60 protein-coding genes, 2 tRNA genes and 1 pseudogene (1 of these 63 running past the window's edge) are annotated in these 53705 nt (G+C 61.3%); 27 read left to right on the top strand and 36 right to left on the bottom strand.

All coding sequences use genetic code 11. The annotated features are described in order from the left end of the window. The 3 genes from ACIPK7_RS07720 to ACIPK7_RS07710 form a co-directional block, all read right to left on the bottom strand. Window positions 1-533: the 5' portion of an adenylate/guanylate cyclase domain-containing protein gene (locus ACIPK7_RS07720; RefSeq protein ID WP_138212861.1), read on the bottom strand. 859 nt of this gene lie to the left of the window's left edge; 533 of the gene's 1392 nt are visible here — the first part of the coding sequence; its start codon is at window positions 531-533; its stop codon lies off the left edge, out of view. A 141-nt stretch (window positions 534-674) separates the two neighbouring features. After that, window positions 675-1259 (bottom strand): HD domain-containing protein, encoded by a 585-nt coding sequence (locus ACIPK7_RS07715; protein ID WP_081518080.1) that lies wholly within the window; start codon window positions 1257-1259, stop codon window positions 675-677. 171 nt (window positions 1260-1430) lie between these two features. After that, the gene (locus ACIPK7_RS07710) at window positions 1431-2234 is read right to left on the bottom strand and encodes a helix-turn-helix transcriptional regulator (protein ID WP_192432062.1); all 804 of its coding nucleotides are present in this window, start codon (window positions 2232-2234) and stop codon (window positions 1431-1433) included. A gap of 207 nt (window positions 2235-2441) precedes the next feature. Here ACIPK7_RS07710 and ACIPK7_RS07705 point away from each other — a divergent pair, with 207 nt between their 5' ends. Both ACIPK7_RS07705 and ACIPK7_RS07700 read left to right on the top strand, forming a co-directional pair. Next, complete coding sequence (locus tag ACIPK7_RS07705) at window positions 2442-3806, top strand: APC family permease (RefSeq protein ID WP_192432064.1); 1365 nt, start codon at window positions 2442-2444, stop codon at window positions 3804-3806. Between the two features lie 15 nt (window positions 3807-3821). Then, complete coding sequence (locus ACIPK7_RS07700; RefSeq protein ID WP_192432066.1) at window positions 3822-4919, top strand: P1 family peptidase; 1098 nt, start codon at window positions 3822-3824, stop codon at window positions 4917-4919. A gap of 70 nt (window positions 4920-4989) precedes the next feature. Here ACIPK7_RS07700 and ACIPK7_RS07695 read toward each other — a convergent pair whose 3' ends face one another. The 10 genes from ACIPK7_RS07695 to gcl all read right to left on the bottom strand — a co-directional run bounded on the left by ACIPK7_RS07695 (window position 4990) and on the right by gcl (window position 18436). After that, window positions 4990-5988, bottom strand: a complete 999-nt coding sequence (locus tag ACIPK7_RS07695) for a sulfate ABC transporter substrate-binding protein (protein ID WP_401086974.1) — start codon at window positions 5986-5988, stop codon at window positions 4990-4992. A gap of 187 nt (window positions 5989-6175) precedes the next feature. Next, complete coding sequence (locus ACIPK7_RS07690; protein WP_401086972.1) at window positions 6176-7831, bottom strand: mucoidy inhibitor MuiA family protein; 1656 nt, start codon at window positions 7829-7831, stop codon at window positions 6176-6178. Window positions 7832-8014: 183 nt separating this feature from the next. After that, complete coding sequence (gene sstT / locus ACIPK7_RS07685; protein WP_401086970.1) at window positions 8015-9259, bottom strand: serine/threonine transporter SstT; 1245 nt, start codon at window positions 9257-9259, stop codon at window positions 8015-8017. 205 nt (window positions 9260-9464) lie between these two features. Then, window positions 9465-10301, bottom strand: coding sequence for a diaminopimelate epimerase (gene dapF / locus ACIPK7_RS07680; RefSeq protein ID WP_401086968.1), 837 nt, complete (start codon window positions 10299-10301; stop codon window positions 9465-9467). Between the two features lie 33 nt (window positions 10302-10334). Next, window positions 10335-11252 (bottom strand): urea transporter, encoded by a 918-nt coding sequence (locus tag ACIPK7_RS07675; RefSeq protein ID WP_401086966.1) that lies wholly within the window; start codon window positions 11250-11252, stop codon window positions 10335-10337. A gap of 547 nt (window positions 11253-11799) precedes the next feature. Then, window positions 11800-13230, bottom strand: coding sequence for a pyruvate kinase (gene pyk / locus ACIPK7_RS07670; RefSeq protein WP_151186444.1), 1431 nt, complete (start codon window positions 13228-13230; stop codon window positions 11800-11802). After that, complete coding sequence (locus ACIPK7_RS07665; protein ID WP_401086964.1) at window positions 13227-14498, bottom strand: glycerate kinase; 1272 nt, start codon at window positions 14496-14498, stop codon at window positions 13227-13229. The genes pyk and ACIPK7_RS07665 overlap by 4 nt, the downstream gene beginning before the upstream one ends. Window positions 14499-14782: 284 nt before the next feature. After that, window positions 14783-15673, bottom strand: coding sequence for a 2-hydroxy-3-oxopropionate reductase (locus ACIPK7_RS07660; RefSeq protein ID WP_024763150.1), 891 nt, complete (start codon window positions 15671-15673; stop codon window positions 14783-14785). Window positions 15674-15742: 69 nt separating this feature from the next. Then, entirely contained in the window at window positions 15743-16525 is a 783-nt protein-coding gene (hyi, locus tag ACIPK7_RS07655) for a hydroxypyruvate isomerase (protein WP_401086962.1), read from the bottom strand. A 135-nt stretch (window positions 16526-16660) separates the two neighbouring features. Beyond that, window positions 16661-18436: a glyoxylate carboligase gene (gcl, locus tag ACIPK7_RS07650; protein WP_253442796.1), complete on the bottom strand. Its 1776-nt coding sequence runs from the start codon at window positions 18434-18436 to the stop codon at window positions 16661-16663. A 355-nt stretch (window positions 18437-18791) separates the two neighbouring features. On the opposite strand from gcl, the gene ACIPK7_RS07645 reads away from it, so the two are divergent. Then, window positions 18792-19223 (top strand): heme-binding protein, encoded by a 432-nt coding sequence (locus ACIPK7_RS07645; protein ID WP_024763153.1) that lies wholly within the window; start codon window positions 18792-18794, stop codon window positions 19221-19223. Between the two features lie 233 nt (window positions 19224-19456). Here ACIPK7_RS07645 and ACIPK7_RS07640 read toward each other — a convergent pair whose 3' ends face one another. Next, window positions 19457-20110 (bottom strand): TetR/AcrR family transcriptional regulator, encoded by a 654-nt coding sequence (locus ACIPK7_RS07640; RefSeq protein WP_192432081.1) that lies wholly within the window; start codon window positions 20108-20110, stop codon window positions 19457-19459. Window positions 20111-20321: 211 nt separating this feature from the next. On the opposite strand from ACIPK7_RS07640, the gene moaA reads away from it, so the two are divergent. The 7 genes from moaA to ACIPK7_RS07605 all read left to right on the top strand — a co-directional run bounded on the left by moaA (window position 20322) and on the right by ACIPK7_RS07605 (window position 25607). Next, window positions 20322-21317: a GTP 3',8-cyclase MoaA gene (moaA, locus tag ACIPK7_RS07635; protein WP_401086960.1), complete on the top strand. Its 996-nt coding sequence runs from the start codon at window positions 20322-20324 to the stop codon at window positions 21315-21317. Window positions 21318-21382: 65 nt separating this feature from the next. Beyond that, the gene (locus ACIPK7_RS07630; protein ID WP_401086958.1) at window positions 21383-22213 is read left to right on the top strand and encodes a substrate-binding periplasmic protein; all 831 of its coding nucleotides are present in this window, start codon (window positions 21383-21385) and stop codon (window positions 22211-22213) included. A 59-nt stretch (window positions 22214-22272) separates the two neighbouring features. Continuing rightward, window positions 22273-22608, top strand: coding sequence for a low molecular weight protein tyrosine phosphatase family protein (locus ACIPK7_RS07625; protein WP_401086956.1), 336 nt, complete (start codon window positions 22273-22275; stop codon window positions 22606-22608). Beyond that, window positions 22605-23090 (top strand): hypothetical protein, encoded by a 486-nt coding sequence (locus tag ACIPK7_RS07620; protein WP_192432088.1) that lies wholly within the window; start codon window positions 22605-22607, stop codon window positions 23088-23090. Before ACIPK7_RS07625 ends, ACIPK7_RS07620 begins: the two co-directional genes overlap by 4 nt. Before the next feature lie 132 nt (window positions 23091-23222). Then, complete coding sequence (locus ACIPK7_RS07615) at window positions 23223-23618, top strand: PA2779 family protein (RefSeq protein WP_192432090.1); 396 nt, start codon at window positions 23223-23225, stop codon at window positions 23616-23618. 11 nt (window positions 23619-23629) lie between these two features. Next, entirely contained in the window at window positions 23630-24574 is a 945-nt protein-coding gene (locus tag ACIPK7_RS07610) for a PA2778 family cysteine peptidase (protein WP_401086954.1), read from the top strand. A 73-nt stretch (window positions 24575-24647) separates the two neighbouring features. Next, complete coding sequence (locus ACIPK7_RS07605) at window positions 24648-25607, top strand: formate/nitrite transporter family protein (RefSeq protein ID WP_401086952.1); 960 nt, start codon at window positions 24648-24650, stop codon at window positions 25605-25607. Window positions 25608-25641: 34 nt separating this feature from the next. Here the strand turns inward: ACIPK7_RS07605 and ACIPK7_RS07600 are convergent, their stop codons facing one another. Further along, window positions 25642-26925, bottom strand: coding sequence for an FAD-binding oxidoreductase (locus tag ACIPK7_RS07600; RefSeq protein WP_054911130.1), 1284 nt, complete (start codon window positions 26923-26925; stop codon window positions 25642-25644). Between the two features lie 185 nt (window positions 26926-27110). Here ACIPK7_RS07600 and ACIPK7_RS07595 point away from each other — a divergent pair. Further along, window positions 27111-27187: transfer RNA gene (locus ACIPK7_RS07595), tRNA-Val, on the top strand. A 240-nt stretch (window positions 27188-27427) separates the two neighbouring features. Here the strand turns inward: ACIPK7_RS07595 and ACIPK7_RS07590 are convergent. Continuing rightward, window positions 27428-27742 carry a hypothetical protein gene (locus ACIPK7_RS07590; RefSeq protein WP_192432096.1) on the bottom strand — a complete coding sequence of 105 codons (315 nt, stop codon included), beginning with the start codon at window positions 27740-27742 and terminating at the stop codon, window positions 27428-27430. A 520-nt stretch (window positions 27743-28262) separates the two neighbouring features. Between ACIPK7_RS07590 and ACIPK7_RS07585 the strand changes: the two genes are divergently transcribed. Further along, entirely contained in the window at window positions 28263-28718 is a 456-nt protein-coding gene (locus ACIPK7_RS07585; protein ID WP_263866335.1) for a DUF4946 domain-containing protein, read from the top strand. 68 nt (window positions 28719-28786) lie between these two features. Here ACIPK7_RS07585 and ACIPK7_RS07580 read toward each other — a convergent pair whose 3' ends face one another. Next, a complete protein-coding gene (locus ACIPK7_RS07580) occupies window positions 28787-29011 on the bottom strand; it encodes a hypothetical protein (RefSeq protein WP_138212887.1) in 225 nt (74 codons plus the stop codon). Window positions 29012-29454: 443 nt separating this feature from the next. Next, a complete protein-coding gene (locus ACIPK7_RS07575) occupies window positions 29455-29808 on the bottom strand; it encodes a histone-like nucleoid-structuring protein, MvaT/MvaU family (protein WP_081518110.1) in 354 nt (117 codons plus the stop codon). Between the two features lie 253 nt (window positions 29809-30061). Here ACIPK7_RS07575 and ACIPK7_RS07570 point away from each other — a divergent pair, with 253 nt between their 5' ends. The 10 genes from ACIPK7_RS07570 to ACIPK7_RS07525 all read left to right on the top strand — a co-directional run bounded on the left by ACIPK7_RS07570 (window position 30062) and on the right by ACIPK7_RS07525 (window position 38575). Beyond that, window positions 30062-30895 carry an alpha/beta fold hydrolase gene (locus ACIPK7_RS07570; protein WP_401086948.1) on the top strand — a complete coding sequence of 278 codons (834 nt, stop codon included), beginning with the start codon at window positions 30062-30064 and terminating at the stop codon, window positions 30893-30895. Window positions 30896-31136: 241 nt separating this feature from the next. Beyond that, a complete protein-coding gene (gene thrS, locus ACIPK7_RS07565) occupies window positions 31137-33059 on the top strand; it encodes a threonine--tRNA ligase (protein ID WP_401086946.1) in 1923 nt (640 codons plus the stop codon). Next, complete coding sequence (gene infC / locus ACIPK7_RS07560; protein ID WP_171039364.1) at window positions 33059-33610, top strand: translation initiation factor IF-3; 552 nt, start codon at window positions 33059-33061, stop codon at window positions 33608-33610. The genes thrS and infC overlap by 1 nt, the downstream gene beginning before the upstream one ends. A gap of 60 nt (window positions 33611-33670) precedes the next feature. Beyond that, window positions 33671-33865: a 50S ribosomal protein L35 gene (gene rpmI, locus ACIPK7_RS07555; RefSeq protein WP_017516491.1), complete on the top strand. Its 195-nt coding sequence runs from the start codon at window positions 33671-33673 to the stop codon at window positions 33863-33865. Between the two features lie 21 nt (window positions 33866-33886). Next, the gene (rplT, locus tag ACIPK7_RS07550) at window positions 33887-34243 is read left to right on the top strand and encodes a 50S ribosomal protein L20 (protein WP_045217787.1); all 357 of its coding nucleotides are present in this window, start codon (window positions 33887-33889) and stop codon (window positions 34241-34243) included. A gap of 97 nt (window positions 34244-34340) precedes the next feature. Beyond that, window positions 34341-35357, top strand: a complete 1017-nt coding sequence (pheS, locus tag ACIPK7_RS07545; protein ID WP_401086944.1) for a phenylalanine--tRNA ligase subunit alpha — start codon at window positions 34341-34343, stop codon at window positions 35355-35357. A 34-nt stretch (window positions 35358-35391) separates the two neighbouring features. Beyond that, entirely contained in the window at window positions 35392-37770 is a 2379-nt protein-coding gene (gene pheT / locus ACIPK7_RS07540) for a phenylalanine--tRNA ligase subunit beta (protein WP_401086942.1), read from the top strand. Window positions 37771-37773: 3 nt separating this feature from the next. Further along, complete coding sequence (ihfA, locus tag ACIPK7_RS07535) at window positions 37774-38076, top strand: integration host factor subunit alpha (RefSeq protein WP_003090661.1); 303 nt, start codon at window positions 37774-37776, stop codon at window positions 38074-38076. Further along, window positions 38057-38413 (top strand): MerR family transcriptional regulator, encoded by a 357-nt coding sequence (locus ACIPK7_RS07530; RefSeq protein WP_045217778.1) that lies wholly within the window; start codon window positions 38057-38059, stop codon window positions 38411-38413. The genes ihfA and ACIPK7_RS07530 overlap by 20 nt, the downstream gene beginning before the upstream one ends. 85 nt (window positions 38414-38498) lie before the next feature. Continuing rightward, window positions 38499-38575: transfer RNA gene (locus ACIPK7_RS07525), tRNA-Pro, on the top strand. Window positions 38576-38661: 86 nt separating this feature from the next. Here ACIPK7_RS07525 and ACIPK7_RS07520 read toward each other — a convergent pair. The 15 genes and pseudogenes from ACIPK7_RS07520 to ACIPK7_RS07450 form a co-directional block, all read right to left on the bottom strand. Continuing rightward, on the bottom strand, window positions 38662-39771 hold the full coding sequence (locus ACIPK7_RS07520) for a tyrosine-type recombinase/integrase (RefSeq protein WP_401086940.1): 1110 nt from the start codon (window positions 39769-39771) through the stop codon (window positions 38662-38664). Next, a complete protein-coding gene (locus tag ACIPK7_RS07515) occupies window positions 39771-39983 on the bottom strand; it encodes a hypothetical protein (protein ID WP_401086938.1) in 213 nt (70 codons plus the stop codon). The genes ACIPK7_RS07520 and ACIPK7_RS07515 overlap by 1 nt, the downstream gene beginning before the upstream one ends. Beyond that, a complete protein-coding gene (locus ACIPK7_RS07510; RefSeq protein ID WP_401086936.1) occupies window positions 39980-40201 on the bottom strand; it encodes a helix-turn-helix transcriptional regulator in 222 nt (73 codons plus the stop codon). The genes ACIPK7_RS07515 and ACIPK7_RS07510 overlap by 4 nt, the downstream gene beginning before the upstream one ends. Window positions 40202-40241: 40 nt before the next feature. Beyond that, a complete protein-coding gene (locus ACIPK7_RS07505; RefSeq protein ID WP_401086934.1) occupies window positions 40242-41534 on the bottom strand; it encodes a hypothetical protein in 1293 nt (430 codons plus the stop codon). Between the two features lie 239 nt (window positions 41535-41773). Further along, on the bottom strand, window positions 41774-43063 hold the full coding sequence (locus tag ACIPK7_RS07500) for a zonular occludens toxin domain-containing protein (protein ID WP_401086932.1): 1290 nt from the start codon (window positions 43061-43063) through the stop codon (window positions 41774-41776). A gap of 7 nt (window positions 43064-43070) precedes the next feature. Then, entirely contained in the window at window positions 43071-43427 is a 357-nt protein-coding gene (locus ACIPK7_RS07495; protein WP_401086930.1) for a DUF2523 family protein, read from the bottom strand. A gap of 3 nt (window positions 43428-43430) precedes the next feature. Continuing rightward, on the bottom strand, window positions 43431-44717 hold the full coding sequence (locus ACIPK7_RS07490) for an attachment protein (protein WP_401086928.1): 1287 nt from the start codon (window positions 44715-44717) through the stop codon (window positions 43431-43433). 143 nt (window positions 44718-44860) lie between these two features. After that, a complete protein-coding gene (locus ACIPK7_RS07485; protein WP_239742304.1) occupies window positions 44861-45109 on the bottom strand; it encodes a major capsid protein in 249 nt (82 codons plus the stop codon). A 13-nt stretch (window positions 45110-45122) separates the two neighbouring features. Continuing rightward, complete coding sequence (locus tag ACIPK7_RS07480; RefSeq protein ID WP_239742306.1) at window positions 45123-45374, bottom strand: hypothetical protein; 252 nt, start codon at window positions 45372-45374, stop codon at window positions 45123-45125. Window position 45375: 1 nt separating this feature from the next. Next, window positions 45376-45597: a hypothetical protein gene (locus ACIPK7_RS07475; RefSeq protein WP_239742308.1), complete on the bottom strand. Its 222-nt coding sequence runs from the start codon at window positions 45595-45597 to the stop codon at window positions 45376-45378. A 16-nt stretch (window positions 45598-45613) separates the two neighbouring features. Continuing rightward, window positions 45614-46030 carry a DNA-binding protein gene (locus tag ACIPK7_RS07470; protein WP_401086925.1) on the bottom strand — a complete coding sequence of 139 codons (417 nt, stop codon included), beginning with the start codon at window positions 46028-46030 and terminating at the stop codon, window positions 45614-45616. Window positions 46031-46254: 224 nt separating this feature from the next. Continuing rightward, complete coding sequence (locus tag ACIPK7_RS07465; RefSeq protein ID WP_401086923.1) at window positions 46255-46461, bottom strand: hypothetical protein; 207 nt, start codon at window positions 46459-46461, stop codon at window positions 46255-46257. Between the two features lie 3 nt (window positions 46462-46464). Continuing rightward, window positions 46465-46797, bottom strand: coding sequence for a DUF5447 family protein (locus tag ACIPK7_RS07460; RefSeq protein WP_401087386.1), 333 nt, complete (start codon window positions 46795-46797; stop codon window positions 46465-46467). A gap of 22 nt (window positions 46798-46819) precedes the next feature. Then, a pseudogene (locus ACIPK7_RS07455) lies at window positions 46820-46951 on the bottom strand (Arc family DNA-binding protein); the annotation flags it as partial. After that, window positions 46944-47216: a DNA-binding protein gene (locus ACIPK7_RS07450; protein ID WP_401086921.1), complete on the bottom strand. Its 273-nt coding sequence runs from the start codon at window positions 47214-47216 to the stop codon at window positions 46944-46946. The gene ACIPK7_RS07450 and the pseudogene ACIPK7_RS07455, both read right to left, overlap by 8 nt. A gap of 128 nt (window positions 47217-47344) precedes the next feature. Here ACIPK7_RS07450 and ACIPK7_RS07445 point away from each other — a divergent pair, with 128 nt between their 5' ends. The 3 genes from ACIPK7_RS07445 to ACIPK7_RS07435 all read left to right on the top strand — a co-directional run bounded on the left by ACIPK7_RS07445 (window position 47345) and on the right by ACIPK7_RS07435 (window position 49551). After that, window positions 47345-47614, top strand: a complete 270-nt coding sequence (locus ACIPK7_RS07445; RefSeq protein ID WP_401086919.1) for a DNA-binding protein — start codon at window positions 47345-47347, stop codon at window positions 47612-47614. Between the two features lie 171 nt (window positions 47615-47785). Beyond that, window positions 47786-48388, top strand: a complete 603-nt coding sequence (locus ACIPK7_RS07440; protein WP_401086917.1) for a hypothetical protein — start codon at window positions 47786-47788, stop codon at window positions 48386-48388. Then, entirely contained in the window at window positions 48388-49551 is a 1164-nt protein-coding gene (locus ACIPK7_RS07435) for a DGQHR domain-containing protein (protein ID WP_401086915.1), read from the top strand. The genes ACIPK7_RS07440 and ACIPK7_RS07435 overlap by 1 nt, the downstream gene beginning before the upstream one ends. A gap of 2 nt (window positions 49552-49553) precedes the next feature. On the opposite strand, the gene ACIPK7_RS07430 is transcribed toward ACIPK7_RS07435, so the two are convergent. Continuing rightward, on the bottom strand, window positions 49554-50351 hold the full coding sequence (locus ACIPK7_RS07430; protein ID WP_401086913.1) for a DNA adenine methylase: 798 nt from the start codon (window positions 50349-50351) through the stop codon (window positions 49554-49556). A gap of 405 nt (window positions 50352-50756) precedes the next feature. Between ACIPK7_RS07430 and ACIPK7_RS07425 the strand changes: the two genes are divergently transcribed. Both ACIPK7_RS07425 and ACIPK7_RS07420 read left to right on the top strand, forming a co-directional pair. Then, window positions 50757-51143 (top strand): (deoxy)nucleoside triphosphate pyrophosphohydrolase, encoded by a 387-nt coding sequence (locus ACIPK7_RS07425; RefSeq protein WP_401086911.1) that lies wholly within the window; start codon window positions 50757-50759, stop codon window positions 51141-51143. Further along, on the top strand, window positions 51136-51972 hold the full coding sequence (locus ACIPK7_RS07420; RefSeq protein ID WP_401086909.1) for an HNH endonuclease: 837 nt from the start codon (window positions 51136-51138) through the stop codon (window positions 51970-51972). Before ACIPK7_RS07425 ends, ACIPK7_RS07420 begins: the two co-directional genes overlap by 8 nt. A gap of 305 nt (window positions 51973-52277) precedes the next feature. Here the strand turns inward: ACIPK7_RS07420 and ACIPK7_RS07415 are convergent, their stop codons facing one another. Both ACIPK7_RS07415 and ACIPK7_RS07410 read right to left on the bottom strand, forming a co-directional pair. Continuing rightward, window positions 52278-52577: a hypothetical protein gene (locus ACIPK7_RS07415; protein ID WP_192432134.1), complete on the bottom strand. Its 300-nt coding sequence runs from the start codon at window positions 52575-52577 to the stop codon at window positions 52278-52280. A gap of 23 nt (window positions 52578-52600) precedes the next feature. After that, on the bottom strand, window positions 52601-53038 hold the full coding sequence (locus tag ACIPK7_RS07410) for a hypothetical protein (protein ID WP_192432135.1): 438 nt from the start codon (window positions 53036-53038) through the stop codon (window positions 52601-52603). Between the last annotated feature and the right edge of the window lie 667 nt (window positions 53039-53705).

The raw sequence follows: 53705 nt of genomic DNA, 5'->3' as shown, positions 1-53705 counted from the left end.
CGCAGGCCCTGCTGGTGCACGAAGAAGGCGGTGATGCAGATGTACAGGGTGGAGAACAGCACGCTGACCAGCGCGACGATGCTTGGCGTCTGGCCCTTGTAGGCCGGGGCGATCAGCGCGGCGCTGAGGACCGCGGCGCTCAGCGCCACCAGCAGTGCCAGGCCCAGGGAACGCAGGCCGCCGATGATCAGCGCGGAGAAGGCGAGGATCAGCACCAGCATCAGGCTGGGTACTTCGGAGAAGCCCAGCAGCGTGGTGGCGATGCCGGCGTGCAGGGCGTCGATGAACAGCAGTACCAGGCGGGTGCGTTGCGGGTTGTCGCGCTTGAAGCGGCGGCTGACCTGCTGGGCGAGGTGCGGGTAGAGCAGGGCGTACGGGATCATCCAGAGGATCTCGTAGCCGAAGTACTTGGCAAAGGTGCCGGCGGTGATGGTCGCGGCGATGGCGATATACGCCAGCACGCGGGAGTGGTACTCGCGCAGAGGGGCGGGGGTGAGCGGACTGCTGACACGCTCAAGAACGTTAGGCTTCATGCGCAAGAAACTTCCCTGGTGCGCGTAGGCTCGTGGCCAATTGCGCGTCTGATTTTGGGAGGAATCTTATTCCATGCGCAGCCCCCGGACCAGCGGCGGTTCGCCACTCTTCGTCGCGGACCGCCGATCACCTCAGGACCCTCAGGCCATCGTGCCGTCGGGCTTCTGGTAGATCGAGCGGCGGGGCTGGGCAAAGACCCGGCGCAGCATGGGTTCGAAGAACTCCAGGGGCAGCACTTCGCCGTCCGGATCGAAGGCGGCGGCGTCGTAGCGCGCGCAGAATTCGATGGTCTGCTCGAACTGCGGGTGGTCCTTGAACTGCTCGCGCAGGTGCCGGTCCAGGCCCAGGTGATGGAAGAAGTAGTAACCCTGGAAGATCGCGTGCTTCTCGATCATCCACAGGTTCGCCTCGCTGACGAACGGCTTGAGGATGGCCGCGGCGATGTCGGCGTGGTTGAACGAGCCGAGGGTGTCGCCGATATCGTGGAGCAGGGCGCAGACCACGTACTCCTCGTCGCGACCGTCGCGGTGGGCCAGGGTGGCGGTCTGCAGCGAGTGGGTCAGGCGGTCCACCGGGAAGCCACCGAAGTCGCCGTCGAGCAGGCGCAGGTGGGTCATGATCCGGTCGGGCAGAAGCGCGGCGTACTGGCCGAAGTCCTTGGCGATGATCGCCCAGTCCTCGGCGCTGCCGTCTTCCATGTGGGTGAAGTTGGCGCGTGCGTTCATCAGGCTGTGCTCTCTTGTGATAGTCGTGGCGTGTCTGGATGGCACGGGTCCAGTCTAGAAGCCTGACGAGCACGCGGTAGTGTCCGTGCAGCGCCAGCAGGGTGTCCCGGTGGGCGCGAATGGCTTGCCATCAGCCGCGCGGATGGCGGCTGCCCTGGCCTGAAGCGACGCTCAGGGATTCTGCGGATCGTGCCCCAGCGACTGCAGGAACAGCGAGAACAGCTCTGGCTGCGAGGAGATGTCGAGCTTGTTGTACAGGTGGCGGCGGTGGACCTTGATGGTCTCCGGCGAGATCGCCAGGCGCTCGGCCATGGCCTTGGAGGAGTAACCCCGCAGGATCAGCCGGGCGATCTCCAGCTCACGCTCGGACAGCACTCCGGCGCCGAAGTGGCTCAGGGCATCGCGCACCTGCACCGCCACACCCTCGCTTGTGCCCGGCAGCAGGCGCTGGCTGCGCAGCTGCCAGTGCTGCTGCATCAGCGCCAGCACCCAGGGGCAGAGCATCGCCAGCAGGCCGATCTGCTCCCCATCGAACATTTTGCGCATGCCCAGTGACAGTGACAGCGCGCCCTGGCCGGGAAGCTGGAGGATGAACTGCACCTCGTCCTCCAGCACGTTGTCGTGGAAGTAGCTGAGGAAGTACTCGCTCTGGCGGAACTGGTCCGGGGAAATTTCCTCCAGCCGATACAGCCCGCTGGGCACGCCGTCGCGGCAGGCCTGGTAGAACGGGTCGAGCTGGAACAGCCCGTCGAGGTAGATGGCCATGGCCGCCGGGCCGGCGGTGGGCTCGGCGTCGTATTCCTCCAGCGCCACCGGGGTGCCGCTGGCTGGGTAGAACATCGCCAGGGCGTTATCGAACGGCAGCCACTGGTGCAGCAGCAGGACCAGTTGCTTCCAGAAGCGCGGCTGGCCGATCTGCTCGATGGCGCGGCCGAGGTTGGCGTGCATGCCGACCTCGCGGAACAGGGTGTGCATCGGCGGACGATCTCCGGCAAGCGTGGGTTCGGCCCACGGTTTCCTCCTTTTACCGGTTCGCCGTCAAGGGGGCGTAACCCCAAATGGTGATTGGCCGCTTTGCCTGCCACGCACAGACTCAGCGCCACCTGACGCCCCGAGCAAGAGGGCGCAACAAGGTTTTCGTTCCTGCCTCAGCCACCAATAACAACACGAGGAAACAACGATATGAGCGCTTCCCCTGCGCCAGCGAGCGCGCTCAAGCCCAGCCTGGGCGTGCTCGACGTAGTCGCCATCACCGTCTCGGCGGTCACCCCCGCCAGCTCCGTTTTCGTCATCGCGCCCTTCGCCATCCAGCAGGCCGGCAGCGGCGCCTTCCTGGCTTTCGTCTTCGCCGGCTTCCTGGCGCTGATGTTCGCCTGGTGCTACGCCGAGCTCGGCCGCGCCCACAGCTCCGCTGGCGGCGAGTATGTCTACGCCAAGCGCGTGTTCGGTGGTCTCGCCGGCTACGCCACTTTCCTCACGGTGCTGGTTTCGCTGCTGTTCATTCCGCCGGTGCTGGCGACGGGCGCGGCGACCTACCTGAACAACGCCCTGGGGACGAACTTCGACACCCAGACCGTCGCCCTGGTGATAGTCGCCGCCAGCTACGTACTGGGCATCCTCAACATCCGCGTGAATGCCTGGATCACCGGGGTGTTCCTGCTTTGCGAAGTGGCGGCGCTACTGGTGATCGTGGTGCTCGGCTTCGGCCACGTCAGCCAACCGGTGAGCGTGCTGGTGCAGCCGCAGCACATTGACGGCGGGATACTGGCCGCCGCGCCCTGGGCGCTGGTGATCGGCGCCGTGGGTACCGCGCTGTTCTCCTACAACGGTTTCGGCGGCGCGGTGTTGCTGGCCGAGGACATGAAGTGCGGCGGGCGCAACGTGCACCGCGCGGTGATCTGGTCGCTGGTGCTGGTGGTGGTCATCGAGATCGTCCCGCTGACCGCACTGCTGCTGGGCGCACCGTCGCTCAGGGACATGATTGCCAGTCCCGATCCGGTCGGCTACCTGCTCACCGCCCACGGCAACGCGACGTTGTCGCGACTGGTCAGCGCCGGCATCTTCCTCTCGGTGTTCAACGCCATCGTTGCCATCGTCATCCAGGTCGGCCGGGTGATCTTCAGCAGCGGCCGCGATGAACTGTGGACACCGTTGATGAACCGCGCCTTCACCCGCATCCACCCGCGCTGGGAATCGCCGTGGATCGCCACGCTGTTCCTCGGCGTGCCCTCGGCGGCGCTGAGCTTCAGCTCGAACCTGGAGGAGCTGACCTCCTTCACCGTGCTGCTGTTGGTGATGGTCTACCTGGTGGTGGCGCTCTGCGCGCTGTTCAGCCGCGTGCTGCGCCGCGACCGCGAGCATCCGTACCGCATGCCGCTGTGGCCGCTGCCGGCGATGCTTGCGGTGGTCGGCGCCGGCTACCTGTTGCTCAACCTGCTACTGGACGCCTCCTCGCGGGACGTCATGATCATTGTCGGGATACTGGCCGTGTCGGTGATTCTCTACAGCACCTACGGCAAGCTCAGCCCGGCCTTCCAGAAGTTATAAAACGAAGGAGACAGCATGCGCGCTCGTCAACTCGGCATCACCCTCGGCCTGGGCACTCCCGGCGAGTTCAACGCCATCACCGATGTTCCCGGCATCCGCGTCGGCCACAGCACCCTGATCGGCAAGCGCGACGGCAAGGCCGTGCGCACCGGCGTCACGGTAGTGCAACCACGTGAAGGGGCGGCGCGGCAACAACCCTGCTTCGCCGGCTGCCACGTGCTCAACGGCAACGGCGACGCCACCGGCCTCGAGTGGATTCGCGAGGCGGGTCTGCTAACCACGCCCATCGCCATCACCAACACCCACAGCGTCGGCACGGTGCGCGATGCGCTGATCGCCGCCGAGCATGCCGAGCTGGCGGACCCGTCCATCTACTGGTGCATGCCGGTGGTGATGGAAACCTACGACGGGCTGCTCAACGACATCTGGGGCCAGCACATCGGCGCCGAACAGGTGCGCGAGGCGCTGGCCGCGGCCGAATCCGGCCCGGTACGTGAAGGCCCGGTAGGTGGCGGCACGGGGATGATCTGCCACGAGTTCAAGGGCGGCATCGGTACCTCCTCGCGCAAGTTGCCGGCGGAGCAGGGCGGCTGGACCGTGGGAGCGCTGGTGCAGGCCAACCACGGCCAGCGCCGTGAACTGCGGGTGGATGGTTACCCGGTCGGCCGCCAGCTGGGCGACCTGCCGTCACCCTTCGCCGAGCAAGGCACGCCGGGCATGGGCTCCATCGTGGTGGTCCTCGCTACCGACGCGCCACTGTTGCCGCACCAGTGCCAGCGCCTGGCGCAGCGCGCTTCGCTGGGGATCGCCCGCACGGGTGGCGGCACCGACGACTCCAGCGGCGACATCTTCCTCGCCTTCGCCACTGGCAACCGCGACCTGCCGCCGGCGGACTACGGGCGCAAGGATCTGCCTTTCGCCACGGCGCTGGAGATGGTCAACAACGACCACATTTCGCCGTTGTTCTCCGCCGCCGCCGAGGCGGTGGAGGAAGCCATCGTCAATGTGTTGCTAGCCGGCAAGGACATGCGTACCGATGACGGTGTGCTGGTGCCGGCGCTGAGCGGGGAGCGTCTGCTGGCGGCGTTGCGCGATACAGGCTGGCCCGGCTGAGGATTGCCACGCCATGAAAAAGCCGGAGCTGCTGGGCAGCTCCGGCTTTTGTCTTTCCCCTACCGGCAAATCAGTTCGGGGTATAGATCTGGTCGAACACGCCGCCGTCGGCGAAGTGGGTTTTCTGCACGGTGCGCCAGTCGCCGAAGGTCTTCACTACAGAGAAGAAGTCCACTTTCGGGAAGCGGTCGGAGAACTTGGCCAGCACTTCCGGGTTGCGCGGGCGCAGGTAGTTGTTCGCGGCGATGGTCTGGCCTTCGTCGGACCACAGGTACTTCAGGTAGGCCTCGGCTTCGGCGCGGGTGCCTTTCTTGTCGACCACCTTGTCGACCACGGCCACTGGCGGCTCGGCTTCGGCGGAGACGCTAGGGTAGACCACTTCGAAGCCACCACGGCCGAACTCACGGGCGATCATCTCGGCTTCGTTCTCGAAGGTCACCAGCACGTCGCCGATCTGGTTCTGCATGAACGTAGTGGTCGCTGCGCGGCCGCCGGTATCCAGCACCGGGACGTTCTTGAACAGCTGGGCGACGAATTCCTTGGCCTTGGCTTCATCCGCGCCATGCTTCTGCGCGTATCCCCAGGCGGAGAGGTAGGTGTAGCGGCCATTGCCCGAGGTCTTCGGGTTCGGCACTACCACCTGCACGCCCGGCTTCACCAGGTCGTTCCAGTCCTTCAGGCCCTTGGGGTTGCCCTTGCGCACGATGAACACGGTGGCGGAGGTGAAGGGCGCGCTGTTGTTCGGCAGGCGGGTCGCCCAGTCCTTGGGCACCAGGCCGCCGTTGTCGGCCAGGGCATCGATATCGGTGGCCTGGTTCATGGTGATGACGTCGGCCGGCAGGCCGTCGATCACTGCGCGGGCCTGCTTGCTGGAGCCGCCGTGGGACATCTGGATGGTGATCTTCTCGCCTTTCTCTGCCTGCCAGTGCTTCTGGAAGGCGGCGTTGTAGTCCTTGTAGAAGTCGCGCATCACGTCGTAGGAGACGTTGAGCAGGGGCTGGGCGGCCTGGGCGGCGGAGGCCAGGGCGAGGCCGGCGGCCAGCAGCGAGGCGCTGAACAGACGTTTCACAAGCAGTTCCTTTTGGCAGTGTTGTTGAGTGTCGATTATGCCGACAGGTTATATGGCACTTAAATACTTAAAGGCTATTTGCTTATGCGGGAGCAGGGCTCGCAGTTTCCCATGCTTCGCTCCCAACGAAGGGGCAAGTCGCCCGGCAGCCTAGCAGGCCTGCCGGGCATTGACTGCCCTTGCGGCGTCACTCCAGCCCGCTGATTTCCAACTCCTTCGGATACTCGATGCTGAACTTGAAGGTGGTGCTGCGTTTCTCGCCCGGTTTCAGTCGCCAGTCCCACAGCAGCTTGCCGTCGTCCTCGCGGTTGGCGGCCTGGTCTTCGGGCGCCAGCAGGGCCACCTTGATCTGCTCGTTGCGCGAGACCGGCAACTGGTCCTTGAACTGTAGGCGCTGCTCGGTCTTGTGGTTGTTCTGCGCATCGATACGGAACTCGTAGGTGATGCGCTTGCGCCCGCCAGTCAGGCCGGTGTAGTCGGTGTAACGGTTGACCAACTTGCGTTTGATCGGCATCGCCTCGTCGCCGCCCAGAGCCAGCTCGAAGGTCTCGCCCGGCATCACTGCACGCAGCTGGCCGCTGGCGACGAAGGTATTGCCAAGGTAGGTGTTGAGTGTGCCCGGCAGCAGCGGATAGTCGCTGGCGTTGCGGGTGTCGGCCTGCAGGTAGGCGGCTTCCCGCAGCGACGGCGTGGCCAGGTAACGGAAGGTCGCGGGCAGCTTGAACTGGGCGATGGAGACCTTCTGCGAGCTGCCGTCGCTGTTCAGTGTGGCGCGGGCGGGGATGTGGAAGGAGGCGCTGGTTGTGGCGCCGCTGACTTCGGCGACGGCCACCGGCATTTCCGCCAGGGCGCCGGCCGCGGCCATCTCGTCGGCGGCGAAGCGCTGGGCCTTCTTCGCCTCCAGGGCCATCATCGGCGCGGCTGGCGCCGGGGCGGGGCGGGCGGCCATCACCGTGCGCGGGTCGAAGGTGTCGACGAACCATGGCGAGAGTGCCGGTACGCTGCTGCCGAGGTTGGGGCGGGCGGTGGACAGCGTGAGGTCGATATCGGTCCAGTCTTCGCCGCTGCTCTGCCGGACGATGCCCTGGTAGGTCATCTCGATCTGTTCTTCGCCATCGCGCAGGCGGGCGTCGTAGGACGGGCGCCAGGAGGCGTCGTAAAGCGTGTAGCTGAGCTGCAGTTGCACCTGTGCGGGCTTCTCCAGCGCCACCCGGAGGATCGCGCGCTTGTAGTGGGTGCCGTCGCCGGCCAGGTGGCTACGCTGGTTCTCCAGCTCCTGCCGGCGCTGCTGCAACTCTTCGCCCTGTTGGTCGAGCTTGCGCTGTTCGTCGAGGATGCGGCCGAGGTTGCCCTCGCTCATCTGCAGCAGGTTCTTCAGTTCGTCGATGCTCGGCAGCGCCTGGTTCTTGCCCGGCTTGGTGCTGCTGGCCTGGATGTCGGCGAGAAACTGCTTCTGGTTCTCCAGCACGCTGCCTCGGTCGCTGATCTCACGCTCCTGCCGCTCGATGTCGCGCAGCTGCGCGTCCAGTTGTTGCAGGCGGTTGTCCTCGGAGGGCGGCGACACCTGCGGCGCGCTGCTGACATCGAGCAGGGTCGCGGCGGCGCTGGCGCTGAGCGAGGCCTGCAGGCTGCTGTCGTCGATGCGCAGAGGCAACTGCTCCAGGGCGATCTCATGCTGGCCGGCGGGCAACTGCAGGGTGGCGGTGCGGGTGACGATGGCGCGGTCGGTGTAGACGGTGACCGCGCTGATTCGGCTGTCGGCCACCTGCGGTGCGGCCAGCAGCGAAGGGCTGGCCAGCGCGCCGGCCATGGCGAGGATCAGTGGGTGGAATCGAAAGGGCATGTGCTCACCTCGCGGCCTGGAAGGCGGCCGGCACTCCGGAGCGCCACCATGGCGTCCGTCCATGCTGCTTGTGACGAAGGAGGTGGGCGAAACGGGTTGAGTGCGGGTGACGCTGGCGTGCGGCTGCCGATGAGTGGCGGGGCGGAGGAGAGTGCCGGGGCGTCGTTCGCCCCGGCAGAAGGGTCAGGCGCGCTCGCCTTCCTGCGGCTCGTCCACGTCACCTTCGGCGATGCACGCCGCGGCGGTGAACAGCACGTCGGTGGAGGAGTTCAGTGCGGTCTCGGCCGAATCCTGGAGGATGCCGATGATGAAGCCGACCGCCACCACCTGCATCGCCACTTCGCTGGAGATGCCGAACAGGCCGCAGGCCAGCGGGATCAGCAGCAGCGAGCCGCCGGCCACGCCGGAGGCGCCACAGGCGCAGACCGAGGCGACCACGCTGAGCAGGATGGCGGTGGGCAGGTCCACGGCTATCCCCAAGGTGTGCACCGCTGCCAGGGTCAGCACGCTGATGGTGATCGCCGCGCCGGCCATGTTGATAGTCGCGCCCAGCGGGATCGACACCGAGTAGGTGTCCTCGTGCAGGCCCAGGCGATCACAGAGTTGCAGGTTGACCGGGATGTTGGCCGCCGAGCTGCGGGTGAAGAAGGCGGTGATGCCGCTTTCGCGCAGGCACAGCAGGACCAGCGGGTAGGGGTTGCGGCGGATCTTGGCGAAGACGATCAGCGGGTTGACCACCAGCGCCACGAACAGCATGCAGCCCAGCAGCACGGCCAGCAGGTGCAGGTAGCCCAGCAGCGCGTCGAAGCCGGATTCGGCGATGGTGCCGGCCACCAGGCCGAAGATGCCCAGCGGGGCGAAGGCGATCACCACGCGGACGATCAGGGTCACGCCGCCCGCCAGGTCATCGAGCAGGTCGCGGGTGGTCTGGCGCGCGTGGCGCAGGGCAATCCCCAGGCCGATGGCCCAGGCCAGGATGGCGATGAAGTCCGCCTCCAGCAGCGCCTTCACCGGGTTGGTGGTGACACTGAACAGCAGCGAGCGCATGACTTCGCCGATACCGCCGGGCGGCGCCAATTCGCTGGTGGGGGCGCTGAGCACCAGGGTCGAGGGGAAGGTGAAGCTGGCGATCACCGCGACCACGGCAGCCGAGAAGGTGCCAATCAGGTACAGCAGCAGGATCGGCCGGATGTGCGTCCGCTGCCCCTGCTTGTGGTTGGCGATGGAGGCCATCACCAGCACCAGCACGAGTACCGGTGCAACGGCCTTCAGGGCTGAGATGAACAGCTTGCCGAGCAGGCTGACCGCCACTGCGCCTTGCGGCCAGAGCACGGCGAGGGCGATGCCGCAGAGCATGCCGATGAAGATCCGCAGGACCAGGCTGGTGCCCTTGAGCCGCTGCAGGAGAGTGGGAGTTGGAAGCGTCATGACATCTTTCGCTGCTGGAAGTGGGATCGCCCCGGCGGGCCGGGCGCGAAAGGTCGCGGATTATGCCGTCTGATGCCGGGAAATGCGCGGTTACCCGTCGATTGATCGGTCAGGCTTTGCTTCGGCAGGTGTCAGGTCACAGTCTGGACGGCCGCGAGTGGACCGGCATTGATCCATGCCGGTCGCGTCGGGATTAGCCTCCGATTCAGCCGAGGTCGGCGAAGGCTTCCGGGTCCAGGTCGATGCCGGCGACCCGCTGCACGGCGCCGCGCATGGTCACCTGGAAGTCGTCCGCGACGCGGATTTTCAGCAGGCCGCCGGCCAGGTGCAGGTCGATGTGCTCGTCGCACAGGCCGAGCCGGCGCGCCACCGATGCGGCGGCGCAGCTGCTGGTGCCCGAGGACAGCGTGTAGCCGGCGCCGCGCTCCCAGATTTCCACGCGCAGCGCATCGCGGGACAGCTGCTGGACGAACTGCACGTTGGTTCGGCGGGGGAACAGTGGATGGTTTTCCAGCCGCGGGCCGAGGCGGCAGGCCAGTTCGCGACTGGTCTGTTCGACGAACACCACGCAGTGCGGGTTGCCCATGGAGACGGCGTTGATCTTCAGCGCCACGCCATCGATTGTCAGCGGATAGTTCAGCGCTTCGGGAGCGTCGATCTGCACCGGGATCTTCGCGCAGGCGAACTCGGCGCGGCCCATGGACACCTCCACGGTGCGGCCCTCGTCGGACACCTGGCTGGTGACGGTGCCGCCGGCGGTGACGATGTCGAACGGGTGCCCGGCGACCAGCCCGCAGTCCCACAGGTAGCGGGAGAAGATGCGCAGGCCGTTGCCGCTCTTCTCCGCCTCGGAGCCGTCGGGATTGAGGATGCGCAGGCCGAAGGCGGCATCGCTGTGGTTCGCCACCAGGATGCCGTCGGAGCCGATGCCGTGGTGGCGGTCGCACACGCGGCTGATCTGCGCAGCCGTCAGGGCGAACGGCGCAGCGCCGGAGTAGACGAGGTAGTCGTTGCCCAGTGCCTGGTATTTCACGAAGTTCATCGATGCGATCCGTCGCCGCAAAAGGGCCCTCGACTATACACGCGGGCCGCTGTTTTCCCGTCGCGGGTCGTGCAGCAGGGCTTCCAGCACGCGCTGGCCGAGGATCACCAGCCAGCAGGCGAGAATGAAGGGCGCGGTGAACGCCGGGAGGCCGACGAGGGCGAAGCCGGGTTGCAGCAGCACCGCCAGGACGATGCCGCACAGCGGCGCCAGCGGGCTGCGGAAACGCAGCGACAGGGCGATACCTGCCAGCACGCCGTTCAGGCCGAGCAGGCCGGCCTGCGCCGATGCGGCCGGCAGGTCGAACAGCGGCGCCATGGCCAGTGCACCGGCGGCGCCGGCGAGTGCCCAGAACGCGGTGCGACGCTCCACCAGCAGCAGGCCGAGGGCGATGGTCAGGCCGGCCAGCGGTTCACCGAGGAAGATCACTTCGCCGAAGCCCAGTGCGGTCGAATCCAGCAGGGGATTGGCAGCGCCGCAGGACAGGCAGGCGACGCTGCTGGCCGGCGCGAAACCGAGCGCCTTGCCCAGCGCCACCGAGACCCAGCCCAGCAGCACGAAGGCCGAGGTGTAGGCCGGCAGGCCGAAGCGCCGGCGCGACTGGCGCAACAGCACCGCCTGCACGGCGACGCTGGTGAGGATGGCGGCAACGGTCAGCATCACCAGCCCCAGCGACCACTGGAACTGGAAGGGCAGCAGCAGACCGATGAGGATCGGGTTGTAGTCGTGCAGGCCGGCGTCGATGTCCGCCTGCGGCTCGCGCACGAAGCGCGCGGTGAGCGGGCCGAGCAGCGCACCGAGCAGGGCGCCGGGCAGCAGGTGCGGCGCGGACCAGGCGATGGTCAGCAGCAGGATCAGGCCGAAGCGGGCGTCGGCCTGCAGGTAGATCTGGCCAAAGCCGATCAGCCGATTGGGTACGAACTGTTTCTGCGAGAAAAGGGTCAGGGGCATTTGAGGTCTGGGCAGTTGAAAGTGACTCCGCAGCGCCTCGTTGGGTGTGGGGCATCGAGGCCCCATCGGCGGGCGCTGCGTGAGAACCTTGTGACGCTGCCATACGGAGCCGCGCCACGGGTCTGGAAAAAGAAAAGAGGTTGTCGGCGGGATCGCCGCCAACAACCTCAAAGTTCCATGGCCAGCATTGGGAGTTGCTGCGTGGGGGCCATGGACCGACAAGCATTCGGTGCTCGTGTATTCGTAAACAAGGTCAAACCCGGACGGACGGGGACGCGGCCCCGTATTCCCGGCCCCGTCCGTCCGGGAGTGACTCGGTGCGGAGGCACGCCCCTGGGGTGCCTCCTGAACTCGGTGTTTCTCCTGTTTCCCTGCTTCCCTCACCCCAGCCCTCTCCCAGGGGGATAGGGGGCAGTTCGGCGTGGCGTTCAGTTCGACGCTATACGGCTGGCTCCTCGCTGCACCATTGCTTCAATGAGCGGCACACTTGCCGACGACTCCAATCAGTTCCTCTCCCGCGTGCGGGAGGGGGGCCTTCAGCCGTGCATCAAACTTCCAGCGCCGGCGCCACCGTCTCGATGCGCAGCATGTTGGTGCTGCCCGGCTGGCCGAAGGGCACGCCGGCGGTGATCACCACGGTGTCGCCACGGCGCGCCATGCGCTGTGCCAGGGCGATGTCCAGGGCGGTGGAGCAGATCTCGTCGACGTGGGCGAGTTGTGCGTTGACCACCGAATGGACGCCCCAGGCCACGGTCAGGCGGCGGGCGGATTTGAGTTGCGGAGTCAGGCTGAGGATCGGTGCCTTGGGCCGCTCGCGGGAAGCGCGCAGGGTCGACGCGCCGGACTCTGTGTAGTTCACCAGCACCGCCACCGGCAGGATGCGGCTGATCCGGCGGATCGCGCAGCTGATGGCGTCGGAGACGGTGGCGTCCGGTTCCGGGCGGTTGATTTCCAGCGTGGCCTGGTAGTCCGGCTCGGCTTCGACCTGGCGGATGATCTTCGCCATCATCTCCACCGCTTCACGCGGGTACTGACCCGAGGCGCTCTCGGCGCTGAGCATCACGCAGTCGGCGCCTTCACTGACGGCGTTGGCGACGTCGGTCACCTCGGCGCGGGTCGGCGCCGGGGAGAAGCGCATGGATTCGAGCATCTGGGTTGCGACCACCACCGGGCGGCCGAGCTGGCGGCAGACCTGGATGATGCGCTTCTGGATGCCCGGTACGCTCTCGGCCGGCATCTCCACGCCCAGGTCGCCACGGGCGACCATGATCGCGTCGGACAGCCTGGCGATGGCTTCGATGGACTGCACCGCCGAGGGCTTCTCGATCTTGGCCATGAGGAAGGCCTTGTCGCCGATCAGCTCGCGGGCTTCCACGATGTCTTCGGGGCGCTGCACGAAGGACAGGGCCACCCAGTCCACGCCCAGCTCCAGGCCGAAGGTCAGGTCGCGGCGGTCCTTGGCGGTCAGCGGGCTGAGCTTGAGCACCGCTTCGGGGACGTTGACGCCCTTGCGGTCGGACAGCTCGCCGCTGTTCATCACGCGGGTCTCGATGGCATCGCTATGGGCGTTGAGTACCTGCAGGCGAATCTTGCCGTCGTCCAGCAGCAGGCTCATGCCCGGCTCCAGCGCCTGGATGATTTCCGGGTGGGGCAGGGTGACGCGCTTGTCGTCGCCCGGTGCGTCGTTCAGGTCGAGGGTGAAGGTCTGGCCCTTCTGCAGCTGGACCGCACCGTCGGCGAAACGACCCACGCGCAGCTTCGGCCCTTGCAGGTCCATGAGGATGCCGATGGGGTAGTTCAGTTCGGCTTCCACTTCGCGCACCCAGGCGAAACGCTGGGCGTGGTCGTCGTATTCGCCGTGGCTGAAGTTCAGGCGGAACAGGTTGGCGCCGGCTTCCACCAGGGCGCGGATGTCGTCGCGGCTTTTGATCGCCGGGCCCAGGGTGGCGAGAATTTTTACTTTCTTGTCAGGGGTCATTTGTCGTTCTCGAGGACCAGGATGGCGCGGAAGTCGTTGACGTTGGTGCGGGTCGGTTTGGTGATCACCAGGTCGCCCAGTTCGGCGAAGAAGCCGTAGCCGTTGTTGTTGTCGAGCTCGTGCAGCGGGTTCAGGCCGGCCTTGAGGGCGCGGCTGTAGCTGCACGGACTCATCAGGGCACCGGCGTTGCTTTCCATGCCGTCGATGCCGTCGGTGTCCCCCGCCAGGGCCCAGATGTTCGGTTCGCCCTTGAGGTCGGCGGTGAGGCTGAGGAGAAACTCTGCATTGCGTCCGCCACGGCCATTGCCGCGCACGGTCACGGTGGTCTCGCCACCGGAAAGGATCAGGCACGGCGCCTTCAGTGGCTGGCCATGCTTGCGGATCTGCCGGGCGATACCGGCGTGGACCTTGGCGACCTCGCGGGATTCGCCCTCCAGATCGCCGAGGATAAGCGTCGGGATGCCGGCGGCTTCGGCCTTGGCAGCTACCGCGTCAATGGAGTGCTGAGGCGTGGCGATCAGCTTGAAGTGGCTGCGCGACAGGCATTCGTCGCCGGGTTTGACGGTCTCCGAGCGCGGGTCTTCCAGCCAGGCGCGCACGTTCGCCGGGATGTCGATGGCATAGCGCTTGAGGATGGCCAGGGCGTCGGCGGAAGTGGTCGGGTCGCCCACGGTCGGGCCAGAGGCAATTACCGTGGCCTCGTCGCCGGGCACGTCGGAAATCGCATAGGTGTACACGCTGGCCGGCCAGCAGGCGCGGGCCAGGCGGCCGCCCTTGATGGCCGAGAGGTGCTTGCGCACGCAGTTCATTTCGCTGATGGCGGCGCCGGATTTCAGCAGCGCCTTGTTCACGCCGCGCTTGTCGTCGAGGCTGATGCCTTCGGCCGGCAGCGCGAGCAGGGCGGAGCCGCCGCCGGAGAGCAGGAAGATCACCCGGTCGTTCTCGGACAGGCCGCCGATCAGTTCCAGCACGCGGCGGGCGACGCGCTCGCCGGCGTCGTCCGGCACCGGGTGCGAGGCTTCCACCACTTCGATGCTGCGGCACTCGGCGCCGTAGCCGTAAGGCGCCACCACCAAACCCTGGACGTCGCCATTCCAGTGCTTCTCGGCGACTTCGGCCATGGCCCCGGCGGCCTTGCCGGCACCGATGACGATGGTGCGGCCGCCCTGGTCGGTGGGCAGGTGCTGCGCCAGTACCTGGGCCGGATGCGCGGCGGCAATGGCGGTGTCGAACAACTCGCGCAGGAAGGCGCGTGGGTCGAGGCTCATGACAGGCTCCGATGATTCTTGTTGTGGTGTTCCATGGCTCAGGCTTCTGTCCTGCAGAAGGCTCAGCGATGGAATCGAACACCCCGGCCGGCGAGGCCGTGATTCCCAGCGGCCGGGTGTTCGAATCGCTTTGCAGCGTGGCGGGCGAGGCCACTCCCATAACTTCGCCCGTCACTTTGCTCTGTTGGCGGATAACGCCGCTGGCGTTATGCGCCCTACGTTGTGGTTCGTCGTAGGGCGGATAAAGCGGAACGCTTTATCCGCCGAAGCACTGGCGCAGATTCTCAGTCCTTGCGGATGGAGAAGTTGGCCATGTGCTCCAGGCCCTTGATCAGGCCGGAGTGGTCCCAGTTGCTGCCGCCGATGGCTGCGCAGGTGCTGAACACCTGTTGCGCGTTGGCGGTGTTGGGCAGGTTCAGGCCCAGTTCGCGAGCACCGGCCAGGGCCAGGTTGAGGTCCTTCTGGTGCAGGCTGATGCGGAAGCCCGGATCGAAGGTGCCCTTGACCATGCGGTCGCCGTGCACTTCGAGGATGCGCGAGGAGGCGAAGCCGCCCATCAGCGCTTCACGTACCTTGGCCGGGTCGGCGCCGTTCTTGGCGGCGAACAGCAGGGCTTCGGCGACGGCCTGGATGTTCAGGGCGACGATGATCTGGTTGGCCACCTTGGCGGTTTGGCCGTCGCCATTGCCGCCGACGCGGGTGATGTTCTTGCCCATGGCCTGGAACAGCGGCAGGGCGCGTTCGAAGGTGTTCGGGCAGCCGCCGACCATGATGCTCAGGGAAGCAGCCTTGGCGCCGACTTCACCGCCGGAGACCGGGGCGTCCAGGTACTGCGCGCCGGTGGCCTTGATCTTCTCGGCGAAGGTCTTGGTGGCGGTGGGGGAGATCGAACTCATGTCGATCACCACCTTGTTCGGGCCCACGCCTTCGGCGATGCCGTCCTTGCGGAACAGCACGTCTTCGACCTGCGGGGTGTCCGGGACCATCACGATGATGAACTCGGCTTCCTGGGCGACTTCCTTGGGGTTGGCCAGGCCGATGGCGCCGGCTTCGACCAGGGCCGCGGGGGCGGCGTCGTGGTGGGTGGAAACGAAGATCTGGTGACCGGCTTTCTGCAGGTTCTGCGCCATGGGCAGGCCCATGATGCCGGTGCCGATGAATCCGATTTTGGCCATGAGGAGTTCTCCTGGTTGTTCTTGTTAGGCTGGCCGGCGCGCTGCGTACCCAACGCGCCGGCCGGCGAATCAGATGACGTTGTGGCTCTTCAGCCAGCCGAGGCCGGCTTCGGTGGTGGTCTTGGGCTTGTATTCGCAGCCGATCCAGCCGCGGTAGCCGATGCGGTCCAGGTGATCGAACAGGAAGCGGTAGTTGATCTCGCCAGTGCCCGGCTCGTGGCGGCCGGGGTTGTCGGCCAGCTGCACGTGGTTGATCGCGGCGAGGTTCTTCTCGATGGTCCGCGCCAGGTCACCTTCCATGATCTGCATGTGGTAGATGTCGTACTGCAGGAACAGGTTGGCGCTGCCGACCTTCTCGCGGATGTCCTGGGCCTGCTTGGTGGTCTGCAGGTAGAAGCCGGGAATATCGAGGGTGTTGATCATTTCCATGACCAGCTTGATCCCCGCGGCTTCGAGCTTGCTCGCCGCGTACTCCAGGTTGTTCAGGAAGGTGTTCTCGATGGTCGCGCAGTCATAGCCCTGCGGGCGGATGCCAGCCAGGCAGTTGACCTGGGTGTTGCCCAGCACCTTGGCGTAGGCGATGGCCTTGTCGACGCCGGCGCGGAATTCCTCGACGCGGTCCGGGTGGCAGGCGATGCCGCGCTCGCCTTTCGACCAGTCGCCGGCCGGCAGGTTGAACAGCACTTGTTCAAGTTTGTTAGCGTCCAGGCGGGCCTTGATCACCTCGGCCTCGACGTCATACGGGAATAGGTACTCGACACCGCTGAAACCGGCGCGCGCGGCGGCTTCGAAACGGTCGAGGAAGTCCACCTCGGTGAACAGCATGGACAGGTTGGCGCAGAAACGGGGCATGGGGTCACTCCTGTTGAACGGGTGGTGCGTGGCGCTCGGCTTCCTGATGAAAGAGAGCTGGGGGTGGGGACTCTCCGCCAGGAAATGTCCACCCCCAGCCCCTCCCCGAAGGGAGGAGTCGTTCGGTCCGGCTGATCAGTCGAGCAGCGAGATGGCGGTCGGTGCGTCGATGCCTTTCAGTGCCAGCTCTTCGAACTCGTTGACCGCGTTGATCTCGGTACCCATGGAGATGTTGGTGACGCGCTCCAGGATGACCTCGACCACCACCGGCACACGGTGCTGCTGCATCAGCTCGCGAGCCTGGGCGAAGGCGGCGCCGATCTGGTTCGGGTCGAACACGCGGATCGCCTTGCAACCCAGACCTTCCACCACCGCGACGTGGTCGACGCCGTAGCCGTTGAGCTCCGGTGCGTTGACGTTGTCGAAGGCCAGCTGCACGCAGTAGTCGATCTCGAAGCCGCGCTGCGCCTGGCGGATCAGGCCCAGGTAGGAGTTGTTCACCAGCACGTGGATGTACGGCAGGTTGAACTGCGCACCGGCGGCCAGTTCTTCGATCATGAACTGGAAGTCATAGTCGCCCGACAGTGCGACGACCTGACGGCTGGGGTCGGCCTTGACCACGCCCAGGGCTGCCGGAATGGTCCAGCCCAGCGGGCCGGCCTGGCCGCAGTTGATCCAGTGGCGCGGCTTGTACACGTGCAGGAACTGCGCGCCGGCGATCTGCGACAGACCGATGGTGCTGACGTAGCAGGTGTCCTTGCCGAAGAACTCGTTCATCTCTTCGTAGACGCGCTGCGGCTTGACCGGCACGTTGTCGAAGTGGGTCTTACGCTGCAGGGTGCGCTTGCGTTCGCGGCAGGCTTCGACCCAGGCGCTGCGGTCCTTCAGCTTGCCGGCGGCTTTCCACTCGCGAGCGACTTCGAGGAATACCTCCAGAGCGGAACCGGCGTCGGAAACGATGCCCAGGTCCGGGGTGAACACGCGGCCGATCTGGGTCGGTTCGATGTCCACGTGGACGAACTTGCGGCCAGCGGTATAGACGTCGACCGAACCGGTGTGACGGTTGGCCCAGCGGTTGCCGATGCCCAGCACCATGTCCGACTCCAGGACAGTGGCGTTACCGTAGCGGTGCGAGGTCTGCAGACCGCACATGCCGGCCATCAGCGGGTGATCGTCGGGGATGGTGCCCCAGCCCATCAGGGTCGGGACTACCGGTACGCCGGTCAGCTCGGCGAACTCCACCAGCTTGTCGGAAGCGTCGGCGTTGATGATGCCGCCGCCAGCGCAGATCAGCGGACGCTCGGCGTCATTGAACAGGGCCAGGGCTTTCTCGGCCTGGGCGCGGGTGGCCTTGGGCTTGTTCACCGGCAGCGGTTCGTAGGCGTCGATGTCGAACTCGATCTCGGCCATCTGCACGTCGAACGGCAGGTCGATCAGCACAGGGCCAGGGCGGCCGCTGCGCATTTCGAAGAAGGCCTTCTGGAAGGCGTAGGGCACCTGGCCTGGCTCCAGCACGGTGGTCGCCCACTTGGTGACCGGCTTGACGATGCTGGTGATGTCCACGGCCTGGAAGTCTTCCTTGTGCATGCGCGCACGGGGAGCCTGGCCGGTGATGCAGAGGATCGGGATGGAGTCGGCGGAAGCCGAGTACAGGCCGGTGACCATGTCGGTGCCGGCGGGGCCGGAGGTGCCGATGCACACGCCGATGTTGCCGGCGTTGGTGCGGGTGTAGCCCTCGGCCATGTGCGAGGCGCCTTCCACGTGGCGGGCCAGGACGTGATCGATGCCACCGAGTTTCTTCATGGCCGCATACATGGGGTTGATGGCGGCGCCCGGTACGCCGAAGGCGGTATCGACGCCTTCGCGACGCATGACGAGTACGGCAGCCTCGATTGCTCTCATTCTGGCCATATTTTGTTCCTCGGTTCTTATACTGATTGTGTACAAAAGTTGAGGCGATTCTAGGCAGGCAATTCGACGAAGGTCAAGACTGGTTGTATACGAGGGACTGAGTGGTAATTTTTCCATGAAAGCCTTCTATTCTGGGGCTTTCGCAGAAAACCTGAACGCAGGGTCAAACTATCGTTTGAAAAAATGTATACAAAAATAGATGTGAATTGTCCTTTTCAGTTGCTTTGATTGAGACCTTCGGCTACTAGATTGCGTACAGATTTCTGATACGCGTGTGCGCAGCTTTGACCTGTGCATGGCGTGGCCCCGGCTTACCGACCTTGAACCGCCTTATCAACTTGAAGAGGAAAACCTCATGACCACTCTGAGCCTGGAAACCGCACTGGACATCACCCGTCACGCCCTGGTCGCCAGCCGCGAGCTGTCCACCGCGCCGCTGACCATCGCTGTGCTGGATGCCGGCGGGCACCTGCTGAGCCTGCAGCGCGAGGACGGCGCGAGCATGCTTCGCCCGCAGATCGCCATTGGCAAGGCGTGGGGCGCCGTGGCGCTGGGCAAGTCGTCGCGCGTGCTGGCGGCGGACGCTCAGCAGCGCCCATCGTTCATCGCCGCGGTGAACACCCTGGCGCAAGGCAACGTGGTGCCCGCACCCGGCGGCGTGCTGATCCGCAATTCGGCTAATGAAGTGATTGGTGCCATCGGCATCAGCGGCGACGTCTCGGACATCGATGAGCAATGCGCGATCCGTGGCGTGCAGGCGCTGGGCTTGGTGGCTGACGCGGGCTGATCGAAGAAGGGGAGGGCGCGCGCCAGTCGCGCGTCTGTCCCGCTCCTGCTCGATATTTTTGCACTCGGGCCGGCCCTCACCCTAGCCCTCTCCCAAGGGGAGAGGGGACCGTTCGGTGCAGGGAGAAACTGCCGTATCAGCCGGTACGTTCAGCTCCCTCTCCCTTTGGGAGAGGGGAGGCCCAGCGATCGACTTCCCAGAGAAGTCAGTTGCTCTCGGCGCTGAGTTTCAGCTCAGATCGACAACGGCCGCAAACGCCCCTGCGGCTTCGGCTCGGTGCCGCCATCCGGCGCGGTGCCGCGCAGCACCAGGCGGGTGATGGTCTCGGTGGCGGCTTCGAAGTCCGCATCGCTCAAGCTGGTCTTCCCGGTGACCATGGAGATCTGCCAGTCGAAATCGGCGTAGGTCTGGGTCGCCGCCCATATGGTGAACAGCAGGTGGTGCGGATCCACCGGCGCCAACAGGCCACGGTCGATCCAGCTTTGCAGGCAGGCGATGTTGCGCTGTGCCTGGGCGTTCAGCTCATCCAGGTATTCCTTGGGCAGGTGCGGCGCTCCGTGCATCAGCTCGCTGGCGAACACCTTCGACGCGTGCGGCAGCTCCTGGGAAATCTTCACCTTGGAACGGATATAGGCGCGCAACGCCTCGCTCGGCTCGTCATCCTCGCGGAACGGCGCGGAGGCTTGCAGCAGCGGCTCCACCACGCTTTCCAGTACGCAGCGGTAGAGGTTTTCCTTGGACTGGAAGTAGTAGTAGACGTTGGGCTTGGGCAGCCCGGCGCGAGCGGCGATGTCGCTGGTCTTGGTCGCCGCGAAACCCTTCTCGGCGAATTCCTCGCTGGCTGCGCGCAGGATGAGGCGACGGTTACGCTCGCGAATGCTGGTCATTGGCTGGTCTTCTTTCTTTTATTGCTGTTGTCACAGAACAGAGCCGGGCATGGTAGCACCGGGCTCTTGAGCCCCTCAACTCGGCCCTCTCGCGGCACTTGCATGCAGTTTCCTGACTCGCGAGTCGGTTTTGTGTGTACAGCGGAGGCGTTCTGAGGTATTTCTAGCGGACTTTCGTTCGGCCCCCGCCATCCGGAACCACCCACTGCCCATGTCCGACTCCCAGTTGGTCGACCCCTTCGGTCGACGCATCACCTACCTGCGCCTGTCGGTCACCGACCGTTGCGATTTCCGCTGCACCTACTGCATGAGCGAAGACATGCAGTTCCTGCCGCGTGACCAGGTATTGAGCCTGGAGGAGCTGGAAGCCGTCGCCGACGCTTTCATCGGACTGGGTGTGAAGCGCATCCGCATCACTGGCGGCGAGCCGCTGGTGCGCAAGGGCCTGACCGGCCTGCTGGCGAGACTGGGCGCACGCCCCGAACTGGACGATCTTTCCATTACCACCAATGGCTCGCAACTGCGCGAGCGTGCTGTCGAACTGCGCGCGGCCGGCGTGCGCCGCCTGAATATCAGCCTTGACTCGCTGCGCCGCGAACGTTTCGCCGCCTTCACCCGTTCCGACAAGCTGGAGCAGGTTCTCGACGGCATCGACGCCGCCCGTGAGGCCGGTTTCGAGCGCATCAAGCTCAATGCCGTTGTGCAGAAGGGCCGCAACGACGACGAAGTCTGCGACCTGGTGACCTTCGCCCTGGAGAAGGGCATCGACATCAGCTTCATCGAGGAGATGCCGCTGGGCAGCGTCAGCAGCCACGAGCGCAAGCAGACCTTGTGCAGCAGCGACGAAGTCCGCGCGCAGCTCGCCGAGCGCTGGCAACTGCTACCGACGCCGGAGCGCAGTGGTGGTCCGTCGCGCTACTACCGCATCGACGGCTATGCCAGTCGTATCGGCTTCATCTCCCCGCACAGCCACAATTTCTGCGGCGACTGCAACCGGGTGCGGGTCACCGCCGAAGGCAAGCTGGTGCTCTGCCTGGGGCACGAAGGTGCGCTGGACTTGCGACAACTGCTCCGCGAGCACCCCGGTGACGGCGCGCGCCTGCGCGAAGCACTGATGCAGGCGCTGCAGCTCAAGCCCGAACGCCATCATTTCGAGGCCGACCAGCAGGTGCAGGTGCTGCGCTTCATGAGCATGACCGGCGGCTGAGTCCGCCACGGCGGGCACCCGGCCCGCCGGACAGAACAAAAACAACAGGCAACAAGGAGAGTCGTTTGAAGCTCAAGGCATTCTGCTGCGCGCTCGCCAGCATCCTTTCCAGCGGTATTTCAGGTGTCGCCATGGCGCAGACCTACGTCGTCGGCGTTGAGAACCTCGCGTTCGCCCCGCACTACAGCACCGATGCGCAGGGCAATTACCAGGGCTTCGCCCGCGAGGTGCTGGACCTGTTCGCCAGCACCAGCGGCATCACCCTGGAGTATCGTCCGCTGCCGGTGGACGCGCTGCTGCCGGCATTGCTGTCCGGCCAGGTCGATCTCAAGTACCCGGACAACCCCAACTGGGCGCCCGAGCAGAAGGCCGGGAAAACCCTGCGCTACAGCCAGCCGGTGACCGAATACGTCGATGGCGTGCTGGTGGCGCCGGAGCGGCTGGGTCAGGGCGTCGGAGCCTTGAAGCGGCTGGCGCTGGTGGATGGCTGGACGCCGCGTGGTTACGAGCGGCTGGTGCAGGCCGGGCGGATCGCCCTCGCGCCCAGCGCCGACCTCAAGCAGATGATCCATACCGCGCTGAAGAAGCAGGCCGACGGCGTCTACTTCAACGTCGTAGTTGCCACCTTCTATCTGGACAACATCCGAGCGAAGCCGGGGGCGCTGGTATTCGATCCTTCGCTACCGCACACGCGCAGCGCCTTTCACCTGTCCACGCTCAAGCACGCCGAGCTGATCGAGCGCTTCGACCGCTTCCTCGTCGACCACGCCAGGGAGTTGGTCGCGATCAAGGCCAAGTACGGCGTCGAGGCGAGCCTCGATTCCGAGCACCTGGGCGTCGAGCAGTGGAAAGTGGATTTCCTCGAGCGCCAGAAAGCGAAACAGAAGTCGCCGTGAACCGCCTTCTTCCCTAAAATCGCGGCTGCCGTTTGCGCGCCAGCCGTAGGGAGGATGAAGTGCGCCGCGCTTTGTTCATCTGCAGCCGGAACCGCCTGCGCAGCCCCACCGCCGAAGCCGTCTTCGCCAACTGGCCGGAGGTCGAGACCGACTCCGCCGGGCTGGCGCCGGACGCGGAAGTCCCGCTGAGCGCCGAGCAACTGGAGTGGGCCGACCTGGTGTTCGTCATGGAGCGCCGCCATCGGCAGGCACTGCTGCGCCGCTTCCCCGTGGCGATGCGGGGCAAGCGTCTGGTATGCCTGGATATCCCGGACGATTACGTCTATCTGCAGCCCGAGCTGGTGTTCCTGCTGGAGCGCAAGGTCGGGCCTCTCCTGCGGCAGGAGAGTGCATGAGCGAACTCCGTATTCCCCTGCGCGAAGGCATGCTGGTTTGCCCGGGTTTCCGCATCCAGGCCCAGCCCGAGCCGTCGCTGGCTATCGACGGCGACCTGCTCTGGGCGCTGGAGCAGCCGCAATGGTGTCCGTTGGCCGTGTCGCTCGAGGAACGGGACGGCGCACGGTGGATCAAGCCGTTGCCGCTGGCGCAGCAGACCGGTTTCGACCCGAATCGGGTGATCGGCTGGCGCGACGACCCGGTACGCATCGAGCAGCCCGAGGGCGTCGAGGATGCAGAGGCCGCCATCCACTGGTGGCGCGGCGGCGCGGTCGAGGACGTACGCGGGCGAATCAGTCACCACCCCTGGGGGCGTCTGCTGCGCCTGGAGGGGGCGGGGATCAGTCCGGAGCACATCCTGTTTCCCCATGGTTACACCTGCCTTTATCTGGGGCACCTGGACGCCGACTGGCGTCGATTGCGCTTCGAACTCTTTTCCTGAACTGCAATCTCACTAGAGAGCGGCCCCTGCGGTTGCCGCCAACGTGGCGGGAGCGTGGCGGTTGGTTGCCTCGCGTGCGAGCGGCCTGCACCTCCTGCTTAGTGCATGCAGTCCATGATGAGGTAACCCAGAATGACCCTAACAAAACGGGTAAAAAGCCTTGCAGCTGTCTTGGTGTTTGCGCAGTTGGGTGTCGTTGCGGAAGTCCCGTTGGCTCAGGCCGCCATGGTGGGTACGGGCGAAGTGCTGCAGGCACAGCAGCAACAGGTCGACCGCGAGCAGCTGTTGAAGATGCTCGATGACCAGGGCGTGCAGAAAAAGCTGCAGTCCATGGGCGTTGAGCGCAGCAAGGTCGAGCAGCGCATCAAGAGCCTGTCCAACGAAGAGCTGGCGCAGTTCAACCAGCAGCTGGACGAGGCGCCCGCCGGTGGCATCATCGGCATCATCCTGCTGTTCTTGTTGATCTTTGTGATCACCGACGTGCTCTGTATCACCCACATCTTCACCTTCGTCAGGTGCCAGCGTTGAGACGCTGGGCCATGGCCGTCGCGTTCGCGGCGGCCGTGGCACTCGGCGGCTGCGCGCAGTCGCCGACGTTGCCAGCCAGCGTCGATACTTTGCCGGAGCGGGTGGAGCTGAGTGATGTGCAATTCTTCCCCCAGCAGGAATTCCAGTGCGGCCCCGCCGCCCTGGCGACCATGCTCAACCAGCGCGGTGTGCGGGTGACGCCTCGGGAACTGAAAGATCGAGTGTTTATCCCCGGACGTGAGGGCAGCCTGCAGGTGGAGTTGGTGGCGGCGGCGCGGGAGAAGGGCATGCTGGTCTATCCGCTCAAGCCGCGTCTGGAAAATATCCTCAGCGAAGTGGCGGCGGGTAATCCAGTGCTGATCCTGCAGAACCAAGGACTGGACTGGTTGCCGGTCTGGCACTTTGCGGTGGTGGTCGGTTTCGATCGTAATCGCCACGAATTGATCCTCCGCTCGGGAATCACCGAGCGTCTGGTGATCGACTTCACCGCCTTCGATGTGACCTGGAAGCGCAGCAAACGCTGGGCGGTACTGACCGTTCCTGCTGATCGCCTGCCGGAGACGGCGGAGCCGACGGCCTGGTTGAGGGCGGCCCATGACCTGGAGGAAACCGGCCAGCCGGCATTGGCGGAGCAGGCCTATCGCACCGCGACCAAGGCTTGGCCGCAGGAGTCGCTCGGCTGGTTCGCCCTGGCCAATGCGCGCTACACCGACGGAAATCTCGACGATGCCGAGGATGCCTTGCGCCGCAGTGTCGGCGCGAAGCCGGCTTTTGCGGCGGGCTGGTTCAACCTGGCCAATGTATTGGGTGAGCGTGGCTGTCCGCAACAAGCAGGCGCTGCGGCGAGTTGTGCGCGGCACCTGGCGCCAGACGATGCGCGTTTTTCGCAGACGATCGGCAGTTCGGCCACAGTAGGCGACAGTTGCCAGGCGGTGCCAGCCTGCCCGGCGAACTGAGGCGCGCAGGTTTCCTGAACCGAAGCGGGAAGGGCACAGACTAAACCTGCAATGTCCCAGCGAGGTGCTTGGCATGGCCACGGAAAAACCACCGGCACGCGGCGGCGCGCGTGCCAAGGAGAGCGCGTCGACTGCCAAGAAGGCGGCGCCTCGCAATCCTTCCCGCAGCTCGAAAGCCGGAAGTGACACGGCCGACGATCTCTCCGCCGAGGAGCGCCGCAAGGTCGAGAAAAGCCAGCCGCCCCGCGCGCTGGTGCTGCATGAAGTCATCCGCCTGCAGGGCAATCATGAACTGGACCGCACCCTTGCGGCGCTCTGGTGGTCGGCGCTGGCGGCCGGGCTGACCATCGGCCTGTCGCTGATGGCCATGGGGTTGTTCCGTGCTCGGCTGCCGGATCACGACATGGCGGTGATCACCACCAGCCTGGGTTATCCGGTGGGCTTCCTGGCGATCATTCTCGCGCGCCAGCAGCTGTTCACCGAGAACACCCTGACGGCAGTGCTGCCGGTGATGAGCGAACCAACGCTGGAAAAGTTCGGCCAGTTGCTGCGGCTGTGGTCGGTGGTCTTGGCGGGCAATGTCGTCGGCGCGCTGCTGTTCGCCTACGGCATGCTGCATCTGCCGATCTTCGACACGAAGGCCGACCAGGCCTTCCTCGACATAGGCCGCGAGGTGATGGAGAACGACCACTGGCAGATGTTCTCCAAGGGTATCGTTTCCGGCTGGATGATCGCCACCATGGTCTGGCTGGTGCCGGCGGCGGAAAACGCCAAGGTGTGGATCATCTTCCTGGTTACCTACCTGATGGCGTTGGGCAGCTTCAGCCACATCGTGGTCGGCACCTGCGAGGTGGGTTACCTGATGTTTGCCGGCGAAGTGGGGCTGGCGGCGTTCGTCGTCGATTTCGCCTTGCCGACGCTGGTGGGCAATATCGTCGGTGGCAGCCTGATCTTCGCTTTGATGAGCCATGCCCAGGTGCGCAGCGATACGTCGCCACCGGAGAAGTCCCCGAAAAGAAAAACGGCGCCCTGAGGCGCCGTTTTTTCGTGCGGTGAGAAGCGAGGCGTCAGATGCCCAGCTTGTCGCGCATGGTGTAGTACCAGGCGCCGATCGCGGAGAACGGAACCTGGAACATGCGGCCGCCCGGGAAGGGGTAGTGCGGCAGGGTGGCGAAGGCGTCGAAACGCTCGGCCTGGCCGCGCAGCACTTCGGCCAGCAGCTTGCCCGCGAGGTGGGTGTAGGTCACACCGTGGCCCGAGCAGCCCTGGGAGTAGTAGATATTGTCGCCGATGCGACCAACCTGCGGCAGGCGCGAGAGGGTCAGCAGGAAGTTGCCGGTCCAGGCGAAATCGATCTTCACGTCCTTCAGCTGCGGGAACACCTTGAGCATCTTCGGACGAATGATCGCTTCGATGTTCGACGGGTCGCGTGCACCGTAGACCACGCCACCGCCGAAGATCAGGCGGTTGTCGCCGGTCAGGCGGTAGTAGTCGAGCAGGTAGTTGCAGTCCTCGACGCAGTAGTCGGTCGGCAGCAGGGACTTGGCCAGGTCGGCGCTCAGCGGCTCGGTGGTGATCACCTGGGTACCGCACGGCATGGACTTGGAAGCCAGTTCCGGCACCAGGCCGCCGAGGTAGGCGTTACCGGCCACCACGATGAACTTGGCCTTCACGCGGCCCTTCGGGGTGTGCACTACCGGGTTGGCGCCGCGGTCAATCTTCACGGCAGGGGACTGCTCGTGGATCACGCCGCCGAGCGACTCGACGGCGGCGGCTTCGCCCAGGGCGAGGTTCAGCGGGTGGATGTGGCCGCCGCTCATGTCGAGCATCCCGCCGACATAGCTGTCGGTGCCGACGACTTCACGGATGCGCTTGGCGTCCATCAGTTCCAGCTGGGTATGGCCGAAGCGCTCCCACAGCTTCTTCTGCGACTCCAGGTGGCCCATCTGCTTGGCGCTGAGGGCAGCGAACACGCCACCGTCCTTCAGGTCGCACTGGATGTTGTACTTGGCGATGCGCTCGCGAATGATGCGGCCGCCTTCGAAGGCCATGTCGCCCAGCAGTTTTGCCTGCTTGGCGCCAACGCTGCGCTCGATGACGTCGATGTCGCGGCTATAGCTGTTGACGATCTGACCGCCGTTACGGCCCGACGCACCGAAGCCAACCTTGGCGGCTTCCAGCACGGTGACCTTGAAACCGTTTTCCAGCAGGAACAGGGCGGTCGACAGGCCGGTATAGCCTGCGCCGATCACGCAGACATCGGTTTCCACCTCGCCCTGCAGTTCAGGACGGGCCGGGACCGGATTGGCCGAAGCTGCGTAATAGGAAGAGGGGTAGGAGGTGTGCGGCATAATGCACCTGTGTTTGTTATTTTTTACGAGATGTGCGGATGCTACCTGAGTCGAATCAGACCGGCTAGTGCCCGTGCAAAATAATTTACGGACGGTCGAACATAAAAAAATTCACTTTTTCAGTGGGTTAGCTGAAAAAGTGCTTGACGCTCTAAAACGAGCGCGTAGAATGCGCCCCACACGACAGGCACATAGCTCAGTTGGTTAGAGCACCACCTTGACATGGTGGGGGTCGTTGGTTCGAGTCCAATTGTGCCTACCAAACAAACCCGCTTCTGGCGGTACTTAGAGGGCGATCCGAAAGGATCGCCCTTTTTGTTTTGGGGTATTCCAAGCGGGCGGCCTCGGCGGTTCACGCATCGCGCCGCTTTCGTCTCCGCTTCCTTTGTTCCTGGTGATTGCCCGTTCCGGTGGTGGTTCAGTCTCTGCATTGCTTGCGCAGGCTTTCGTGGATGGCGGGGTCGAGTGTTGCTGGGTGGAGTGGAAGTGGGCCAGATGGGCGCTAATTCATCGCGTTTCTGCGTTCGCTGTAGGCTTCGTACTGTCGGCACTTCTGTTCGGCATTGGCAAACGCCTGATCGGGCGTCTGGTCGCCGTGGTAGCCGAAGCGCACGAAGTACCTGACGACGACCTGGGTGTCCGCATCGAGCTTAGCGCCCCCTTCGTGGACTGCCGCAATCGCCTGCTGTTCGGTTTTTCCCTCGTTTCTATACAGCGCGCCCGCGCGCGCGAACAGGCCGATGCCGGTGCAGAAGTCAGAGGCCTGGGCGCCGCTGGCAAGCGTCATTAGCAGGAGCAACGCTGTGAGCTTCTTCATGTGACCTCACTGAGCCTGCGATCTGGTTCTCCGTCCTGATCAGTATGGCGCTTGCTCTGGTCTTCTGCCTGCACGTCTGGCGTGCGCTGCGAGGCTTTCTCTCTGGCTCCGGGCTTCTCGAAGAGCTTGAGGTGGTTGTAAGTAAAAAGCACGATGCAGTGCGTCGGACGTTGTCTTGTCGGTGGTTATCAAAACGAGGGCCGCCACTATGACCACCGTCGTGCCCACCGAAGAGTGGCCGGTAGAGTGACTTTGGACAGCGTAGATAGCATCGAAGCACCGTGTGGCGTGAAAGACCGGCAACACTAAACCTGCGTCGACGCTGGCGTCGCGAGTAATAGCGTGCCGACTCGGTAAAGAGTGTGTCGGCCGTGATGCATTCCGGCTTGTCGATTCCGTGGGGCGATCTAAGCGCGCCTGCTATGTTGGTCGTTGTCTGTGCTTGGAGGTGATGATGAGGGCTCTGCGATCTTGCTTACTCACCGGTGCGTTGCTGGTTCCGCTGCCGGCCTTAGCGGAAATGCAGGTGATCTGGCCGCAGGGTTGGGAGGTTTCGCGCTCGCCAGCGGAAGCGACTGCTGATGCGCCGGTGGTTCGTCAGCGTGGCGTGCGCTTGGCGGAGGATGGATCCCAGGATCTGGTCATGGAGGTCACACGCAGTCGGCTCGGCTCTGCCGCCAAGGTCAGTGTCGAGAATGTCATCGTCGAGATGCGCAAGGCGTTGCAGAAGGACTTCATGCGCCAGGGGTTCCAGGCAGCGTGCAGTAAGCCAATGGATGCAAAGCTGGGTGGGTTGGCCGGGCTGGAGGTGCATTGCGGCATCAGTCAGAACGGCGCCGAGGTGCTCAAGCAGACCGTGCAGGTCGCGTTGGGTGATGGGGCGGCTTACTCGCTGACCTATGCGGCACCATCGGGGCGCTATGCGGCGCTGATGGCGGAGATCGAAGCGGTGAAGGCGGGCATCAGTCTGAATTGAGGCGCCGCTTTTATAGGTGGCCGAACAGCAAAAGCCCCGCTCATGCGGGGCTTTTTTCGTTTTCAGGCTCAGGCAGCGATGGTGGCTTGCACTCGCTGAATCACCGCGCTCAGCGGTACCTCGCCCTGATATTGCTGAGGGTAGAGGCGTTCGGTGTGCTTGGCGATGCCATGCTCGTTCACCAGGGTGAAGCTGAAGCCATGCTTGCGCTTGGCCTGGATAACGCAGTTCAGAGGGGCGAAAGCCGCCGAGAGGGTGCGAATCGCCTCCTGGATTTGCAGGGAGGTTTTCATTGTCTTGTCTTTCCAAATAGGTAACGGTCCTATGACCGTCGAAATCGTCAAAAGCTCCGGGTGCGATCTGAGAATGCAGAAAACGTATGACCGGAATATGGCAGCGATTGGAAACTTGAGGGTCTGTTCGCGTCAGGCTGCGATGTTGGGTGAAAGCAGAGGATCTGACGTGGGGCGCTGATCGCTCGGGCAAATGTTCCTGGCGCGGTTGGCGTGCTCTGGAATCGATGCGGAGGATGCGCTGGCCGTGGCCCTGTAGAGCCCAGCTTCTGCCCTGGATCAGGTAGGGAGTGCTGGGAGGGGCGACCTTGGGTTTGGTGCTCGCTGTCGGCCAGTATAAGGATTTCTTCTAACGATGGCTAGTTTTTATACAGCCGTCTGTCAGAAATCGCCGAGCGAGGGAGAGATTCCGCGGAGCGGGAGCGCTCCGCGGAAGATCAGCATTACTGCAGCCAGGATTCCACGGTGTCGCCACCGTATTGTTGTTTCCAGGCTTTCAGGGTCTTGTGGTTGCCGCCCTTGGTCTCGATGGTCTCGCCGTTGTGCGGGTTCTTGTAGACCTTCAGTTGGCGGGTGCGGCGCGGCTGTTGTGCGGCAGCCGGCTCGGTGGAGTTCTGCGGGTCGAGAATGTTGATGACGTTGCGCAGGTTCATGCCGTACTGGTCCATCAAGGCTTGTAGTTGATCCTTGAACTCCAGCTCCTTTTTCAGGCCGCCATCGCTCTTGAGTTTCTCTAGGAGGGCGAGTTGTTCCTGGAGTTTGCGCTCGGCTTCGCGGAATTCCGCAAGTTTGGACATCTGGGTGCTCCCGTGTCGTAGGTGGCTAGTACGGCGCGATTCTGTGTTCTTATGATTGCGCCCGTCAACTGAATATATGAATTGTTGCGGTTTGAAAAACACACTTTAAATGTTAAGAGCGCATGAGGGGTTGGTCGAATAATTGATCGATGAGCGATAATGCGCGCGCTAAAGGGTGCGGCGGGATTTCTGTAGATCAATAGCCCCGCGAAAGCTGTGTGCTTTATTGTGGTGCGCTGCGTACGAGTGCTGGATGAATAACGAGATAGTGCAATATCGGGTCAATGATTATGAACTGACGTGCCAGGTTGCCGGGCAGGGCGCGCCGTTGCTGCTGGTTCATGGTTCTCTCTGCGATTACCGTTACTGGCGCGGGCAAGTCGAGGCCTTGTCTGCCCGGTATCGCGTGATAGTGCCCAGTCTGCGTCATTATTTCCCCGAACAATGGGATGGTGAAGGGGCGGATTTCACGACTGGTCAGCATGTCGACGATCTAGCGGCATTGCTCGATCAGTTGCCTGGTCCGGCTCACCTGCTGGGGCATTCACGGGGAGGCAATATCTGTCTGCGAGTAGCCTTGGCCGCTCCGCAGAAACTGCTTTCGTTGACGCTTGCCGATCCCGGTGGGGATTTCGCCGATGATGTTTTCGGCGAGGTAAATATCGAAGCCCCAGCATCTCCCGGCGAGCGCAATCAGTTTCGCCAGCAGGCGCTGGAAATGATTGGTGCGGGGGAGGTGGAACATGGGTTGCAACTTTTTGTCGATACTGTCAGTGGGTCGGGAGTATGGTCGCGCTCTTCGCGACAGTTCCGCGAAATGGCCACAGCTAATGCCATGACATTGGTTGGGCAGGTTGCGGATCATCCTGCGCCTATAACCCATGAACAGATTTCGCAATTGCAGTTGCCAGTATTGCTGATCGGCGGAGCCAAGAGTCCTGAGCCATTTCCGCGAATCATTCAGGCGTTGCAGTCGACGCTTGGGGATGTGCGTTCGGTGAAGATTCCCGGCGCGTCCCACGGCATGAATGTGATCCGTCCGGCGTCCTTCAATCGCACCGTGCTGGAATTTGTCGAGCAATACTGAGCGAAGTCAGGCTTGCCGCTCGTCAGTCTCTCTGAGTTGCAGTAACATCCGTCGTCCTGTCCGCCATCGTTTGCGAACAGGTTTTCGAATTCTTCCAGTGATCTACGTCCGCGCGCGAATGCGCAGGGTGCCGACAAGGCGCCTGCCACTGTGAGGCAGGCCTTCCCGGCGGGCGACGCTTACTGGCACATCCCAACCCATGTGGCCTTTCGTAGGGGTCACCACTAGGAGAGGAGGCGCCATGCCCATCATTACTCTTCCCGACGGTAGTCAGCGTTCCTTCGATCATCCGGTCAGCGTGACCGAGGTGGCGCAATCCATTGGCGCGGGCCTGGCGAAAGCCACCCTGGCCGGCAAGGTCAACGGCCGTCTGGTCGATGCCTGCGACATCATCGACAGCGACGCGACCCTGCAGATCATTACCCCGAAGGACGAGGATGGGCTGGAAATTATCCGCCACTCCTGCGCTCACTTGGTGGGCCATGCGGTCAAGCAGCTGTATCCGACCGCAAAAATGGTTATCGGCCCGGTGATCGACGAAGGCTTCTATTACGACATCGCCTTCGAGCGTCCCTTCACTCCGGACGACATGGCCGCGATTGAAAAACGCATGGCCGAGCTGATCGAGAAGGACTACGACGTCATCAAGAAGATGACCCCGCGTGCCGAAGTCATCGAGACCTTCAAGGCTCGTGGCGAGGAGTACAAGCTGCGCCTCATCGACGACATGCCGGACGAGAAGGCCATGGGTCTGTACTTCCACGAGGAGTACGTGGACATGTGCCGCGGCCCGCATGTGCCGAACACTCGTTTCCTGAAAGCCTTCAAGCTGACAAAGATTTCCGGCGCCTACTGGCGCGGCGACTCGAAGAACGAGCAGCTGCAGCGCGTCTACGGCACCGCTTGGGCTGACAAAAAACAACTGGCTGCCTACATCCAGCGCATCGAGGAAGCCGAGAAGCGCGATCACCGCCGCATCGGCAAGCAGCTCGACCTCTTCCACCTCCAGGAAGAAGCTCCTGGCATGGTCTTCTGGCACCCCAATGGCTGGACCGTTTACCAGGTGCTCGAGCAGTACATGCGTAAGGTGCAGCGCGACCACGGCTATGTGGAGGTCCGCACCCCGCAGGTTGTCGACCGCATCCTTTGGGAGCGCTCCGGCCACTGGACCAACTACGCCGAGAACATGTTTACCACTTCGTCGGAAAGTCGCGACTTCGCGGTCAAACCGATGAACTGCCCGTGCCACGTGCAGATCTTCAATCAGGGTCTGAAGTCCTACCGTGACCTGCCGCTGCGCCTCGCCGAATTCGGCGCTTGCCACCGCAACGAGCCGTCCGGCGCGCTGCATGGCATCATGCGTGTGCGTGGCTTCACCCAGGATGACGCCCATATCTTCTGCACCGAAGAGCAGGTGAAGAAGGAAGCGGCTGACTTCATCAAGCTGACCCTGCAGGTCTATTCGGACTTCGGTTTCAGTGATGTCTCCATGAAGCTCTCCACTCGTCCAGTCAAGCGCGTTGGTTCCGAGGAGCTGTGGGACCGCGCTGAAAGCGCGCTGGCCGACGCCCTGAACGAATCCGGCCTGGAGTGGGAATACCAGCCGGGCGAGGGCGCCTTCTACGGTCCGAAGATCGAGTTCACCCTGAAGGACTGCCTCGGCCGTAACTGGCAGTGCGGCACCCTGCAGTACGACCCGAACCTACCGGAGCGTCTGGATGCCAGCTATATCGCCGAAGATAACAGCCGTACCCGCCCGGTCATGTTGCACCGCGCGATCCTCGGCTCCTTCGAACGCTTCATTGGCATGCTGATCGAGCACTACGCCGGTCTGTTCCCGGCCTGGCTCGCACCGACACAGGCCGTGGTGATGAATATCACTGATAAGCAGGGCGAATGGGCTGAAGAAGTGGTGCGTCAGCTCGAGCAAAGCGGATTCCGTGCCAAGTCTGACTTGAGAAACGAGAAAATTGGCTTTAAAATCCGCGAGCATACTTTGCTCAAGGTTCCCTATCTGCTGGTCATCGGCGATAGGGAAGTTGAATCGCAGGCCGTCGCCGTACGTACGCGCGAAGGGGCAGACCTCGGCTCGATGCCGGTCGCCCAGTTCGCTGAGCTGCTCGCTCAGGCGGTTTCCCGGCGTGGTCGCCAAGACTCGGAGTAATCATTATTAAGCGTGAAATGAGACAGGATAAGCGGGCTCTCCCGAAACCGCCGATCAACGAGAACATCACTGCCCGTGAGGTTCGTCTGATTGGTGCTGACGGTCAACAGATCGGCGTGGTCTCCCTCGATGAGGCTCTCCGTCTAGCTGACGAGGCCAAGCTGGACCTGGTGGAAATTTCTGCTGATGCGGTGCCCCCTGTCTGCCGCATCATGGACTACGGCAAGCACCTCTTCGAGAAGAAGAAGCAAGCCGCTGCTGCGAAGAAAAACCAGCACCAGCAACAGATTAAAGAAATCAAGTTTCGTCCAGGGACGGAAGAAGGGGATTACCAGGTAAAACTACGCAACCTGGTACGTTTCCTTAATGAAGGGGACAAGGCCAAGGTATCGCTTCGATTCCGTGGTCGTGAGATGGCCCACCAGGAGCTGGGCATGGAGCTGTTGAAGCGGGTCGAAACCGATCTCGCTGAAATCGGCACCGTGGAACAGCATCCTAAGCTGGAAGGACGCCAGCTGATGATGGTCATCGCTCCCAAGAAGCGTAAATAACCTCCCGGGCACTGGCAGGCCTGATGGTTATCAGTTGTTAACGAATGCGGAGTACCAAACATGCCAAAGATGAAAACCAAGAGTGGCGCCAAAAAGCGCTTCAAAGTGACTGCTGGTGGCATCAAGCACAAGCACGCTTTCAAGAGCCACATCCTGACCAAAATGACCACCAAGCGTAAGCGTCAGCTGCGCGGCACTTCGATGCTCGCTGCTTCCGACGTTCGCCGTGTAGCGCGCTCCCTGCGTCTGCGTTGATTTCTGGTAGAGGATAAATAAATGGCTCGTGTTAAGCGTGGCGTGATTGCCCGTCGTCGTCACAAAAAGATTCTGAAGCTCGCAAAAGGCTACTACGGCGCGCGTTCGCGCGTGTTCCGTGTTGCCAAGCAGGCGGTAATCAAAGCAGGCCAATACGCCTACCGTGACCGTCGTCAGCGCAAGCGTCAGTTCCGCGCTCTGTGGATCGCTCGTATCAACGCTGGTGCTCGTCTGAACGGTCTGTCCTACAGCCGTCTGATCGCTGGCCTGAAAAAAGCGGCCATCGAGATCGACCGTAAGGTCCTGGCCGATCTGGCTGTGAACGAAAAAGCGGCGTTTACCGCAATTGTCGAGAAAGCGAAAGCCAGCCTGGCTTAAGCCCCGCGACAGTTACCGGATCTTGGTCCGGACGTAACGTCACCGATAGGGGAAGAGCCTTACCGCTCTTCCCCTATTTTGTATCTGGAGTTGGTACATGGAAAACCTGGACGCGCTGGTCTCGCAGGCCCTGGACGCCGTGCGGAACACCGAAGACGTCAACGCCCTGGAGCAGATCCGGGTTCACTACCTCGGCAAGAAAGGCGAGCTGACCCAGGTCATGAAGACCCTGGGCGACCTGCCGGCCGAAGAGCGCCCCAAGGTCGGTGCGCTGATCAACGTTGCCAAGGAAAAGGTTCAGGATGTGCTGAACGCCCGCAAGGCCGAGCTGGAGGGCGCCGCCCTCGCCGCCAAGCTGGCTGCCGAGCGCATCGATGTGACTCTGCCGGGCCGTGGCCATTCCTCCGGCGGCCTGCATCCGGTCACCCGCACCAAGGAACGCATCGAGCAGTGCTTCACCCGCATCGGCTATGAAGTGGCCGAGGGGCCGGAAGTCGAAGACGACTACCACAACTTCGAAGCACTCAATATTCCGGGCCACCACCCGGCTCGTGCCATGCACGACACCTTCTACTTCAATGCGAACATGTTGCTGCGCACCCATACCTCGCCGGTACAGGTCCGCACCATGGAAAACCAGAAGCCGCCGATTCGCATTGTCTGCCCCGGCCGCGTCTACCGCTGCGACTCCGACCTGACCCACTCGCCCATGTTCCACCAGGTCGAAGGTCTGCTGGTCGATGAAGACGTCAGCTTCGCCGACCTCAAGGGCACCATCGAGGAATTCCTCCGCGCCTTCTTCGAGAAGGAATTCTCCGTCCGCTTCCGCCCGTCGTTCTTCCCCTTCACCGAGCCTTCGGCGGAAGTCGACATCCAGTGCGTGCTCTGCAGCGGCAAGGGTTGCCGTGTCTGCAAGCAGACCGGCTGGCTGGAAGTCATGGGTTGCGGCATGGTCCACCCCGACGTACTGCGCATGTCCGGCATCGATCCCGAGAAATACCAAGGCTTCGCGTTCGGCATGGGTATCGAGCGCCTGGCCATGTTGCGCTATGGCGTGAACGACTTGCGCCTGTTCTTCGACAACGATCTGCGGTTCCTCGGCCAGTTCCGCTAGCCCGCACGACCGTCAACGCATTTAGGAGAGCAGGATGAAATTCAGTGAACAGTGGCTGCGGAGCTGGGTAAATCCGCAGGTATCCCGTGACGAGCTGGTGGCTCGTCTGTCCATGGCTGGCCTCGAGGTCGACGCCGTGATCCCGGTTGCCGGCCAGTTCAGCGGCGTGATCGTGGGTGAAGTATTGTCGACCGAACAGCACCCGGACGCCGACAAACTACGCGTCTGCCAGGTCAGCAACGGTTCGGAGACCTTCCAGGTCGTCTGCGGCGCGCCCAACGTTCGCCCGGGTCTGAAGATCCCCTTCGCCATGATTGGCGCCGAACTGCCGGGCGACTTCAAGATCAAGAAGGCCAAGCTGCGCGGCGTTGAATCCAACGGCATGCTTTGCTCGGCCAAAGAGCTGGAAATCAGCGAAGAGAACGCCGGCCTGATGGAGCTCGCTGCGGATGCGCCCGTGGGCGCCAACATCCGCGACTACCTCGAACTGAACGACGCCTCCATCGAGATCGGCCTGACCCCGAACCGCGGCGACTGCCTGTCACTGACCGGCCTCGCCCGTGAAGTCGGCGCGCTGTATAGTGCCGAGGTCAAGCCGGTGGTGGTCAACGCTGTTGCTCCGCATATCGATGATGTACGCAGCATCGAGCTGCTGGCGCCCAAGGCTTGCCCGCGCTACCTCGGTCGCGTGATTCGCAACGTCGACCTGAGCAAGCCGTCCCCCTTGTGGATGGTCGAGCGCTTGCGCCGTTCCGACATCCGCAGCATCGACGCCGCCGTCGACATCACCAACTACGTGATGATAGAGCTGGGCCAGCCGATGCACGCCTTCGACCTCGACGAGATCAAGGGTGGCATTCGTGTGCGCATGGCGGAGGAGGGCGAGAAGCTCGTCCTACTCGACGGCCAGGAAGTCACCCTGCGTGCCGACACCCTGGTGATCGCCGACCACGAACGCGCCCTGGCCATTGCCGGCGTGATGGGCGGTGAGCACAGCGGCGTCAGCGCCAAGACCCGCGACCTGTTCCTCGAAAGCGCCTTCTTCGACAACATCGCCGTGGCCGGGAAGGCTCGTTCCTATGGTCTGCACACCGATGCCTCGCACCGCTTCGAGCGCGGCGTGGACTCGCAGCTGGCCCGTCGCGCCATGGAGCGCGCCACCGAGCTGCTGCTGCAGATCGTCGGCGGCGAAGCCGGTCCGATCGTCGAGCAAGCCAGCGAAGCCGATCTGCCGAAGGTCGCGCCGGTCACCCTGCGTGCCGAGCGTATCGCCCAGATGCTGGGCATGACCCTGGAAAACGCCGAGATCGAGCGTCTACTCAGCGCTCTGGAATTCGACGTCCAGAAAGCCGGTGCCGATGCTTGGACCGTGGGGGTGCCGAGCCATCGCTTCGACGTTTCCATCGAAGTCGACCTGATCGAAGAGTTGGGCCGCCTGTATGGCTACAACCGTCTGCCGGTTCGTTACCCGCAGGCCCGCCTGGCGCCGAACACCAAGTCCGAGTCCCAGGCCGAACTGCCGGCGTTGCGCCGCCTGCTGGTCGCGCGCGACTACCAGGAAGCCATTACTTACAGCTTCATCGATCCCAAGCTGTTCCAGCTGTTCCATCCTGGCGTCGAGCCGCTGATGCTGGCCAACCCGATCTCCGCCGACATGGCCGCCATGCGCGCCTCGCTCTGGCCGGGTCTGGTGAAGTCCCTGCTGCACAACCTCAACCGCCAGCAGACTCGCGTGCGCCTGTTCGAAAGCGGTCTGCGCTTCGTCGGTCAGCTGGAAGGGCTGGTGCAGGAAAATATGCTTGCCGGCGTCGTCTGCGGCGCCCGCCAGCCGGAAGGCTGGGCCAACGGCCGCGAGAACGTCGACTTCTTCGATGTGAAAGCCGACGTCGAAGCGCTGCTGGGTAACGCCGGCGCTATCGAAGCCTTCACCTTTTCCCCGGCAGAGCACCCGGCGCTGCATCCGGGCCAGACTGCCAAGATCGAGCGCGACGGCGTGCTGGTCGGCTACCTGGGCGCCCTGCACCCAGAGCTGGCCAAGGCGCTGGACCTGGATCGTCCGGTATACGTCTTCGAGCTGGTTTTGGCCGAAGTCGCCAAGGGCCGCTTGCCGAAATTCAGCGAACTGTCGCGCTTCCCCGAAGTGCGCCGTGACCTCGCGCTGATCGTCGATCTGGATACCCCGGCCGAATTCGTCCTGGCAAATATCCGTGAAACGGCGGGCGAATGGCTGACGGACCTCAGGCTCTTTGACGTCTACCACGGTAAAGGCATTGATCCGCTTAGAAAAAGCTTGGCCGTTGGCTTGACCTGGCAGCATCCATCACGCACTCTTAATGATGACGAGGTGAACGCGACTACGCAGAATATCGTCGCCTCGCTGGAACAAAGGTTCAACGCCACGTTAAGGAAGTAGCGTATGGGGGCTCTGACGAAAGCTGAAATTGCTGAACGTCTGTACGAAGAGCTGGGCCTGAATAAGCGGGAAGCCAAGGAACTGGTGGAGCTCTTCTTCGAAGAGATTCGCCAGGCGCTGGAGCATAACGAACAGGTGAAGTTGTCGGGTTTCGGCAACTTCGATCTGCGCGACAAGCGCCAGCGTCCCGGACGCAACCCTAAGACGGGAGAGGAAATCCCGATCACAGCCCGGCGCGTCGTCACCTTTCGTCCAGGGCAGAAACTGAAGGCCAGGGTTGAAGCTTATGCTGGAACCAAGTCATAACGACGAGTTGCCCCCCATCCCGGGCAAGCGCTATTTCACCATTGGTGAAGTGAGCGACCTTTGCGCGGTGAAGCCGCACGTGCTGCGGTATTGGGAACAGGAGTTCCCGCAACTCAACCCGGTCAAACGAAGGGGCAACCGGCGCTACTATCAGCGCCAGGATGTGCTCATGATTCGCCAGATCCGTGCGCTGCTTTACGACCAGGGCTTCACCATCGGCGGAGCCCGTCAGCGCCTTACCGGCGACGAAGCACGCGACGATGCCACTCAGTACAAGCAACTGATTAGGCAGATGATTGCCGAATTGGAAGACGTACTTCATGTGCTGCGCAAGTAACTGAAAAAAATGAAAAAAGCGCTTCTCCAAAGCAAATGCTTGGGGTATAGTGCGATCCGCTTCTGGGGGAACTTGGAAGCAACGTCGGGGCGTAGCGCAGCCTGGTAGCGCACTTGCATGGGGTGCAAGGGGTCGAGTGTTCGAATCACTCCGTCCCGACCAAATTCTTGAAGCGGCTCAAATACTTACAGTGTTTGGGCCGTTTTCATTTCTGGACTGCGCAAAATAGGCGCAATATGCGCGCAAAACTAGCGGGCAAATTCGCTGATATCCAGGTCCGGAATCGCATCTGACCAGACCACTTCGGCATGGTCCCGCTGATAGTTCTTCGTCATCTCTGCGCTGGCATGCCCAGCGATCTTCTGGCCATCTTTCCCGGCCTTCTTATACATATGCAGCGACAGGGCCCTGATCTCATGGAAGCCCGGCATCTCTTCGTCTTTCCATCCTGAATAGCAGGCTGCAGCGTCCCGTGCTTCCTTGAATGCCCTGGACAGATAACGCTCATCGATCTTCGTCCAGTGCTCCTTTCGGTCAGCAAGCCCCAGTTTCCGGTCCGGTCGCCGATGGATCAGGAAGGGGGAGGGGACGCCATCGTTACAGCGATCCAATACCTCCTGCAGCTCGGGTGTAACGCTAAAGCGGATCCAGGCAGCGTCCGATACTTTTGCTGTCTTCTGCTGGATGACGTACAGAAATCCGTCCCGAATATCGTCAAACTTCATCGACAAGATGTCTGAACGCCTTTGGCCAGTGATCAGGGCAAGGTCAATCGCATTCTGCAGCCAGGCCGGAGACTGCTCTCTGATCGCCTTGAGTCCTTCCGCTGTATGGCGCTTGCGCTGCTTCTTTTCGATCCTGGGGATAGTCCCGGCTGCAGGATTGTCCGGGCATAGTCCCTTAGCGGCCGCGTGGTTAAAGATATCGATAAGAAGCGCTCTTGCTTGGTTGGATGCCCTCGGGGTCAGGCTATCGAGTAGTTCAGCAGCCATTCGAAGAGTGATTTCATCCACGGCCTTAGACGGCCAGGCTGCTCGGAACTGCCTGAATCTCACTGCGTAGAGTTCCAGAGTGGCTTTTGCCAACTCGCGAGGCGGCAGTACTTCGCGCTGGTAGTAATCCAGAAAGTCGACGAACAAGGTTGTAGCCAGGCCTTTAACCTTGGCAACCAAGTCGGCACCTTCCATGAAGGTGAGATTCAGTTGTTTGGCAGCATCAATGGCCTTGAGCCGATCCTTTCCGAATTGAAACCAGACGCCATCAGTAGGGCGCCTATATCTGAAACTCCCACGCCGACCGTCGAAGTAGAGATTCTGCGGAAGGGACCTATTGGCTTTGTTACGAGGACGCGGTGACATCAGCAGTAGTCCTTGAGCACCATGGCGACCAGTTCGTTACTTGTCCCCTTATTGAAAGCTCGCCAATCGACATACCAAAGCTTGCCGATCCTGACGCCCGGAATATCACCATTCCGGATCTGGTTGCGTATTGTTTGACTACAGAGCGGTGTGCCGTTTGCACCCCAATAGCGGCGCTGGAACTCGGCAATCTTGATCAGCTCTCTACTCATGACTCCCCCTCGGACTTCCAGTCCTTTCCATCGAGTCGAGCGGAGATCCACTGTTCAATTTCCAGGGAGTCCCATCCCACAATTGATGGGCCAATCTGTTTGGCCTGGGGAAATGCCCCCGTGCTCATCCAGAGATAGATGGTCGAGCGCTTGATGCCGCAAAGATGAATCACCTCGGGTAAGCGCAGTATTCTGCGAGTGCGTGCCTTCGATTCCATTTCTCTTACTCCTTCGCTACTACTTGATCCGCTGATGTCATCAAATGGCGTAGCCCCGCCTGATGTAGCGATCGTTAATCAGCCCGATGACATGCTTTTCGAGGTCGCGAGTGCTGTAGCCCTTGGCGGTGTAGTGGTCTTCGATCACGTGCCAGAAGGGGAGCGTTCTCCCGACCTCAAGCGCTTTTTTTGGTGGGATGCGCTCCCGTGCGATCAGGCTGGCGAACTGGCCCAGGAACATCTCGCAGTTCTTGCCGGAGAAGCCCTGAGCGGTCTTGTAGTAGCGGCGGTACTCGGTACGTTCGATGAGCGGATCGGCTTCGACCTGAACCTGGGTGTCGAGGCTGATCAGCGACCAGAAAGCGTCGAAGATCCCTTCCCGGGAAATCAGCTTGTAGTTGTCGCAGGCGTACTGCCAGAGACCTTGCAGGTGCGGGCAAAGACCCTCATAGGTCCGGCAGCCGATCACCTCGCCAGAGGTCATCGTGGAGCCTTCGGAGAACTGTTGAATGATGGAGTGGTGATAGCGGAACTCGATGCGCCATACCGTTTCCAGCGGATTGAAAGCAGGTTCACCATCGCCGAACGGATCGCCGTTCAGGGAGGCCCACACCGATTCCCAATAGTCGAGTTTGTCGGTCGCTCTCGCCTGCAGCGTTTTGTTGTACAGACACATCTGCAGGCCGTTGGCCGAGCCGAACATGAAGGTCTCACCACGCCCATAGACCGAAGCGTTGCCGTCGTACTCGATGCGGTCGATGCCGCTGATTTGGCGAACACGCCGGGACCGGCAATGCATGCGGTCCACGAAGTCCACTGGTGGGGTCCAGCCCTGGACGTCGAGCGCGATATGGACAGCGCACTGATTCACTTCGCAGGCCGAGAGAACGCCAGCAGCCAGGTCATCCATTACGCCCTGCAGGATCTTCGGATCGGCACCATCCAGGGCGTGCGGGGACACTTCAATCTTGAGGTGCGGGCCGATGTTTTCGAGCTTCACGTTGTGGTTCTTGATCAGCAGGATCAGACCCATGTCGGCGTTCTGCAGGCGGTACTGGTATCCCGAGTCGCGACCGATACGGCCCTTGGCCCACTTGTAGCCGGCGAAGTTGACGAGATCCTCAGGCTCATCGAACAACGCCATAACTTCCGGGCGGATCATGCCGTTGTACAGCTGTCGCACGGTATCGACTCCACAGCGCAGCAGGCGCACACCCGAAAGGTCGGCAAATCTGCCGTTGCTCGGGTCCATGAAAATCCGTCCTTCGGACGACTCATAAAAATCCCCGTTCTCCTTGAGGATCAGGCGGAGGGGGTGAACTGCCTTTTTCATTCTTTCGTACCTTCAATGAGGTTTATTGAGGTGCTTACTCGTTAGCTATCCGACGTGTTACAGGGTCGTCGGCCGCGCCTTCGGCCTACCGCTCATGCCTTCCGCTCCCGGCCGGCGGCGCGGCTCGCCGACTCAAAACGGAAACGCCCCGACTGGCTGCATCACCTGCATTGCTGTGATGAATCCCAGGGCGTAAGCGAGCGCGAGCAGCCCCAGGGCGTTGAACAATCCATGCAGGGTCATTTGGCGTTCCTCCAGGGGCGTGAGGCGTATTCGGAGTCGTGAACGATGGTCAGCGTGGCAGGCTCGGTTGGCGGCGCGTTGGCGGCGGCTGTGAGCGGCGGTGCCTGGGTGAACCCAGCGGGTGCACGCGGAGGGCTTCCGCCGCAGGTGATGGTTTGCTTCCACGTCTCGAACGCCAGCTCAGCGACGCACTCGCCCTTGGCCGTGACGTGGTAGCCGGAGCCCACCAGCTGCCAGCTGGTCAGCTCCAGATGCCTGCCTTCCGGGTCATCGAGGGCGAACATGTAGATGTCGCCCTTCGAAGGGCGGTAGGCGTGGGCAAGGATAGTGATGCGGCGATCAGCGAAGGGATGGGCGCTCAGGTCAACAGGCGCACCAGCTGGCCCGTCAGGTACAAGGCCAGCAGGAAGAAACCCAGTCGCAGAAGGACGCGCCGGCAGACCCACAGCAGGAGATTGCGTAGCACTCGCAGCAGCGGCGTGAGGAGGCTCAGCAACAGGCTCGGCAGGTGCTTGAGCAGCCTCACCGCCAATCGTGCGCAGAGGCCCCATGTACCAGACAAAGCCAATAGAAGCGGCCAGCAGTGCCAGTAGAAGAACCAACTTAGGCGACCGGAACAGACTTTTGCCGGCTTTGGTGTCCTGGGTTTTGCCGGTGGCGGTGGACTGGTAGAGGGCGAAGGTCTGCTTTCGGATGCGCTTGTATTCGATGATGGTGCCGTCAGCCGGCGGTCGGTTGAGCTGGGCGTCATGCTGGGCCTCCTTGTAGCGACCGGGGATGCCGATGACCGCGAGGTTGGAGTGCTTGTAGGCCATCTCGCAGGTCATGCGGATGTCGTCGCGGATGTAGCTGATGTTCGGTGTGGTGAGGACGATGTCCCAGTTGAAGTGCCGATGCCGGGTCCAGGCATCGAGCCAGCCCATGGGGCGATCCGCTGCGTGCGCCGCCTCGGGCCCGCCGGGGAAGTCGAACTTCTCCAGGTCCTTTTCGCGCCAGGACTTGGGGAACAGCAGCTGGGTTTCGTCGAAGATCAGGAACGCGCCCCGTGGTGCCCACTGAAACCACGTGCGCATCTTGTCGAGGTCATCAAGCGATTCGAGATCGAGGTTGATGATCTCGGCGGTGTTGGGCAGGTCGGGGAAAACCGCGTAGGCGCGTTCCAGGGTGAAGCCCCGAACGTTGGTGATGATGACGCGACCGTCCTTCAGTGCGGGGACAGCATCGTCTTGGATCGCGCCGGAGGTTTTGTACGAGCCGTTGGGGCCGTGGTGAATCTTGATCGACATGATTCACTCACCTCCCAATGAAGGGCACGAAGCGCATGCAGAAGCGCGTGGCCGCCGCCAGCATGATGATGTTGAGCGCCTGGGGGATGCCGAAGAACGCCAAGCCCGCCGCGATATCAGCCGGTAGTGCCGCGTACATACCTCGCACCATGGCGGAGATGCCGAGGCTGTCGATCAACTCGCGCGCCACGGTGAAGCTGACATCGAGCAGCAAAATGAAGGTCTGCAGGGCGCTGTACATCGCCGCTTTGGTGGCGACGACCAGGCCGTCTTTGATGAAGTCGTAAACGCCCTGGGCGAGGAAATCCCAGATCCATTGGAAGAAGCTGAGGATCTGGTCGAAGACGCCTGATAGCCATTCCATGATTCACTCCTTCAGGATGACGAAGGCCGCGATCAGCGCAGCCATGAGCAGCAACGCGAGCCGCATGTTGGAGAGCTGGTCGGCGTAGTCGGAGACGCAGAGGCGGTAGGGTTTTCCCCAGACCGTGCCGGTGTAGCAAGGCAGCTGACCGCCGCCGGTGGAGAGCTGGAGATCGAAGGCGCCCTTGAGCTGATCGATGTTGGCTTTCACCGCGTCTTTCAGTTCTTTCTTGGCGTCCTGAACCTTCTGGTCCCACTCTTTGTTGGCTTCATCCCAGCTGCCGGCATCGGGCTCTTTCAGCTCGGTAGAAGGGCCTTCGCCCTGGCAGCCGTTGGGGTCTTTGGCGGGATCGCACTGGCCTTCGCCCTCACCCTCACCGTCGCCATTGCCGCTACCGGAGCCATCGCCGTTGCCGGAACCGCTGCCGTCTCCATTGCCACTGCCGGAGCCGTCACCGTCGCCAGAGCCGCTTCCATCGCCATTGCCGGAGCCATCACCGCCCCCGGCTCCGCCGCCCGTGTTGCCGCCTCCCTCTCCGTCCCCGTCGCCATCGCCAGGGTTGGAAGGATCGGTTTTCACACAGGTGGTACCCGACCATGCCCAGCCTTCGGGGCAGCCGGGGTCGTTGGGATCAGAGGGAGGCACGGCAGGATCGGGCGGCTCGGTAGTGGGGTTCAGTGGATCGCCGGTAGTGGAGAACTGGTAGGAGTCGGCTGAACAGTTCTCCCCGGTGCCCTGGAGGATGTAATTGCAGAAGCCCTGAGTGGTCGAACCCTTCACCAGATAGCAGCTGGTCGAGCGACCGGATTCGCTCTTGTACTGGCATTGCTCGTAGCAGGCGGTCGGCGGACCACCATCGGCGACGTAGTTGCGGCCTCCCGAACTGATCACCGGCGCATCGTTGCCCTTGGCTGGGAAAGGCTCCCCCTGGGTGGCCGAACAGTCCTTGGGTGGGGCTTTGCACTGGCTGCTGCCATCCTTGATGCTGGGGTCATACTCGGTGCCTTCTGGGCAGGCATTGCCCGTCCGCCAGACGTCCAGGGTCACCGAACCAGTGCCATTGTTGGCAGCCACCCGGCACCAATACTTCGTTTCGCTGACAAATCCAAAACTGGTCTTTTGGCCACCGGGGTAAGTGATGTCCTTGGCCCAGATCGCACACGCCTGTCCCGGTGACGGCGCGGTAGTCCACGCTTGACCTGCGACGGTCCATGAATAGTCAGCCGCGAGGACCGGGGCGCTCAGTAGAAGCAGCACGACCAGCAGGAGGCGGTGGCATTGATGTTTCATCGTGGTGTGTCCAGAAAAAAGAACCCCGCCGAAGCGGGGTCCAGGTTCGGCACATCAGTGCAGTCAGAAGAATTCGCCGCAGCGGTAGCCCGTGATGAAGGCCCCGGCGAAGAAGGCCCCCAACCACACCGACCACAGCACGCTTAGGCTTTGCGCAGCATGCTGTAGATGAGGCCGGCCACCGCGAGGATGACCAGGGCAGCGACCACGTACCCGCCGATGGTCTTCATGTCGCCCTGGCCATCGGTCATGGCGGCTTCCACCGCGCTGGTGTCGATGACGCCCGCGAAGGCCGGCAGCGAGGTGGCAGCGGTGACGGAACCGGCGATGCACAGGTTGCGGAACGAGCGGACCGGGTTGAACTTGGCGATCTGTTGTTTCATGGCGTTCATGGTGTTTCCTCTGTCATCTGGCTTTACGAAGAAGTGACGCGACCCAGCCAGTCAAAAGCCCCGTCACGAAGGCTCCCAGGACACCCGCAGCACCGATGCCGAAGGCTTCCGGGGAGAAACCGCCGTTGACCAGGATGTCTACGTATCCAGCGGCCTCGGGCGGAATCAGATAGGCCTGTTGCCATTCGAGGTGCTGGCACTGCATGAGGCCGTCCGCCGTGGACGCCCAGCTGGTGCAGACCTGAACGGCAACCACGCCTGACATGTCAGCGAGCCTCCTTGCGTGGCTGGTCGCACCAGCTCCAGAAGGAGCGCAGGACGAACCACCACAGCGCGAAGAGGGCGAACGCCGCCGCGATCACCGCGATCACGGAGTCCAGCGGGTAGGGTTCGAGGAACTCGCGCACCGCACGCACGGCAGGCGATACCGCGCAAAGAATTGCGATGTACAGAACCCAGCCGAAGGCGAAGCGGAGCGGCGCTTTCATCTACCTACCCTCGCCGTCAGGACTTGCTGCTGTCGGTGGGTTTCTCAGCGGCGGGCTGAGTCGGGCGCTGGGGTTGTGGCTGGGTAGCGGGACGAGCGGCCGGTGCCGGCGTGCTGGACTCTTTGCCCACGGCCAGCAGTTCGGTCAGCACCTGGGTATTGGTGGTGCGGCCGAAACGGTCCTGGGTCGGGCGGACGACGCTGGCGAACTTGCAGAGCACAGGAGCGCCTTCGAAGACGATGGAGTCCAGCAGGGTCGGTTCGACGTTGTACTCGCTGATCTCGAAGCCCTTGGCGTTGCCGCGAGCGGTTTCCGGGATCGGGGAAATGGCCTGGACGCTGGCGAAGATCTCGCCGGACTTGGTAGAGGTGTAGGTGTCGGTCTTGGTGACCCAGAGTTCGACTACGCCGCCAGTGGTTGCAAACATGTTCATCTGAAGCTCCTTTGCCTTTTTCGGGCATGAGTTGGCCCGCTGCTGCAAATTGGGCGCATTGGTGGCCGTCTTTCAGCGGGTGTGGTGGTGCCTGGGTTTTGCAGTGGTGCTAGCGGTGAGCGGGGCCAACACAAAGGGCGCTGCCCTTGTCATCCCGCTCTCGCCGCCGAGGGCTCAGGAGCGCGGGGCGGTGGTGCTGCCCCTCACTCCCGAGCGGAGGCTATTCAGGGTGGGGGACGGTCAAGGGTGCGCTTCGCCCGGCGCTCCGTTTGTCCGAACGGAAAAGCGCGTTCGGACAAGCCGGTGCGGCGGCCCTGGACCTGGCTGGCCCAGGTGGGGATGGTGTGGCGAGCGTGGTGGCGACCAACCACAGCACCAACCACCAGCAACACGAGCCAGAAGATCAGGTGCGGGATCGGGTTAAAGGCCATGGCTCAGCCCTCCAACTCGAATGGTTCGTGCACGGGGACGAAGGGCGTCGGCTTCCCGCTGTCGTAGATAACGTGCCAGTACTTCGGCGGACGGAGCGCGGGCATGTGTTTCGCGCAGATAAAACCCGGTTCCACCCGGTACGTCGAATGGATCGAGCGCCACACTCCAGCGACCATCATCATCACGGTAACTACGGTGACGACTCGCGTAGGGCGGCATTCTGTGCACCGTGTGGATTGGCAGGGACTGATTTTCCCCAGTTCGCGACGGGACCAGCAGACAGAGCAGTCGCAGTCCAATGGATGCGGTCGGTGCAGGTACTTGCTCGGAAGCATCGGCGGGCACCTCCCCTTCGAAGCTCTGTTGAAGGCGGAAGACCAGTTCAGCGTTCAGGGAGCGGAGAGAAGCTTCGGCCGCTTGCTCAACTTGGGAGCGCAGCGCAGGGGACATGCGCAGCTTGAACTGGGAGTAGGACCGGGCGTCATTCATCGTCGTAATCCCCTTGGCAGAAGATCGACTTGCCCCGGTCAAGGTCGCGGCGAATTTTGTGGAGGTTGATGACGCGGCGGCGGCCAATCTTGGCGGTTGGCACGGTCTTAGTTTCGACCCAGCCGCGCACCACGTCTTCCGTGATGTCCTCCAGACCCAGCATCTGAGCGAATACCGCCTGGGAGCAGAACGGAGCAGTACGGAAGTCCGTAACCTTTTCCATCGCGCCTGTGACGGTGAACCCCACTATTCCAGACTGTTCCATAGCAATTGACCTATAATCGGAATCATGCAGATCGACATTGGCATTATTTGCCAGCTAGATAGATCTAATTATAGGGAAAAGGGTTTAATTTCCTAGCAATATATGCCATTTTTTTAGATGAAAATAGAATGATCAGAGAGCGTATAGTCGCTATTTGGGAATATAAGAAGCTCACCGCCAAGAAGTTGGAGGAGCTCAGCGGTATCGATCGCGAAAAGTGGTATGCGCTGCGGAAAGGCGGTCGCCGTGCAAACGAAGACGACATAGAATCGATGGTCAAGATTCATCCTCAATATGCTCTCTGGCTCGTCAGTGGCCAAATTGCTCCAGAAGCGGGGCAGACGAGCCCTGTATATGATGAGGCCAATCGAAACTTGCCCGATCAAAACGCGGGATAGCGATCACAAAAGAAATATCTAGGCGCTGGTTTTCCCGAAGGAATGGGGCAATTGAACAAAAAAACGAAGATTAATCACAAAGCCAGGGCAGAATAATTACTGCCTTGGCTTTTTATTAAGATCAGGACCCCAAAGGTAGCACAAGGAGTAAATACATGGAGTGCCCAAGAAATGGACTATAAAGGCGGCTTCATAAAAATAATAAGGGCAATCCCACTCATTGATGGTTTGCCTGATCTCGAATGGGAACACTTTAAATCGGCCGCAAAAGAGCTTTTCTTTACGGTGCTACTTTCAACCTCTCCACTATGGATAGGTGCTTTTGCAGCTTCACTTATCAGCGCTGGTACCAGTCAATCAGATAATGTCGAAATATTCGCTTTGTTCTGGACGAATTTGAAAGCGTCGATAAACACTGGCGCGTTGATTATCTACTCTGCCGCTCTAATAGCTCCAGTAATTTATATTGCCTCTCAAGAGGCGAAGGGGACCTCGACTACTAAGGTATTTCCTTCTCGAACATGGCATATAGTGTTTGCTCTGGTGATTCAGATTGTTGGGTGTGTTTACTTCGTAATCCAGTCTCTTGGGTTAAACATGAACCAGCGTTTTGCATTTGACTTCTCTATATACTTGTTTCCGTTTACTCTGGCTCTTCTCCAGATAGCATTTTGTTATAAGAACTTAATATTTGAAATGGACCCTCTAAAGGAAATGGAAAATTCTGATAAGAGATTTAGCGAAAACTACTCTCGTCATCGGAGGGGTGAGTGATGAAGCAGCAAGACTTCCTGGAAAGCGCCTATTACGATAAAGAAGTAGACGTTAAGTGTATTAAGATTAAGCAGCCGATTGGTGAGTTTTATATCGGAAGCATAAATAGTAAGCAGTTAAAAGAAATTACCTTCTCAGACGTTCGTCGCATGGAGGGTGAACGCGGCTTTGAAAGCTATCTCGGTATTCAGCGCCCATTATCTCAGTCGAGAGTTAAAGAAATATCTCAATATACACGGACAGTTGACGCGTGCTTTCCAACCGCGGTTCTCCTTTCCGTAAAGGCTAAGTGTGCTGAGTTTAAGGAAGACAAGGGGGTTCTGACTCTCACGCCTTATAAGTCGGATGACGAAGAAAACTCCCCGAGCATCCCGATCACGCATTTGGCCAATGTGATTGATGGTCAGCATCGTATTGCTGGACTTCATGACTATGAAGGAGACGATTTTGAGATAAACGTTTCCATCTTTGTAGACATAGATGTCTCGACCGAGGCCTATATTTTCTCAACGGTTAACCTTGCTCAAACCAAAGTCAACAAAAGTCTGGTTTATGATCTCTATGAACTGGCGACTACTCGAAGTCCTCAAAAACTTTGTCATGAAATTGCCGTCGCCTTGGACAAGGACAAAGAAAGCCCATTCCATAATCGGATAAAACGACTTGGCGCAGCACAGGATCATAATCTCCCTGGCAGTATAACCCAGGCTGCTTTTGTGCAAGCGCTAATGAAGTTTGTATCAGAAAATCCTATGAGGGATCGAGATATTTATCTGCGGGGAAAAACGCCAGCCCTAAATGACGGGGATCTTAATAAGCTTATATTTCGTCAGTTCATGATCAAGGAAAAGGATTACGATTTAACTGACATAATTTGGGATTATTTTGAGGCGGTAAGGGCGCGTTGGCCTCGGGCTTGGTCTAGCAATGACAAAGGGATAATATTAAGCAAGACAAATGGCTTTATGGCGCTAATGCGCTTCTTGAGAGATGCGTACTATTCTATTAAAAAGGAAAAGCCAGAAATCGATGATTTCAAATCGATCTTCGATAAAATGACTTTGGATGACGATTACTTCACTACTGACAATTTCAAGCCGGGAACAAGTGGTGAGTCTGCACTTTATAAAGCGTTCGTCGAGACGGGCGCATTAAGGCGTTAGACTCACCAGCATTTGATGGCGAGTTCCTGGTAAACTCCACGGAACTCGCTTTTTCCAGAGAGAACGTTACTGCGAGAAAGAACAATTTGCTCAAACCCATCGTAGAGCGCAGCGATAGACTCGTGGTTAGCATTTAGCACCAAGACTTTTGCGCCACGGCTAGCGGCGCGAACAACTGAGTCACGCAGTCGAACCTGATCTTCCCACTTAAAAAGGTTCTCGTTGTACTTAATGAAACCGTTATAGTTGTGCTTCACAGTGTATGGCGGATCTACAAAGACGAAATCCCCGTCAGTTGCTGCATCAACGCTCTCCTCAAAGTCACCTGCTCTAAAATTGGCGTTCTTGAAAAGTTCAGCAACGTGTGGAAACGAATCTATATCAGCAAGGACGTTGTCTTTTGTGCCGATTGGAACGTTAAATTCACCTTTCAGGTTTACTCTGTACAATCCGTTCCAGCATGTCCTATTCAAGTACAGAGTTCTTGCAGCTTGAGAGAACTTTGATCGGGGTGCTGATGCGCGAACTTTGTAATAGTGCTCAGAGCAATGAAGTCTCTGGTGAGCTTTTAGGAACTCTGCAACTCGTTTCCAGTCCTCCTTGATAGAGGAGTAAACATTGATAAGTTCAGAGTTTACATCAGAGAGTAAAGCTGAGTTCGGAGCTAGATGAAAATAAACGGCAGCCCCACCTAAAAATGGCTCAATATATCTTTCGTATTCGGTCGGGAAAAGATCGCCAGCCTTTCTAACTAGCCAGCGCTTACCGCCGGCCCACTTTATAATTGGCTGTAGATCCATTTTTCAATTCCAAAATAAAAAACCTGGGGATGATATACGTTATTCTCAGGCAAGTCCAGCTTTACTTATGTGTGGTGTTGGTTGTTGTGTTTGCATTCTCCGGTGCTACTTATGGATGTATCTAAGCCAGTGGCGATAAGGTCAAAGCTCCTTGTGGTGTAGAGTGTGGATGGTGCGGGCTGAGGCGCGGCATTCGGGTAGCGGAATCTTTCTGCTAAACAGAGTCGTACTGCTTAGGTTGTTGGGGCTTGGTTAGGTATCTATAGTGCCCAGCGCAATTGATAGTTATGAGCGAATCGGGTGCGAAAGGTCTTCACGGCTTGGTCCTGGGCGGCATGATTAGGCCTGATGCGTCATGCAAAATGGTTTTGTTATGCTTCATGCGTGCAAATTTTAGGTGGGCGAATGAAGAAGGTTGCAGCTGCAGTTGTGCGCCTCGACGGGAAGGTGCTCCTTACTCGCCGCGCTCCAGGTGAAAAACTCGCTGGAATGTGGGAATTTCCGGGCGGCAAGTTTGAGGCTGATGAAACCCCGCAGCGCTGCATTGTTCGCGAGATCCATGAAGAGCTTGGAGTCTACTCCGAGGCTGGTGAAATCCTCACAGAGTCCGTCTTCACCTATCCCGGCGGCACAATCCAGTTGATTGCTGTCGAAGTCACCCTGAATTCAACACATTTCGTTCTGCAAGTGCATGACCGCGTTGAGTGGTGTGCGCCTTGTGAATTGCTGAGCTATGAGCTGGCTCCTGCAGACATTCCTATAGCCATGGAGATCATCCGGAAGTATGGATAGCTTCGTTCCCCCAGAGCCTGGTGCCACGCTTAACAACGAACAGCTGATTGCGTGGTTCAGGTGCAGTCCCCAAGGTGGTATGCGTCGTTCAAAGGAGACCAATACGCTGGTCATCGTCTCCAATCACGTGAGCTCCGTTTATGATGATCGTTGGATTGGCGATGTTTTGCACTACACCGGCATGGGGCAGAAAGGGCATCAATCACTGAGCTTTGCACAAAACAAAACGCTCAATGAGTCTGGTTCTAATGGTGTAGGGGTTCATCTTTTCGAGGTTTTCACGCCGCAGGTTTACACCTACATCGGGGAGGTCGAGCTATCTAGCATCGCCTATTCGGAGCCGCAGCTTGATGCCCTTGAAAACTCTCGATTGGTATGGGTCTTCCCGGTGCGGCTGAAGGCGGGAGCACTCCCGGAGATTCCTGAGGCAGTTCTCGATGAGTTGAGAGTGCTTAAGGAGAAGCAGATTCGACGGCTGAGTGACGAGCAGGTAGCTGAGCAAGCACGCCGGACTGGTCGGAAGCACGTAGGCCAGCGCAGCGTTCATGCTACTCAGCACCAGCGGTCTCCTTGGGTAGCGGAGCATGCAAAGCGTCGTGCCAAAGGGAGGTGCGAGCTTTGTGAGGGGCCCGCTCCGTTTACGCGGAAAGATGGGACTGCCTACTTGGAGACACATCACATTGTTTGGCTAGCTCGTGATGGTGAGGACACCATAGAGAACACAGTCGCGCTCTGCCCGAACTGCCACCGACGTATGCATATCTTGAATACGGAGGCAGATGTGAAAAAACTCCAAAGGCGATTGCTTGTCGAGCGCTCGAAAGCGTAGTTAGCGAGGGGGCTCTACTGACGATCCTTCGAGGGTGCTTCGGTTGCGCAAAACCGCCCCTGCAGTCCGCATGGCTACGTTTGTATAAGCGCCCGCATTGGTGATTTTTGCACTGGCAGTGATGGTATTTTCTCCTTATTAATCATTCTGTTGCAGAGGATTCGTTCGCTGCATGGGGTGCAAGGGGTAGAGTGTTCGAATCACTCCGTCCCGACCAAATTTTCTTAAGCGGCTCAAGTGCTTACAGTACTTGGGCCGTTTTCGTTTTTGGCCACTCGCAAAACTCCCGCAAAATGCACGCAAAACTAGCGGGCAAATGCGCTGATATCGAGATCCGGAATCGCATCTGACCAGACCACTTCGGCATGGTCCCGCTGATAGTTCTTCGTCATTCCCGCGCTGGCATGCCCAGCGATCTTCTGGCCGTCTTTCCCGGCTTTCTTATACAAATGCAGCGACAGGGCCCTGATCTCATGGAGGCCCGGCATCTCTTCATCTTTCCATCCTGAATAGCAGTCTGCAGCGTCTCGTGCTTCCTTGAATGCCCTGGACAGATAACGCTCATCGATCTTCGTCCAGTGCTCCTTTCGGTCAGCAAGGCCCACCTTCCGGTCCCGACGCCGATGAATCAGGAAGTGGGGAGCACCATCGTTGCAGCGATCTCATACATCCTGCAGCTCGGGGGAGGGGGACGGAAGCGGATCCAGGCGCCATCCGATACTTTCACTGTTTTCTGCTGGATGGCATACAGAAACCCGTCGCGGATATCGTCGAGCTTCATCGACAAGATGTCTGATCGCCTCTGGCCAGTGATCAGTGCAAGATCAATCCCATTCTTCCGCCAGGTCGGAGATTGTTCTCTGATCGCTTTGATTCTTTTCTCTGAGTGGCGCTTGAGCTGCTTCTTTTCGATCCTAGGAATAGTCCCGGCTGCTGCCTTGTCCAGGCGCAGGCTCTTTGCCTCACCATGGTTGAAGAAGATATTGAGAAGAAGCGCCCGGGCTTGGTTGGACGCTCTCGGCGTCGGATCGTCTAGCAACCCTGCGCATTCGAAGAGTGATTTCATCTACCGCGTGTGACGGTCAGGTGGTTCAAAATTGCCTGAATCGCACGTGTAGAATTCTAGCGGGGGCTGAGGGCTGCCTGCAAAGCGCGTAGGAATCTGCGAAAAGTTCCTTGATGTCGCGGTTCGGCGGCGCCTTCTCTATAAAGGTGGCTAGATGCAGTTTTGTGCCGGCCGCCGATGCGCCTGGTGTCGCGTTGAGGGTGTAGAGAGCCCTTTGTCATCTTTCTGCAGAAATACATTGACGGCCGATTTAAACTCCCTATAATGCGCACCACTCCCAGCGACGAAGCGCTGAAAGAGCTTGAGAATCAAGTACTTACAGGTGTTCTGAGGTGAGAGTGGTGGTCAGGCGGGTGATTCACTTGCCGCTCTTCATTCGCTGCTTCGGTAGCGGGCTGAAAAGAAGATCGCCGAGGTGGTTGACAGCGAGTTTGATCGCTGTAGAATGCGCCTCCCGCTGATGAGAAGGTTTCCTTCGCTGAGGCACAAGCGATTGAGTAGAAAAGAAATTTTCGAAAAATAAAGCTTGACGGAAAGAGAGGTTAGCGTAGAATGCGCGCCTCGGTTGAGATGAAAGCCTCAGCCAAACGCTCTTTAACAAGTTGAATCAAGCAATTCGTGTGGGTGCTTGTGATGTAAGACTGGTGATCGACTGATTATCAGCAAC

The sequence above is a fragment of the Pseudomonas sp. NPDC086581 genome (assembly GCF_044746165.1).
In the GTDB taxonomy this organism is placed as follows: domain Bacteria; phylum Pseudomonadota; class Gammaproteobacteria; order Pseudomonadales; family Pseudomonadaceae; genus Pseudomonas.
Note: the sequence above shows the minus strand (reverse complement) of the source record. Positions and strands in the feature narration are given on the sequence as shown.

Coding starts and splice junctions, on each gene's coding strand:
- ACIPK7_RS07715 (WP_081518080.1), bottom strand. CDS start 1,259: ATGAACGCACGCGCCAACTTCACCCACATGGAAGACGGCAGCGCCGAG.
- ACIPK7_RS07710 (WP_192432062.1), bottom strand. CDS start 2,234: ATGCACACCCTGTTCCGCGAGGTCGGCATGCACGCCAACCTCGGCCGC.
- ACIPK7_RS07705 (WP_192432064.1), top strand. CDS start 2,442: ATGAGCGCTTCCCCTGCGCCAGCGAGCGCGCTCAAGCCCAGCCTGGGC.
- ACIPK7_RS07700 (WP_192432066.1), top strand. CDS start 3,822: ATGCGCGCTCGTCAACTCGGCATCACCCTCGGCCTGGGCACTCCCGGC.
- ACIPK7_RS07690 (WP_401086972.1), bottom strand. CDS start 7,831: ATGCCCTTTCGATTCCACCCACTGATCCTCGCCATGGCCGGCGCGCTG.
- sstT (WP_401086970.1), bottom strand. CDS start 9,259: ATGACGCTTCCAACTCCCACTCTCCTGCAGCGGCTCAAGGGCACCAGC.
- dapF (WP_401086968.1), bottom strand. CDS start 10,301: ATGAACTTCGTGAAATACCAGGCACTGGGCAACGACTACCTCGTCTAC.
- ACIPK7_RS07675 (WP_401086966.1), bottom strand. CDS start 11,252: ATGCCCCTGACCCTTTTCTCGCAGAAACAGTTCGTACCCAATCGGCTG.
- pyk (WP_151186444.1), bottom strand. CDS start 13,230: ATGACCCCTGACAAGAAAGTAAAAATTCTCGCCACCCTGGGCCCGGCG.
- ACIPK7_RS07665 (WP_401086964.1), bottom strand. CDS start 14,498: ATGAGCCTCGACCCACGCGCCTTCCTGCGCGAGTTGTTCGACACCGCC.
- ACIPK7_RS07660 (WP_024763150.1), bottom strand. CDS start 15,673: ATGGCCAAAATCGGATTCATCGGCACCGGCATCATGGGCCTGCCCATG.
- hyi (WP_401086962.1), bottom strand. CDS start 16,525: ATGCCCCGTTTCTGCGCCAACCTGTCCATGCTGTTCACCGAGGTGGAC.
- gcl (WP_253442796.1), bottom strand. CDS start 18,436: ATGGCCAGAATGAGAGCAATCGAGGCTGCCGTACTCGTCATGCGTCGC.
- ACIPK7_RS07645 (WP_024763153.1), top strand. CDS start 18,792: ATGACCACTCTGAGCCTGGAAACCGCACTGGACATCACCCGTCACGCC.
- ACIPK7_RS07640 (WP_192432081.1), bottom strand. CDS start 20,110: ATGACCAGCATTCGCGAGCGTAACCGTCGCCTCATCCTGCGCGCAGCC.
- moaA (WP_401086960.1), top strand. CDS start 20,322: ATGTCCGACTCCCAGTTGGTCGACCCCTTCGGTCGACGCATCACCTAC.
- ACIPK7_RS07620 (WP_192432088.1), top strand. CDS start 22,605: ATGAGCGAACTCCGTATTCCCCTGCGCGAAGGCATGCTGGTTTGCCCG.
- ACIPK7_RS07615 (WP_192432090.1), top strand. CDS start 23,223: ATGACCCTAACAAAACGGGTAAAAAGCCTTGCAGCTGTCTTGGTGTTT.
- ACIPK7_RS07610 (WP_401086954.1), top strand. CDS start 23,630: ATGGCCGTCGCGTTCGCGGCGGCCGTGGCACTCGGCGGCTGCGCGCAG.
- ACIPK7_RS07605 (WP_401086952.1), top strand. CDS start 24,648: ATGGCCACGGAAAAACCACCGGCACGCGGCGGCGCGCGTGCCAAGGAG.
- ACIPK7_RS07600 (WP_054911130.1), bottom strand. CDS start 26,925: ATGCCGCACACCTCCTACCCCTCTTCCTATTACGCAGCTTCGGCCAAT.
- ACIPK7_RS07590 (WP_192432096.1), bottom strand. CDS start 27,742: ATGAAGAAGCTCACAGCGTTGCTCCTGCTAATGACGCTTGCCAGCGGC.
- ACIPK7_RS07585 (WP_263866335.1), top strand. CDS start 28,263: ATGCAGGTGATCTGGCCGCAGGGTTGGGAGGTTTCGCGCTCGCCAGCG.
- ACIPK7_RS07580 (WP_138212887.1), bottom strand. CDS start 29,011: ATGAAAACCTCCCTGCAAATCCAGGAGGCGATTCGCACCCTCTCGGCG.
- ACIPK7_RS07575 (WP_081518110.1), bottom strand. CDS start 29,808: ATGTCCAAACTTGCGGAATTCCGCGAAGCCGAGCGCAAACTCCAGGAA.
- ACIPK7_RS07570 (WP_401086948.1), top strand. CDS start 30,062: ATGAATAACGAGATAGTGCAATATCGGGTCAATGATTATGAACTGACG.
- thrS (WP_401086946.1), top strand. CDS start 31,137: ATGCCCATCATTACTCTTCCCGACGGTAGTCAGCGTTCCTTCGATCAT.
- rpmI (WP_017516491.1), top strand. CDS start 33,671: ATGCCAAAGATGAAAACCAAGAGTGGCGCCAAAAAGCGCTTCAAAGTG.
- rplT (WP_045217787.1), top strand. CDS start 33,887: ATGGCTCGTGTTAAGCGTGGCGTGATTGCCCGTCGTCGTCACAAAAAG.
- pheS (WP_401086944.1), top strand. CDS start 34,341: ATGGAAAACCTGGACGCGCTGGTCTCGCAGGCCCTGGACGCCGTGCGG.
- pheT (WP_401086942.1), top strand. CDS start 35,392: ATGAAATTCAGTGAACAGTGGCTGCGGAGCTGGGTAAATCCGCAGGTA.
- ihfA (WP_003090661.1), top strand. CDS start 37,774: ATGGGGGCTCTGACGAAAGCTGAAATTGCTGAACGTCTGTACGAAGAG.
- ACIPK7_RS07530 (WP_045217778.1), top strand. CDS start 38,057: ATGCTGGAACCAAGTCATAACGACGAGTTGCCCCCCATCCCGGGCAAG.
- ACIPK7_RS07520 (WP_401086940.1), bottom strand. CDS start 39,771: ATGTCACCGCGTCCTCGTAACAAAGCCAATAGGTCCCTTCCGCAGAAT.
- ACIPK7_RS07515 (WP_401086938.1), bottom strand. CDS start 39,983: ATGAGTAGAGAGCTGATCAAGATTGCCGAGTTCCAGCGCCGCTATTGG.
- ACIPK7_RS07510 (WP_401086936.1), bottom strand. CDS start 40,201: ATGGAATCGAAGGCACGCACTCGCAGAATACTGCGCTTACCCGAGGTG.
- ACIPK7_RS07505 (WP_401086934.1), bottom strand. CDS start 41,534: ATGAAAAAGGCAGTTCACCCCCTCCGCCTGATCCTCAAGGAGAACGGG.
- ACIPK7_RS07500 (WP_401086932.1), bottom strand. CDS start 43,063: ATGTCGATCAAGATTCACCACGGCCCCAACGGCTCGTACAAAACCTCC.
- ACIPK7_RS07495 (WP_401086930.1), bottom strand. CDS start 43,427: ATGGAATGGCTATCAGGCGTCTTCGACCAGATCCTCAGCTTCTTCCAA.
- ACIPK7_RS07490 (WP_401086928.1), bottom strand. CDS start 44,717: ATGAAACATCAATGCCACCGCCTCCTGCTGGTCGTGCTGCTTCTACTG.
- ACIPK7_RS07485 (WP_239742304.1), bottom strand. CDS start 45,109: ATGAACGCCATGAAACAACAGATCGCCAAGTTCAACCCGGTCCGCTCG.
- ACIPK7_RS07480 (WP_239742306.1), bottom strand. CDS start 45,374: ATGTCAGGCGTGGTTGCCGTTCAGGTCTGCACCAGCTGGGCGTCCACG.
- ACIPK7_RS07475 (WP_239742308.1), bottom strand. CDS start 45,597: ATGAAAGCGCCGCTCCGCTTCGCCTTCGGCTGGGTTCTGTACATCGCA.
- ACIPK7_RS07470 (WP_401086925.1), bottom strand. CDS start 46,030: ATGAACATGTTTGCAACCACTGGCGGCGTAGTCGAACTCTGGGTCACC.
- ACIPK7_RS07465 (WP_401086923.1), bottom strand. CDS start 46,461: ATGGCCTTTAACCCGATCCCGCACCTGATCTTCTGGCTCGTGTTGCTG.
- ACIPK7_RS07460 (WP_401087386.1), bottom strand. CDS start 46,797: ATGCTTCCGAGCAAGTACCTGCACCGACCGCATCCATTGGACTGCGAC.
- ACIPK7_RS07450 (WP_401086921.1), bottom strand. CDS start 47,216: ATGGAACAGTCTGGAATAGTGGGGTTCACCGTCACAGGCGCGATGGAA.
- ACIPK7_RS07445 (WP_401086919.1), top strand. CDS start 47,345: ATGATCAGAGAGCGTATAGTCGCTATTTGGGAATATAAGAAGCTCACC.
- ACIPK7_RS07440 (WP_401086917.1), top strand. CDS start 47,786: ATGGACTATAAAGGCGGCTTCATAAAAATAATAAGGGCAATCCCACTC.
- ACIPK7_RS07435 (WP_401086915.1), top strand. CDS start 48,388: ATGAAGCAGCAAGACTTCCTGGAAAGCGCCTATTACGATAAAGAAGTA.
- ACIPK7_RS07430 (WP_401086913.1), bottom strand. CDS start 50,351: ATGGATCTACAGCCAATTATAAAGTGGGCCGGCGGTAAGCGCTGGCTA.
- ACIPK7_RS07425 (WP_401086911.1), top strand. CDS start 50,757: ATGAAGAAGGTTGCAGCTGCAGTTGTGCGCCTCGACGGGAAGGTGCTC.
- ACIPK7_RS07420 (WP_401086909.1), top strand. CDS start 51,136: ATGGATAGCTTCGTTCCCCCAGAGCCTGGTGCCACGCTTAACAACGAA.
- ACIPK7_RS07410 (WP_192432135.1), bottom strand. CDS start 53,038: ATGAAATCACTCTTCGAATGCGCAGGGTTGCTAGACGATCCGACGCCG.